At 67.2% G+C, this 54,190-nt stretch carries 61 protein-coding genes, 1 tRNA gene and 1 riboswitch (2 of these 63 running past the window's edge); of the genes, 25 read left to right on the plus strand and 37 right to left on the minus strand.

Annotation, left to right across the window (positions count from 1 at the left end; genetic code table 11):
- Window positions 1–312, plus strand: partial view of a hypothetical protein gene (locus MFF07_RS02825; protein ID WP_238230676.1) — the final stretch only. 1,011 nt of this gene lie to the left of the window's left edge; 312 of the gene's 1,323 nt are visible here — the last part of the coding sequence; its start codon lies off the left edge, out of view; its stop codon occupies window positions 310–312.
- Between the two features lie 7 nt (window positions 313–319).
- On the opposite strand, the gene MFF07_RS02830 is transcribed toward MFF07_RS02825, so the two are convergent.
- Window positions 320–616 carry a hypothetical protein gene (locus tag MFF07_RS02830; protein WP_147814953.1) on the minus strand — a complete coding sequence of 99 codons (297 nt, stop codon included), beginning with the start codon at window positions 614–616 and terminating at the stop codon, window positions 320–322.
- Between the two features lie 429 nt (window positions 617–1,045).
- On the opposite strand from MFF07_RS02830, the gene bioB reads away from it, so the two are divergent.
- Window positions 1,046–2,053, plus strand: a complete 1,008-nt coding sequence (gene bioB, locus MFF07_RS02835; protein ID WP_147814955.1) for a biotin synthase BioB — start codon at window positions 1,046–1,048, stop codon at window positions 2,051–2,053.
- Between the two features lie 100 nt (window positions 2,054–2,153).
- Here the strand turns inward: bioB and MFF07_RS02840 are convergent, their stop codons facing one another.
- From MFF07_RS02840 to mnmA, 4 genes are all read right to left on the minus strand, one after another.
- Window positions 2,154–3,650, minus strand: a complete 1,497-nt coding sequence (locus tag MFF07_RS02840; protein ID WP_373322225.1) for a sensor histidine kinase — start codon at window positions 3,648–3,650, stop codon at window positions 2,154–2,156.
- A gap of 233 nt (window positions 3,651–3,883) precedes the next feature.
- Window positions 3,884–4,684, minus strand: a complete 801-nt coding sequence (locus tag MFF07_RS02845; protein WP_147814959.1) for a TVP38/TMEM64 family protein — start codon at window positions 4,682–4,684, stop codon at window positions 3,884–3,886.
- An 11-nt stretch (window positions 4,685–4,695) separates the two neighbouring features.
- Complete coding sequence (locus MFF07_RS02850; protein WP_147814961.1) at window positions 4,696–5,361, minus strand: class I SAM-dependent methyltransferase; 666 nt, start codon at window positions 5,359–5,361, stop codon at window positions 4,696–4,698.
- Window positions 5,362–5,392: 31 nt separating this feature from the next.
- A complete protein-coding gene (mnmA, locus tag MFF07_RS02855; protein WP_147815116.1) occupies window positions 5,393–6,562 on the minus strand; it encodes a tRNA 2-thiouridine(34) synthase MnmA in 1,170 nt (389 codons plus the stop codon).
- Between the two features lie 308 nt (window positions 6,563–6,870).
- Between mnmA and MFF07_RS02860 the strand changes: the two genes are divergently transcribed.
- Window positions 6,871–6,947, plus strand: a tRNA-Arg gene (locus MFF07_RS02860).
- A 297-nt stretch (window positions 6,948–7,244) separates the two neighbouring features.
- On the opposite strand, the gene MFF07_RS02865 is transcribed toward MFF07_RS02860, so the two are convergent.
- The 8 genes from MFF07_RS02865 to MFF07_RS02900 all read right to left on the minus strand — a co-directional run bounded on the left by MFF07_RS02865 (window position 7,245) and on the right by MFF07_RS02900 (window position 12,165).
- Complete coding sequence (locus tag MFF07_RS02865) at window positions 7,245–7,532, minus strand: antitoxin MazE family protein (RefSeq protein WP_306424620.1); 288 nt, start codon at window positions 7,530–7,532, stop codon at window positions 7,245–7,247.
- A complete protein-coding gene (locus MFF07_RS02870; RefSeq protein ID WP_147814963.1) occupies window positions 7,529–7,909 on the minus strand; it encodes a tautomerase family protein in 381 nt (126 codons plus the stop codon). Before MFF07_RS02870 ends, MFF07_RS02865 begins: the two co-directional genes overlap by 4 nt.
- Before the next feature lie 25 nt (window positions 7,910–7,934).
- Entirely contained in the window at window positions 7,935–8,924 is a 990-nt protein-coding gene (locus MFF07_RS02875; protein WP_238230620.1) for a MaoC family dehydratase, read from the minus strand.
- A gap of 10 nt (window positions 8,925–8,934) precedes the next feature.
- Entirely contained in the window at window positions 8,935–10,032 is a 1,098-nt protein-coding gene (gene ychF, locus MFF07_RS02880; RefSeq protein WP_147814967.1) for a redox-regulated ATPase YchF, read from the minus strand.
- A gap of 4 nt (window positions 10,033–10,036) precedes the next feature.
- The gene (locus MFF07_RS02885) at window positions 10,037–10,486 is read right to left on the minus strand and encodes a PIN domain-containing protein (protein ID WP_187272440.1); all 450 of its coding nucleotides are present in this window, start codon (window positions 10,484–10,486) and stop codon (window positions 10,037–10,039) included.
- Window positions 10,476–10,709: a hypothetical protein gene (locus MFF07_RS02890; RefSeq protein ID WP_147814970.1), complete on the minus strand. Its 234-nt coding sequence runs from the start codon at window positions 10,707–10,709 to the stop codon at window positions 10,476–10,478. The genes MFF07_RS02885 and MFF07_RS02890 overlap by 11 nt, the downstream gene beginning before the upstream one ends.
- Before the next feature lie 43 nt (window positions 10,710–10,752).
- Window positions 10,753–11,373, minus strand: a complete 621-nt coding sequence (gene pth, locus MFF07_RS02895; protein WP_147814972.1) for an aminoacyl-tRNA hydrolase — start codon at window positions 11,371–11,373, stop codon at window positions 10,753–10,755.
- 90 nt (window positions 11,374–11,463) lie between these two features.
- Window positions 11,464–12,165, minus strand: a complete 702-nt coding sequence (locus MFF07_RS02900; RefSeq protein ID WP_147814974.1) for a 50S ribosomal protein L25/general stress protein Ctc — start codon at window positions 12,163–12,165, stop codon at window positions 11,464–11,466.
- A gap of 372 nt (window positions 12,166–12,537) precedes the next feature.
- Here MFF07_RS02900 and MFF07_RS02905 point away from each other — a divergent pair, with 372 nt between their 5' ends.
- The gene (locus MFF07_RS02905) at window positions 12,538–12,786 is read left to right on the plus strand and encodes a hypothetical protein (RefSeq protein WP_147814976.1); all 249 of its coding nucleotides are present in this window, start codon (window positions 12,538–12,540) and stop codon (window positions 12,784–12,786) included.
- Window positions 12,787–12,954: 168 nt separating this feature from the next.
- Window positions 12,955–14,457 carry a phosphomannomutase/phosphoglucomutase gene (locus tag MFF07_RS02910; protein ID WP_147814978.1) on the plus strand — a complete coding sequence of 501 codons (1,503 nt, stop codon included), beginning with the start codon at window positions 12,955–12,957 and terminating at the stop codon, window positions 14,455–14,457.
- Window positions 14,458–14,476: 19 nt separating this feature from the next.
- Here the strand turns inward: MFF07_RS02910 and MFF07_RS02915 are convergent, their stop codons facing one another.
- Window positions 14,477–14,857 carry a pilus assembly protein N-terminal domain-containing protein gene (locus MFF07_RS02915; RefSeq protein ID WP_238230680.1) on the minus strand — a complete coding sequence of 127 codons (381 nt, stop codon included), beginning with the start codon at window positions 14,855–14,857 and terminating at the stop codon, window positions 14,477–14,479.
- 189 nt (window positions 14,858–15,046) lie between these two features.
- Between MFF07_RS02915 and MFF07_RS02920 the strand changes: the two genes are divergently transcribed.
- Both MFF07_RS02920 and MFF07_RS02925 read left to right on the plus strand, forming a co-directional pair.
- Window positions 15,047–16,063 carry an SMP-30/gluconolactonase/LRE family protein gene (locus tag MFF07_RS02920; RefSeq protein WP_238230621.1) on the plus strand — a complete coding sequence of 339 codons (1,017 nt, stop codon included), beginning with the start codon at window positions 15,047–15,049 and terminating at the stop codon, window positions 16,061–16,063.
- Window positions 16,064–16,242: 179 nt separating this feature from the next.
- Window positions 16,243–16,461: a hypothetical protein gene (locus MFF07_RS02925; RefSeq protein WP_147814980.1), complete on the plus strand. Its 219-nt coding sequence runs from the start codon at window positions 16,243–16,245 to the stop codon at window positions 16,459–16,461.
- A gap of 5 nt (window positions 16,462–16,466) precedes the next feature.
- Here MFF07_RS02925 and MFF07_RS02930 read toward each other — a convergent pair whose 3' ends face one another.
- Window positions 16,467–17,270 carry a hypothetical protein gene (locus tag MFF07_RS02930; protein WP_147814982.1) on the minus strand — a complete coding sequence of 268 codons (804 nt, stop codon included), beginning with the start codon at window positions 17,268–17,270 and terminating at the stop codon, window positions 16,467–16,469.
- Window positions 17,271–17,338: 68 nt separating this feature from the next.
- Window positions 17,339–19,441 carry a M3 family metallopeptidase gene (locus tag MFF07_RS02935; protein WP_147814984.1) on the minus strand — a complete coding sequence of 701 codons (2,103 nt, stop codon included), beginning with the start codon at window positions 19,439–19,441 and terminating at the stop codon, window positions 17,339–17,341.
- 524 nt (window positions 19,442–19,965) lie between these two features.
- On the opposite strand from MFF07_RS02935, the gene MFF07_RS02940 reads away from it, so the two are divergent.
- Both MFF07_RS02940 and MFF07_RS02945 read left to right on the plus strand, forming a co-directional pair.
- Window positions 19,966–20,742 carry an extensin-like domain-containing protein gene (locus MFF07_RS02940; protein ID WP_238230623.1) on the plus strand — a complete coding sequence of 259 codons (777 nt, stop codon included), beginning with the start codon at window positions 19,966–19,968 and terminating at the stop codon, window positions 20,740–20,742.
- A 147-nt stretch (window positions 20,743–20,889) separates the two neighbouring features.
- The gene (locus MFF07_RS02945) at window positions 20,890–21,942 is read left to right on the plus strand and encodes a L,D-transpeptidase family protein (RefSeq protein WP_373322232.1); all 1,053 of its coding nucleotides are present in this window, start codon (window positions 20,890–20,892) and stop codon (window positions 21,940–21,942) included.
- A 48-nt stretch (window positions 21,943–21,990) separates the two neighbouring features.
- Here the strand turns inward: MFF07_RS02945 and MFF07_RS02950 are convergent, their stop codons facing one another.
- The 3 genes from MFF07_RS02950 to MFF07_RS02960 are packed head-to-tail and all read right to left on the minus strand — an operon-like array spanning window position 21,991 to window position 24,799.
- A complete protein-coding gene (locus MFF07_RS02950; protein ID WP_147814986.1) occupies window positions 21,991–22,722 on the minus strand; it encodes an ABC transporter permease in 732 nt (243 codons plus the stop codon).
- Window positions 22,719–23,903, minus strand: a complete 1,185-nt coding sequence (locus tag MFF07_RS02955; RefSeq protein ID WP_147814988.1) for an ABC transporter permease — start codon at window positions 23,901–23,903, stop codon at window positions 22,719–22,721. Before MFF07_RS02955 ends, MFF07_RS02950 begins: the two co-directional genes overlap by 4 nt.
- Window positions 23,900–24,799 carry an ABC transporter substrate-binding protein gene (locus MFF07_RS02960; RefSeq protein WP_373322226.1) on the minus strand — a complete coding sequence of 300 codons (900 nt, stop codon included), beginning with the start codon at window positions 24,797–24,799 and terminating at the stop codon, window positions 23,900–23,902. The genes MFF07_RS02955 and MFF07_RS02960 overlap by 4 nt, the downstream gene beginning before the upstream one ends.
- Before the next feature lie 308 nt (window positions 24,800–25,107).
- Between MFF07_RS02960 and MFF07_RS02965 the strand changes: the two genes are divergently transcribed.
- Window positions 25,108–25,500 (plus strand): response regulator, encoded by a 393-nt coding sequence (locus MFF07_RS02965; protein WP_147814992.1) that lies wholly within the window; start codon window positions 25,108–25,110, stop codon window positions 25,498–25,500.
- 116 nt (window positions 25,501–25,616) lie between these two features.
- Here MFF07_RS02965 and MFF07_RS02970 read toward each other — a convergent pair whose 3' ends face one another.
- The gene (locus tag MFF07_RS02970) at window positions 25,617–25,994 is read right to left on the minus strand and encodes a YraN family protein (RefSeq protein WP_238230628.1); all 378 of its coding nucleotides are present in this window, start codon (window positions 25,992–25,994) and stop codon (window positions 25,617–25,619) included.
- Entirely contained in the window at window positions 25,981–26,967 is a 987-nt protein-coding gene (gene rsmI / locus MFF07_RS02975) for a 16S rRNA (cytidine(1402)-2'-O)-methyltransferase (protein ID WP_147814996.1), read from the minus strand. The genes MFF07_RS02970 and rsmI overlap by 14 nt, the downstream gene beginning before the upstream one ends.
- 132 nt (window positions 26,968–27,099) lie before the next feature.
- Between rsmI and MFF07_RS02980 the strand changes: the two genes are divergently transcribed.
- Window positions 27,100–28,320, plus strand: coding sequence for a penicillin-binding protein activator (locus MFF07_RS02980; RefSeq protein WP_147814998.1), 1,221 nt, complete (start codon window positions 27,100–27,102; stop codon window positions 28,318–28,320).
- 6 nt (window positions 28,321–28,326) lie between these two features.
- On the opposite strand, the gene hemW is transcribed toward MFF07_RS02980, so the two are convergent.
- The 4 genes from hemW to ssb all read right to left on the minus strand — a co-directional run bounded on the left by hemW (window position 28,327) and on the right by ssb (window position 31,562).
- Window positions 28,327–29,505, minus strand: coding sequence for a radical SAM family heme chaperone HemW (gene hemW / locus MFF07_RS02985; protein WP_238230631.1), 1,179 nt, complete (start codon window positions 29,503–29,505; stop codon window positions 28,327–28,329).
- A gap of 35 nt (window positions 29,506–29,540) precedes the next feature.
- Window positions 29,541–30,176: an RdgB/HAM1 family non-canonical purine NTP pyrophosphatase gene (gene rdgB / locus MFF07_RS02990; protein WP_147815002.1), complete on the minus strand. Its 636-nt coding sequence runs from the start codon at window positions 30,174–30,176 to the stop codon at window positions 29,541–29,543.
- Window positions 30,173–30,886, minus strand: coding sequence for a ribonuclease PH (gene rph, locus MFF07_RS02995; RefSeq protein WP_147815004.1), 714 nt, complete (start codon window positions 30,884–30,886; stop codon window positions 30,173–30,175). The genes rdgB and rph overlap by 4 nt, the downstream gene beginning before the upstream one ends.
- 91 nt (window positions 30,887–30,977) lie before the next feature.
- Complete coding sequence (gene ssb / locus MFF07_RS03000; RefSeq protein WP_147815006.1) at window positions 30,978–31,562, minus strand: single-stranded DNA-binding protein; 585 nt, start codon at window positions 31,560–31,562, stop codon at window positions 30,978–30,980.
- Between the two features lie 393 nt (window positions 31,563–31,955).
- Here ssb and gyrA point away from each other — a divergent pair, with 393 nt between their 5' ends.
- From gyrA to MFF07_RS03030, 7 genes are all read left to right on the plus strand, one after another.
- Window positions 31,956–34,721, plus strand: a complete 2,766-nt coding sequence (gene gyrA, locus MFF07_RS03005) for a DNA gyrase subunit A (RefSeq protein WP_147815008.1) — start codon at window positions 31,956–31,958, stop codon at window positions 34,719–34,721.
- 105 nt (window positions 34,722–34,826) lie between these two features.
- A complete protein-coding gene (gene coaD, locus MFF07_RS03010) occupies window positions 34,827–35,336 on the plus strand; it encodes a pantetheine-phosphate adenylyltransferase (RefSeq protein ID WP_147815010.1) in 510 nt (169 codons plus the stop codon).
- A 15-nt stretch (window positions 35,337–35,351) separates the two neighbouring features.
- Window positions 35,352–35,894, plus strand: a complete 543-nt coding sequence (locus MFF07_RS03015) for a peptidylprolyl isomerase (protein WP_147815012.1) — start codon at window positions 35,352–35,354, stop codon at window positions 35,892–35,894.
- 7 nt (window positions 35,895–35,901) lie between these two features.
- Window positions 35,902–36,387, plus strand: a complete 486-nt coding sequence (tolA, locus tag MFF07_RS03020; RefSeq protein WP_238230633.1) for a cell envelope integrity protein TolA — start codon at window positions 35,902–35,904, stop codon at window positions 36,385–36,387.
- Window positions 36,388–36,591: 204 nt separating this feature from the next.
- Window positions 36,592–36,738 carry a UCP034077 family protein gene (locus MFF07_RS22795; protein WP_505744261.1) on the plus strand — a complete coding sequence of 49 codons (147 nt, stop codon included), beginning with the start codon at window positions 36,592–36,594 and terminating at the stop codon, window positions 36,736–36,738.
- 12 nt (window positions 36,739–36,750) lie between these two features.
- Window positions 36,751–37,212 (plus strand): peptidylprolyl isomerase, encoded by a 462-nt coding sequence (locus MFF07_RS03025; protein WP_147815014.1) that lies wholly within the window; start codon window positions 36,751–36,753, stop codon window positions 37,210–37,212.
- 132 nt (window positions 37,213–37,344) lie between these two features.
- Window positions 37,345–38,091 carry a spermidine synthase gene (locus tag MFF07_RS03030; protein WP_238230635.1) on the plus strand — a complete coding sequence of 249 codons (747 nt, stop codon included), beginning with the start codon at window positions 37,345–37,347 and terminating at the stop codon, window positions 38,089–38,091.
- 14 nt (window positions 38,092–38,105) lie between these two features.
- Here MFF07_RS03030 and mobA read toward each other — a convergent pair whose 3' ends face one another.
- From mobA to MFF07_RS03045, 3 genes are all read right to left on the minus strand, one after another.
- Complete coding sequence (gene mobA, locus MFF07_RS03035) at window positions 38,106–38,738, minus strand: molybdenum cofactor guanylyltransferase MobA (RefSeq protein ID WP_147815018.1); 633 nt, start codon at window positions 38,736–38,738, stop codon at window positions 38,106–38,108.
- 10 nt (window positions 38,739–38,748) lie between these two features.
- Complete coding sequence (locus MFF07_RS03040; RefSeq protein WP_147815020.1) at window positions 38,749–39,882, minus strand: Mrp/NBP35 family ATP-binding protein; 1,134 nt, start codon at window positions 39,880–39,882, stop codon at window positions 38,749–38,751.
- A 103-nt stretch (window positions 39,883–39,985) separates the two neighbouring features.
- Window positions 39,986–40,264 (minus strand): hypothetical protein, encoded by a 279-nt coding sequence (locus MFF07_RS03045; protein ID WP_147815130.1) that lies wholly within the window; start codon window positions 40,262–40,264, stop codon window positions 39,986–39,988.
- A 120-nt stretch (window positions 40,265–40,384) separates the two neighbouring features.
- Between MFF07_RS03045 and MFF07_RS03050 the strand changes: the two genes are divergently transcribed.
- From MFF07_RS03050 to purQ, 5 genes are all read left to right on the plus strand, one after another.
- Window positions 40,385–40,888, plus strand: coding sequence for a pyridoxamine 5'-phosphate oxidase family protein (locus tag MFF07_RS03050; protein WP_147815022.1), 504 nt, complete (start codon window positions 40,385–40,387; stop codon window positions 40,886–40,888).
- A 145-nt stretch (window positions 40,889–41,033) separates the two neighbouring features.
- Window positions 41,034–42,326: a nicotinate phosphoribosyltransferase gene (gene pncB / locus MFF07_RS03055; RefSeq protein WP_147815024.1), complete on the plus strand. Its 1,293-nt coding sequence runs from the start codon at window positions 41,034–41,036 to the stop codon at window positions 42,324–42,326.
- Window positions 42,327–42,429: 103 nt separating this feature from the next.
- Window positions 42,430–44,001: a glutamine-hydrolyzing GMP synthase gene (gene guaA, locus MFF07_RS03060; RefSeq protein ID WP_147815026.1), complete on the plus strand. Its 1,572-nt coding sequence runs from the start codon at window positions 42,430–42,432 to the stop codon at window positions 43,999–44,001.
- 135 nt (window positions 44,002–44,136) lie between these two features.
- Window positions 44,137–44,379 carry a phosphoribosylformylglycinamidine synthase subunit PurS gene (purS, locus tag MFF07_RS03065; RefSeq protein WP_147815028.1) on the plus strand — a complete coding sequence of 81 codons (243 nt, stop codon included), beginning with the start codon at window positions 44,137–44,139 and terminating at the stop codon, window positions 44,377–44,379.
- On the plus strand, window positions 44,379–45,059 hold the full coding sequence (purQ, locus tag MFF07_RS03070; RefSeq protein WP_147815030.1) for a phosphoribosylformylglycinamidine synthase subunit PurQ: 681 nt from the start codon (window positions 44,379–44,381) through the stop codon (window positions 45,057–45,059). The genes purS and purQ overlap by 1 nt, the downstream gene beginning before the upstream one ends.
- Before the next feature lie 59 nt (window positions 45,060–45,118).
- On the opposite strand, the gene MFF07_RS03075 is transcribed toward purQ, so the two are convergent.
- From MFF07_RS03075 to MFF07_RS03085, 3 genes are all read right to left on the minus strand, one after another.
- Window positions 45,119–45,664 carry an adenine phosphoribosyltransferase gene (locus MFF07_RS03075; RefSeq protein ID WP_147815032.1) on the minus strand — a complete coding sequence of 182 codons (546 nt, stop codon included), beginning with the start codon at window positions 45,662–45,664 and terminating at the stop codon, window positions 45,119–45,121.
- A 71-nt stretch (window positions 45,665–45,735) separates the two neighbouring features.
- Complete coding sequence (locus MFF07_RS03080; protein ID WP_147815132.1) at window positions 45,736–45,972, minus strand: hypothetical protein; 237 nt, start codon at window positions 45,970–45,972, stop codon at window positions 45,736–45,738.
- 59 nt (window positions 45,973–46,031) lie between these two features.
- Window positions 46,032–46,838 (minus strand): inositol monophosphatase family protein, encoded by an 807-nt coding sequence (locus MFF07_RS03085; protein ID WP_147815034.1) that lies wholly within the window; start codon window positions 46,836–46,838, stop codon window positions 46,032–46,034.
- Between the two features lie 180 nt (window positions 46,839–47,018).
- On the opposite strand from MFF07_RS03085, the gene MFF07_RS03090 reads away from it, so the two are divergent.
- On the plus strand, window positions 47,019–47,558 hold the full coding sequence (locus MFF07_RS03090; protein ID WP_187272442.1) for a GlcG/HbpS family heme-binding protein: 540 nt from the start codon (window positions 47,019–47,021) through the stop codon (window positions 47,556–47,558).
- Here the strand turns inward: MFF07_RS03090 and MFF07_RS03095 are convergent.
- From MFF07_RS03095 to MFF07_RS03115, 5 genes are all read right to left on the minus strand, one after another.
- Complete coding sequence (locus MFF07_RS03095; RefSeq protein WP_444543599.1) at window positions 47,534–48,304, minus strand: thiamine phosphate synthase; 771 nt, start codon at window positions 48,302–48,304, stop codon at window positions 47,534–47,536. The genes MFF07_RS03090 and MFF07_RS03095 overlap by 25 nt on opposite strands.
- Window positions 48,301–49,104 carry a thiazole synthase gene (locus tag MFF07_RS03100; RefSeq protein WP_147815038.1) on the minus strand — a complete coding sequence of 268 codons (804 nt, stop codon included), beginning with the start codon at window positions 49,102–49,104 and terminating at the stop codon, window positions 48,301–48,303. The genes MFF07_RS03095 and MFF07_RS03100 overlap by 4 nt, the downstream gene beginning before the upstream one ends.
- A gap of 23 nt (window positions 49,105–49,127) precedes the next feature.
- Entirely contained in the window at window positions 49,128–49,337 is a 210-nt protein-coding gene (gene thiS / locus MFF07_RS03105; RefSeq protein ID WP_147815040.1) for a sulfur carrier protein ThiS, read from the minus strand.
- Window positions 49,334–50,557 carry a glycine oxidase ThiO gene (gene thiO / locus MFF07_RS03110; protein WP_147815042.1) on the minus strand — a complete coding sequence of 408 codons (1,224 nt, stop codon included), beginning with the start codon at window positions 50,555–50,557 and terminating at the stop codon, window positions 49,334–49,336. The genes thiS and thiO overlap by 4 nt, the downstream gene beginning before the upstream one ends.
- A 68-nt stretch (window positions 50,558–50,625) precedes the next feature.
- A riboswitch (TPP riboswitch) is annotated at window positions 50,626–50,747 on the minus strand.
- Window positions 50,748–51,216: 469 nt separating this feature from the next.
- Window positions 51,217–52,563, minus strand: coding sequence for an adenylate/guanylate cyclase domain-containing protein (locus MFF07_RS03115; protein WP_238230637.1), 1,347 nt, complete (start codon window positions 52,561–52,563; stop codon window positions 51,217–51,219).
- A 364-nt stretch (window positions 52,564–52,927) separates the two neighbouring features.
- Here MFF07_RS03115 and MFF07_RS03120 point away from each other — a divergent pair, with 364 nt between their 5' ends.
- A complete protein-coding gene (locus MFF07_RS03120; RefSeq protein WP_147815046.1) occupies window positions 52,928–53,290 on the plus strand; it encodes a hypothetical protein in 363 nt (120 codons plus the stop codon).
- Between the two features lie 155 nt (window positions 53,291–53,445).
- Here MFF07_RS03120 and MFF07_RS03125 read toward each other — a convergent pair whose 3' ends face one another.
- Window positions 53,446–54,190, minus strand: the 3' portion of a protein-coding gene (locus MFF07_RS03125) for a helix-turn-helix domain-containing protein (protein WP_147815048.1). The gene runs 272 nt beyond the window's last position; only the last 745 of its 1,017 coding nucleotides appear in the window; its start codon lies off the right edge, out of view; it ends in the stop codon at window positions 53,446–53,448.

A 54,190-nucleotide genomic window follows, 5' to 3' on the forward strand; every position in this document is an offset into this window, starting at 1 on the left:
CGCCTCGGCCGCGCCGAACGTAGCGCCCTGCGGCGGGCGGCAGCCTCCGGCGATGCGGTGGCGTTCCGCGCGGCGCTGGGCCGGGGGCTGCAGGCCGAGCCGGAACTCGCGGAGGTCTGGCGCACCGACCCCGCCGCCATGGTGGCGATGTCGGCCCTCGACAGCTCCGTCTACGGCGCAGGCGGGGCGACGGCGCCCGATCTCGCTCCGCTGGCGACGCTGTTTTCGAAACGCCGGAAGGTGGCAGCCACCGTGCTGGCGGATGCGCCGAAGCTGGCCCCCCTCGACGGGGGCGGCCTGCCTGCGCGTTGAGCGCGGCTCAGCGCTTCGCCACGACCGATTTCTGGGATTTCTTCTCGGGCGCAGCACCGGAGAACAGCTTCATGAGATGCTGCTGGTCGAAGCCCTGCGTGGCGGGCTGCGCCATCGCCTGCGGCCGCTCGACCTTGCGCGGCGTGATCGAGCCCGTCGACACGGGGTCGGGAATCGCGGCCATGGCGCCGACGGACGCGGGTGCGGCCGGATCGCGCTGGACGCGCATGGCCCAATGGGCCGCGGTGGAGAGTGCGGCGATGGCGAGGATCGCCTTGATACCGCCCGTCAGAAGGCGCCGCATGATCGAATGGCCCGAAGAGACGCTACTGGAGGCAGAGGGTTCCCGGCCTGTCCCCAGAATTGCGCGGAAGCGTGAATGAAGGCTCACACGGCGTCCGGCACGGCGTCTCGTCTCGGCACAAGGCCACTTCTGCACCGATGTGTGGGCCGTGCGCCGAGGTCGCGGTTCCTGTTCCCCGCGCTCCCGACACGCCGACAGCGACCCGGCCCACTGAGCCTCACAGGATCGTCGCAGAGAACTGGTCCGCGGCCGCCCCGTCACTGCAAGCCCCAAAGCCACGCAGGCCCGTTCGAGCTCGCGATACCGTCACAGGCGCATCGGCTCCGGGGACGCCGGATGTAAGCGTGTTATGCCCTGTGGACAACCGAACCTTGGCCGGGTGCGACTCCGCCGTCTTGATTTTCGCGCGCGGATTCGCCTGATGGGCGCATGACGCAGCCGACGACCCTCCCCCGCCTCGCCGACAACCCGATCCGTCACGACTGGAGCCTCGCAGAGGTTCAGGCGATCCACGATCTGCCGTTGCTCGACCTCGTCCATCGCGCCAGCACGGTCCACCGGGCGCATAACGATCCGGCCGACATCCAGCGGGCCGCGCTGCTCTCGATCAAGACCGGCGGCTGTCCCGAGGATTGTGCCTATTGCCCGCAATCGGCCCATCACAAGGGCGCGGCCCTACCCCGCGAGCGCCTGATGCCGGTTGACGCGGTGCTGCGCGAGGCCGCCGCCGCCAAGTCGCAGGGCGCCCACCGCTTCTGCATGGGCGCAGCCTGGCGGCAGCCCAAGGACGGTCCGGAATTCGACTCGGTGCTGGCGATGGTACGCGGCGTGAAGGCCATGGGCATGGAAGCCTGCGTCACCCTCGGCATGCTATCGGCGTCGCAGGCCGGCCGTCTCGCCGAGGCGGGCCTCACGTCCTACAATCACAACCTCGACACCGGCCCGGAATTCTACGGCGACATCATCTCGACGCGGACCTACGAGGATCGCCTCAAGACGCTGGAGAACGTGCGCAAGGCCGGCATCGGCGTCTGCTGCGGCGGCATCGTCGGCATGGGCGAGCGGGTGCGCGACCGGGTCGAGATGCTGCAGCTGCTGGCCAACCACGCGCCGCATCCCGAGAGCGTGCCGATCAACGCGCTGGTCGCCGTCGAGGGCACGCCGCTGGAGGACCGGCCGCCGGTCGATCCCCTCGACCTCGTGCGGATGTGCGCCACCGCCCGCATCGTGATGCCGAAGGCGCGGGTCCGGCTCAGCGCCGGCCGCAAGGGCCTGACCCGCGAGGCGCAGATCCTGTGCTTCCTGGCCGGCGCCAACTCGATCTTCTACGGCGAGCGCCTGCTCACCACGGCCAACAACGAGGCCGACGAGGACGCCGCGCTGTTGCGCGACATCGGCGTCACCGTGCCGGAGATGTCGCTGGCGGCGGCGGAGTAGGTCCGACGGGCCGCAGGCTGTCGGCAAGCGCGACTGGGCGCCGCCGCTCGTGCGGCGGATAGCCCGGTAGGCGTCAGCCGTAAGGACTACGCGAACAAGTTCAGGCGGCTTCGGCGTGGGCCTGCCGATCGGGGATTTCCAGCAGGAACCGCGCGCCGGTGTCGGTCGGGTCGAGACGGAGGGTGCCGCCGTTGAGTTCGGCGAGCTCGGCCGCGATGGCGAGGCCGAGCCCAGTGCCGCCCGCGCGCATCGACCCCTGGAACGGCGAGAACAGGTGCGCTTTGGCCCGGTCCGGCAAGCCGGGGCCGTTGTCTGTCACGGCGATCGTCACCAAGCCCGTGCCCAGGCACCCCTCGCGGCGGGCCTCGACCGTGACCGTCGGGGACATGCCGCCGGCAGCATCGAGCGCCTGGACGGCGTTGCGGACGAGGTTCGTCAGCGCACGCGAGAGCTGTTCGGCATCGGCATCGACGCCGAGCCCGGGCTGAGACCGGATCGAGATCCGGACCCGTGCATCGCGCGAGAGGGCGGCAAGATCCGGCAGTTCGTCGAGGATCCGCGCGAGCGGCACCATCGCGCGCTGCGGATGTCGCTCGGCGGCGCGGCCATAGGCGAGCGTCGCCTCGCAGAAGCGGTTCGCGCGATCGAGGGTGGCGACGAGGCGCGGCGCGACGCGCTGCACCACCGGGTCCGCGACGTTCTCCAGACGATCACCGAGGAGTTGGGCGGTGGTCAGCAGGTTGCGGAGCTCGTGGCTGATCTTGCTGACCGACAGGCCGAGCCCAGCGAGACGGCGCTTGTGGCGCAACTCGCCGGCCAGCACGACCTCCATGCGGGCCAGCGCGGCCTCGGCCTCGCCAATCTCGTCTATCCGGCCGGACGGCGCGATCACGCGTTCGGCCTTCTCGGGGTTGTCGGCGAAATCCGCGATGTTGCGGGCGAGACGCCGCATCGGCCGAACGAACACGCACTGCAGGACGAAGAAAACCAGGGCTGCGGCGGCGGTGGCAATGACGAGGGACGAGATCAGCAGGCGCAGCGAGAAGGCGGCGAGCGCCTGCCGCAGCGGCAACTCGTCGAGGACGACCTCGATCTTGCCCGCACCGTCCCGACCGCTTCCGACCACCCGGATCGCGGCGGGCTCGGGGCTCGTCAGCGTGTTCCACGATCCGACGATGGCCTCGAACCAGCCGCTGCCGCGCAGGTCGACCGATTCGGCAACCGCATCCGGTGAGGGCGTCAGGGCGAGAACACGGCGGCCGCCGCTGCCCTCGACGGCGATCTCGCGCGCTCCGACGCCCGCGAGCAGGCGCTGCACCAGGGCGTCCGAGACGTGGTGGTCGGGCGTCGCATCGAGCACGAGGGCGGCCACGGCGGCCGCCGTCATCCGGTCCGCCAGCCAGCTCTTGCGATAGCTGGCGACCGCCGGCACGTAGATCATGATCTCGGCCAGGGCGACGAAGGCGACCGTCACGAGAAAGAGGCGTGCCGAGAGGCCGAGCCGGGACCTGCGGCGCGGTTGCCGCGCCGCGCGCGACATGGCCGGAGCAGGAATGGCCTGACCCGCACCGAACTGTCGACCGATACTCACTCCCATGACGACCTCTTGCGGGTCTTCAACAAACCGTCGGTTGCGTAGCGCGACCGCCGAGTTCCGGCGGCACGCAAACACATTAACAAATGCTAGCCTATATACATCCCTTAAGTTGCATCAGGCCAACGACGGCCCCTGCATCTCAGCGGTGATCGGCTCGATACGGGCCGGAAAGCGCAAAAGTTTCATGCATATGCACCGAGCGGCGTAAGACGCCGCTCGATTGTGCGCAAGTCTTATGTGCGCAAGCCTCTTCGCTCCAGCCACCGGCGCAGGGTGATGGAGAGCAGCGCGAAGGCCGCGAGGGCGACGAGCCCGGCGATCATGCCGGGCGTGACGAGGCTGCGTAGATCGAGCGCGGCCTCGCAGGTCTGGTCGCCGCGCGCGAGGCAGGCGGCCTTGGCCGCTTCGTGTGCGGCGACGATCTCCTCGAGTCCGGCACCGGTCGCCGCATAGACGAAGGCGCCGGGCGTCAGACCGATCAGGGTGGCGAGCACGAAAGTGCGCGGCCGGACGCCGAAGATGGCGGGCCCGAGATTCGTCATCCAGAACGGAAACAGCGGTAGCAACCGCAGGAAGGCGACGTAGCCGAAGGCATCGCGCCGAAAGCCCTCCGCGAGCCGCCCGAGGCGCGAGCCGGCGCGGCGCAGGAGCAGGTCGCGCGCCGCGTAGCGTCCGATGGTGAAGACGATGGCGGCCCCGGTCGTCGCCGAGCCGATCGCCACGAGGGCCCCGGTGACCGTGCCGAACAGGAAGCCGCAGATCATGCTCATGACGAGGGTCGCCGGGACCGAGACAACCACGCAGCAGACATAGGCCAGCGCCGCCACCAGGATCGCCCTGGGCCGGTCGGCGGCGACAGCCTCGTGCAGCCAGGCGCGCGAGGCCATGAGCCGGTCGATGTCGAGCAGATGCGCCCCGCCCGAGACGAGCACGGCGATCGAGATGCCTACGAGCAGGACGAGCGGAAGCCAGCGCAGCCACGCCCTGCGCCGCGGCGGCCCGGCCTCCGGGGACGTCTCGCCGGCAATGGTCATCGCGCTAGCCGCTAGCCGGCTTTTCGCATCCGCAGGATTTTGAAGAAGCCGCCCGGGAAGGTCGGCGCGACGCCGGAGAACGCGACGCCGTTCTTGCGCGCCCAGGCCTCGATGCGCGTGGACTTGAAGTCCGACGACCAGCCGATCTTGGTGCAGAGCGGCGCGACGATTTCTTCCATGCGGGCGAGCGGCCCGTCGGTCTGGCCGAAATGGTTGGCGAGCACGATACCGCCGCCGGGGCGCACGACGCGCAGGAACTCGGAGAGCGCAGCCTCCGGGTCCGGCACCAGGGTGATCAGGAACTGCGCCACCACCGCATCGAAGGTGTTGTCGGCGTAGCCGAGGCGGCAGACATCCATCACCTGCAGGCCGCGCACATGCGTCAGGCCGCGGCGGCGCACCTTGTTGCGCGCGCGCTTCAGCATGTCCTCGGAGAGGTCGACCCCGCAGACGAAGCTGCCCTTCGGGTAGTAGCCGAGCGACAGGCCGGTGCCGACGCCGGCCTCCAGCACGCGCGGGCCGTGCTCGGCGGCCGCCTCGACGGCGGCGCGGGCCGCCGGCTCGGTGAGCTTGTCGTAGACGACATCGTAGACCGGTGCCCAGCGGGCATAGGCCTTCCGCATCAGGGCCGTACTCGGGCCGGCCGCATTCGCCTCGGGCACTCGCTCGCTCAGCATGTCGACGATCGTCTCCAGGATTTTTTGGTGGTTACGCGGCTTGTGCCGCGGCGTCGGCGCTACCGGCGGGCAACGTCTGCACGCGCCGGATGGTGCCGCCACCGAGCACGCGGGCGCGGTCACCGGAATCGGCATAGATCACGCAGGCCTGACCGGGCGAGACGCCGTCCTCGGGCGTATCCAGCACCACTTCGGCGCAGCCGGCCTCGGCGTTCCAGCTCAGGTGGGCCGGGCGCGGCGCCCGCGTCGAGCGCACCCGCACCGCAACCTCGAGGTCCGAGACGTCCGCCAACGGCCGCTCGCCGAGCCAGTTCACGTCCGTGAGCCGGATACGGCTCGTCGCCAGCGCCGAGCGCGGCCCGACGACGACGCGCGCCGTCTCTGGCTCCAGCCGCACGACGTAGAGCGGCGCGCCGGCCGCGACGCCGAGGCCCCGGCGCTGTCCGATGGTGTAGTGGATGATGCCTTCGTGACGGCCGAGGGCCTGCCCCGCGAGGTCGACGATCTCGCCGGGCCGGGTCGCGTCCGGGCGCAGCTTCGCGATCACGTCGGCGTAGCGGCCCTCCGGCACGAAGCAGATGTCCTGGCTGTCGGCCTTCTCGGACACCGAAAGCCCGAGATCGCGGGCGATGCGGCGGGTCTCGTCCTTGCCCATCTCGCCGAGGGGAAAACGCACGAAGGCGAGCTGCGCGGGCGTGGTCGCGTAGAGGAAATAACTCTGGTCCCGGGCCGGATCGAGCGCCCGGTAGAGCCCGCGCCCGCCCTCGGGCAGCGGCCGGCTCGCCACGTAATGGCCGGTCGCCAGCGCCTCGGCGCCGAGATCGTGGGCCATGCCGAGCAGATCGCGGAACTTCACCGAGCGATTGCACTCGACGCAGGGAATCGGCGTCTCGCCCGCGAGATAGCTCTCGGCGAAACGGTCGATCACCGATTCGCGAAACCGGTCCTCGTAGTCGAGGACGTAATGCGGGATGCCGAGCGCCTCGGCGACGCGGCGGGCATCATTGATGTCCTGGCCGGCGCAGCAGGCGCCCTTGCGGTGGATCGCAGCCCCGTGGTCGTAGAGCTGCAACGTGACTCCGACCACGTCGTAGCCTTCGCGCTTCAGCAGACCGGCCACGACGGAGGAATCGACGCCGCCGGACATGGCGACGACGACGCGCGTCTCGTGCGGGGGCTTTGGAAGATCGAGCGAATTCATCACGACAGCGTTCGGCCGGGAGCGCCGGATGCGGCCGGGTATAGCGACCCGGACGCCGGGTTTCCAGCGATTGTCCCGAGCAGGCATAACCCCGTCGTCGGCAAGAACGCCGCACCGACGGCCGAAAGCCATGCCGCCTCGCTTCGTCGACGGTCGACGCGATGGGGCCTGCACTGCCGGCGCACCCGTCCGGGCACGCCACGTCCGTTTCGATGGGAGACACATCCGATCCGAAGGCAAAGGCCCCTGTCGGCGCAAAAGGTTGACCGGCGGCGGGACCCGTGGCTTTTGGGAGCCGGCACCACCCAGACTCCGTAGCTCAGCTGGATAGAGCAGCCGCCTTCTAAGCGGCAGGTCGTTGGTTCGAGCCCAACCGGGGTCGCCACTCCCGATCCTAACCGGTGCGCTGTGATCGGGTTGTCTTGGGCTTGAAGCCGTCGAAGGCCCCCGATGGCCTGTGCGGTCCTCGGTGTGAAACCTCAAACGGCATCAAGTTGGTTTTCGTCTATCAGTTCGATTGGAAGACAAAATAGTGGTGCGTCGGTGCCGCTGGTCGTGAAGGCGCAAGTGTTAATGGAACTTTTTGCGTCGAATGTATCGTTGTGAACAATGACGACGAGCTTGAGTTTGCCGGCATAGTCTTTTCCGTCGGACGCAATTTAGAGATCGCCGCGCTCCACTCTCATGACCAGTTGGAAACGACGCCGACGAAGGCCTGATCGTCGTTCAGGCCGGAAACCGCCAGCGCCTGACGGTGCGCCTCGGCCTGGAACGCGGGCGAACGCGTGTCCGGCACCCAGAGCTGGATCTGCCTCAGGCCCTGTGCGCGAAGCCGTTCCCGACGATCGCGACTTTGCGTGCTCTCGGCTGTGGACTTGGCTGCGGATGCCATGACGATTCCCGAATACCTAGAAATCTGAATAGCATTCGAGATGTCGGTCGGCGAGCGGGGCGACGTGGGAAACGTCAAGCGTACTGCGCCTCACCATTCCCGAACGACCAGTTCTCCTTCACCACCTCGACGAGGCTGATGAACACGTCCTCGCGGCGGAGGCCCAGGCGCGCGTGGAGGCCGTCGGCGACCTGCTTGTAGAAGGCCTGCTTCTTCTCGGTCGTGCGGCCGGCATTCATCGTGAGCTGGATCACGATGCAGTCGGGCGTACGCTCTATGCCGAGATAGGTCGGGTCGCAGATCAGGTCGGTGGCCGGGTGCTCGGTGATGATCTGAAAACGGTCGTCCTTCGGGGCGCCGAGCGCCGAGACGATGGCCTCGTAGACCACCTCGCCGACCGTGCGGCGGTACTCGGCGGACTTGCCTTCGACCAGATCGATGCGTGCGAGGGGCATGGGATGTCTCCGTGCGGATGAAGGTTCAGGCCGACCATTGCCAGAACACCGAGCCGGTGAACTCGAAGACCGGTTCGCCGCGCTGGTTCACGGCGGTGTTGTGATGGGATGCGATGCCCCAGCCGGGCCGCGAGAACGAGGCGCGCGCGCCGACGAGCTTCGTCGCGTAGCGCAGGGTGTCGCCGGCATAGACCGGGCGCAGCCAGCGCATGTCCTTGAACCCCGGCGAAGGCCCGAGCTGCGGCACCGGCCCGCTCCTCGCCGTCAGCGCGATGTCGCGCGCCCAGGTCGCGTGCAGCCGCTTCATCCAGATCGCGGCGGTGTGCCAGCCCGACGCGCAGAGGCCGCCGAAATGCGTCTTTTCGGCCGCCTCGGGGTCGGTGTGGAAATCCTGCGGGTCGTAGGCCTTGGCGAAGGCCATGATCGCGTCCGGCTCGAATCGATGCCGGCCGAGGTCGCGCACCGCGCCGATCTCGGCCTCCCCGAGAAACGGCAACAGCACCGCATCGTCGCCTTCCGGGAACGGTTCGGATGCCGGGGCCGGCGCAACGCTGCGCGGAGCCGACGGCGCTGTGTCGCGCCTGGCGAACATGACGGTGAAGCCCTGGCGCATGACACGGTGATCGCCGTGATTATTCAGGGCCAACGTGAAACGGACGAGGCCGCGGTCGGGTTTCGAGGCCGAAACGCGGGTGTCCTCGACGACGATCCGCGCCCGCAGCGTGTCGCCCGGCAGGACCGGCCGGAGCCAGCGAAGCTCGTCGATCCCGGGCGAGCCCATCGAGGTGCATCCGCGAAAGGCGTCGCGGTGGAGGAGCCGCATTCCGAAGCAGGCGGTCTGCCAGCCCGAGCCGATCAGCGTTCCGACGAAGGTCTCCTTCGCCGCCTCCTCGTCGAGGTGGAAGGGCTGCGGATCGAATTCGCGAGCGAAGCCAATGAGTTCGTCCCGTGTGACGGTGATCGGGTCGCCCGTGATCACCTGGCCCTTCTCGAAATCCTCGAGCGCGATTCCCATGCCGGACCCGTCAGTTGGCGAACCGGAAATGCAGCACGTCGCCGTCCTGTACGACGTATTCCTTGCCCTCCAGCCGGAGCTTGCCGGCATCGCGGGCGCCGGCCTCGCCGTTGAGGCTGGTGTAGTCCTTGAAGGCGATGGTCTCGGCCCGGATGAAGCCCTTCTCGAAGTCGGTATGGATCACGCCTGCGGCGCCCGGCGCGCGGGTGCCCTTGGTGATCGTCCAGGCCCGCGCCTCCTTCGGCCCGACGGTAAAATACGTAACCAGACCAAGGAGATCGTAACCGGCGCGGATCACCCGGTTGAGGCCCGGCTCCACGAGTCCGACGGCTTCCAGGAAATCCCCCTGGTCGGCCTTGGGCATCACCGCGATTTCGCTCTCGATCTTGGCGGACACCACGACCGCGACCGCGCCTTCCGCCTTCGCACGGGCTAAGACGATCTCGGAGTAGGCGTTACCCTTATCGGCATCGCCCTCATCGACGTTGCAGACGTAGAGCACGGGCTTCGCCGTCATCAAGCCCAACTGGCGAAACAGGAATTCCTCCTCCGCCTTGCGCTCGACGAGACGTGCGGGCTTGCCCTCGCGCAGCAGCGGCAGGGCGCGGTTGACGAGGTCCAGAGACTCCTTGGCTTCCTTGTCGGCCTGCTTGGCGCGCTTCTCCAGGGCGAACATCCGCTTCTCAAGGCTGTCGAGATCGGCCAGCATCAGCTCGGTCTCGATGGTCTCGATGTCGGCGTTCGGATCGACCTTGCCCTCGACATGGGTGACGTCCCCGTCGTCGAAGCAGCGCACCACGTGAGCGATCGCATCACACTCGCGGATGTTGGCCAGGAACTGGTTGCCGAGCCCTTCCCCCTTCGAAGCGCCGCGCACGAGGCCGGCGATGTCGACGAAGGTCAGCCGCGTCGGAATGATCTCTTTCGAAGACGCGATTCGCGCGAGGTCGTCGAGGCGCGGGTCCGGCACCGCGACCTCGCCCACGTTCGGCTCGATGGTGCAGAACGGATAGTTGGCGGCCTGCGCCGCCGCCGTCTGCGTCAGCGCGTTGAAGAGCGTCGATTTTCCGACGTTCGGCAGGCCGACGATGCCGCATTTGAAGCCCATGAGGTCAGTTCCGTAAAAACAGCTCGTCCGGCGAAGTCCGGAACGGATTGATGAGGGTGACGCTCTCGAAGATCGCTTCGTGAGCCATGTCTTCAGTAAGGAGATATCGGCAGCCGTGTACGACGGCGGCGGCCAGCAGCAGGCAGTCGAACCACTGGTACCCCAGCCGCGCTCGTACCGCCCAAGCTATTTCCACCTCGTCCTGTGTCAGAGGTCGGTCGCCCCAGACTGCGAGGCTCGCCATTTCCTCTTGAACTTCCTCGGTGGACCGGCGTGCCTCGTTCTTAAGTATCCAGCGCGTCAGCTCGTTGAGGATCTGAAGGTTGATGCGGGCTGTACTCCGTGCACCAAGGGCGAGGACCCAAGCTTGAGCGCAGCACATCTTGTCGCTGTTGCGAGCATCGCGTGCGTAGATCAGCACATTGGTATCGACGAAAACGAGATCAGTCGTCATCGTAGATCTGATCGCGGGCCGGGGCCTTTCCGTTCTCATCGGTCAGATTCATCAACGGCCCAGCCAAGAAACGCTGGATCGCTTCGAGTTGCGTAAGCGGCCGGCCCACCCGCGATTCCACGGCTTCCGCCACGAACCGCGATAAACTCTTGCCGTCGCGCGCAGCCGCAACGCGCGCACGCTGCAGGAGCGCGGCATCCATCGTCACGGTCACGTTCTTCATCGCCGCCTCCTGACGACCGATATCGTGTTCCCGTGTTTTCGTGTCAATCGCCGGTCTTGGCAGGCCTGCCCGGCGGCTTCACGTCGGCCCAGCCGCGGCCGACCATGGCGAGGTGCACCTTGTTCTGAAAGCTCTCGTTTTCGCCCGCGGCGACGATTGCGGCGTTGTCGGCGACCGCCCGGCAGAGGTCCTCGACCCAGGGTTCTTCCGACTTGGCGAAGTCGTTGAGCACGAAGGCGTGGACCAGTGCCTTGTCGCCGGGATGGCCGATGCCGATGCGCACGCGGCGATACTCGTTTCCGCAGCAGGCCGTGATCGAGCGCAGCCCATTGTGGCCGGCATTGCCGCCGCCCTTCTTCACGCGGAGCTTGGCGGGGGTGAGGTCGAGTTCGTCATGGAGGACGATCACGTCCTCCAGCGCGACCTTGTAGAAGCGCTGCGCCTCGCCGACCGAACGACCGGAGTCGTTCATGAAGGTAAGAGGCTTGAGCAGGATGGCGCGTTCCGTGCCGAGCACGACTTCCGCCGCCTCGCCCTGGAAGCGCCGCCGGAACGGGCTCGCGCGGTGTACGCGGGCGATCTCGTCGACCGCGAGGAAGCCGATGTTGTGCCGGTTCTTCGCGTAGCGGGCGCCCGGATTGCCCAAGCCGACGATGAGCCGCATGGCCTGCCAGTCTCGAAACGAAAAGGCCCCGGCTGATTGAGCCGGGGCTGGTGTCGGAGGTCGTGGAGAAGGGCGCAGAGCGCCCAGCCCTCACTCCTTGTCGTCGGACTTCTTCTCGTCGTCCGCGGCGTCGGCGGCTTCCGCCTCTTCCTCGGCCTTCTCCTCGGCAGCCTCGTTGGACTGAGCCTCGGCAATCGCAGCCTCTTCGGCCTCGACCTCGGCGCCGAGCACCGTCGGCGGGACGATGTTGGCGATCGAATCGGTGGCCTCGCCGGTGTAGGTGCCGGCCGGGATCTTGATGTCCGAGACGTGGATCGCGTCGCCGATCTCGCGGCCGGTCAGGTCGATAACGATGGCATCGGGGATCTGGTCGGGCGCGACTTCGAGCTCGAGGGTGTGCTTCGAGATATTGAGCGTGCCGCCCATCTTCTTGATGCCGGGCGCCGCGTCCTCGTGCTCGAAGTGCACGGGCACTTCCACGGTCACGGTCTGGCCGGCGACGATGCGCAGGAAGTCGACATGCAGGGGCACGCCGCTGACAGGGTCCAACTGGAAGTCGCGCGGGATCGCGCGGGTCTTCTTGCCGCCGGCATTGATCTCGAACACGGTGGTCTTGAAGCCGCCGGCGTAGATCAGCGTGCGGGCGCGGATGAGGTCGATGGCGATGGCTTCCGGGTCCTTGCCGGCACCGTAGATGACGGCGGGAACCTGGCCCTGGCGACGAACGGCCCGGGCGGCCCCCTTGCCGACCCGGTCGCGTGCCACGGCCTCAAGCGGCTTGATTGCGCTCATGGCGTGATCCTTTTCGATTGCGTGATCCGGGAACGACAAAGGCCGCCCACGATGGACGGCCAGGTAGCGAACCCGGTGCGCCCCTGCCTCCAAGGGTGTCGGGGGGCGCGTGGAGGCTCATACAGGCGAGGGCCGGCGATGGCAATCCGCGCGCAGGAGCATGCATAACAGCTGCGATGCAGTTTCGCCGTATCCGCCAGACGGATAGATGCCATTCGCCTTCAAATAATTCGGCGTTACGATGGATTAAAAATGTTTCCAGGCAGTAATAGACAGGCTTTTGAGAAGCCCACGGTGTCGATTTTTCCTGCTCTCACTTGGAACGAGATGTCCTCCACTTGCGTTTTTTGCCCAAACCAGAGGAGGACGCTCATGAATCGCATTTCGCTCGCCCTACTGACATCCCTCGCCCTGACCGGCGCTGCGTTCGCCGAAGACAAGGCCGCGCAGCCGAATGCGTCGGGCAAGATGATGAAGGCCGAGGACGGCAAGATGAAGGGGCCGCCGAACGCCGCCGGCTACGAGAAGCGCGAGGGTGACGCGACCGCCACGACGGCGCCTTCGGGCGGTGCGGCGGCTGCAAAGTCGACCGGTGAGGACAAGAAGGACGGCAAGAAATAAGATCTGCGGATCAGTCTGTTGTTTCATCGAGACCGCCGGGCGATCCCGGCGGTCTTTTCGTGTGCGGAGCCTGGCCGCGTAAAACCGGAGACGACGCGACGTCCCTTGCTGGACCGGCACTCTAAGTGCGATGACGGTCGAAACCGATCCCTTCGATAAAGGCCCGCGATGTTCCCCAAGCCGCATGCCGCGCTCACGCCCAACACCTTCGAGTTCGAGCAGCTGCCGCTGGTCAAGCCCACCGGCTTCCGGGAATACGACGCGCGCTGGCTCTTCCCGAAAGAGATCAACCTGATGGGCGTTCAGGCGCTCGGTCTCGGCATCGGCACGCTGGTGCATGAGATGGGCGTGCGTCCCGATATCGTCACGGGCCATGATTTCCGTTCCTACTCGTCTTCGATCAAGCTCGCGCTGATCGCCGGCATGCAGGCGGCGGGGCTGCGGGTGAAGGATGTCGGGCTGGCGCTCTCGCCGATGGCCTATTTCGGCCAGTTTGCCCTCGATTGTCCCTGCGTCGCGATGGTGACGGCCTCGCACAACGACAACGGCTGGACCGGCGTGAAGATGGGCGCCAACCGGCCGATGACCTTCGGCCCCGACGAGATGGGTCGGCTGAAGGAGATCGTCTGCGGCGGGACCTATCAGTACCGCGACGGCGGCTCCTACGAGTTCGTCGAGGGCTTCCTCGACACCTACCTCAACGACCTGAAGAGCCGGGCCAAGCCGATCTCGCGGAAGCTCAAGGTGGTCGCAGCCTGCGGCAACGGTACGGCCGGCGCCTTCGCGCCGAAGCTGCTCGAAGCGCTCGGCATCGAGGTGGTGCCCCTCGACGTGACGCCGGACTACACCTTCCCGCGCTACAACCCGAACCCCGAGGACATGGAGATGCTCCATGCCATCGCCCACGCGGTGAAGGAGCATGGCGCCGATGTCGGCCTCGGCTTCGACGGTGACGGCGACCGCTGCGGCGTGGTCGACAACGAGGGCGAGGAGATCTTTGCCGACAAGATCGGCGTGATGCTCGCCCGCGACCTCTCCAAGCTGCACCCCGGCGCGACCTTCGTGGTCGATGTGAAGTCGACCGGCCTCTATAATACCGATCCCGAGCTGCAGAAGCAGGCGGTCAAGGCGGATTACTGGAAGACGGGCCACAGCTACATCAAGCGCCGTGTGAACGAACTCGGCGCTCTGGCAGGCTTCGAGAAATCCGGGCACTTCTTCTTCAACGAGCCGATCGGCCGCGGCTACGACGACGGGCTGCTGACCGCCATCGCCGTAATCGAGATGCTCGACCGCAACCCCGACAAGTCGATGGCCGACCTCTACCGGGCTCTGCCGAAGACCTGGGGTTCGCCGACCATGTCGCCGCATTGCGACGACGAGCTCAAATACGGCGTCGTCGAAAAGGTCACCGAGCGGTTCCAGAAGATGAAGGAGGCCGGCGAGACCGTCGGCGGCGCCAGGATCACCGACCTCGTGACCGTCAACGGCGTGCGCGTTTCCACCGAGGACGGCACCTGGGGGCTGGTGCGAGCGTCCTCCAACAAGCCGGAGCTCGTCGTGGTGATCGAGAGCCCGGTTTCCGAGGCCCGGCTGCACGAGATGTTCAAGGCCGTCGACGGCATCCTGCGCGAGAACGAGGGTATCGGCGCCTACAACCAGACGATCTGATCGGGCGACCGGCTCGGCTTCAGCGTCCGGGAGTGCCGCCGCTTCCGCTGATCGCGAGAGCTCGGCGCTGGTCGGCTTGGCCGCTCACCTCGGAGAACCATTTGGTCGAATCCCCGAGTTGCGCCGACGGCTGGCAGTTCGGTGTGCAGGAATACGATTCGCGATCGAGCCCGCGCTGTACCGTGATCGTGGATGCCTGGGGGGCTTCGACGCGGATCAGCGATTCCGCGATCATCGTGCCGCCGGCATCGAGCGCGATGAGGTTCGTCGTGCCGAAGCTCTTGCCGGTGAGGATGAGCACACCGTTCTTCTGTAGCGATACGTCGGCGATCAGCGGATTACCAACCACCACCGTCTGCGTTTTCTCCGGTAGGCGGATCAGCTTCGCATTGTCGACCATCACCGGAACCACGGAGGGCACTGCTGAGACCTCCGTCGCGCCGGCGCACTGGCACCATGCTAAGCCGGCGAGCAGTCCGACAGCGAGAACGCGTCCTGCACGCACAGATCGATCGGATAGGCTCTTGGCGCTACGCATGATGCGGTAATTCTCGCTGGCCTTGGCACGGCCGTACGTCCGCACGACGCAGTGTCGTCCGGCGCGACATCATTTCCCGGTATTGGTGAAGGAAGCACTAAGGGGAACATCGGGCTGGACACCTGGAGCCCCGGCTGCGTTGGCCTACGAATCCAACGGCGCCCGAGGCAATCGATGTCCCCGATCCCCCACCCGCTGACGCCCCGCGTCGCCGTCGCCTGCGGCTGCAGGCTGGCGGAGGAGGTGATCTGGGATGCGCGCGCGAATGCGTTGATCTGGGTCGACATCGAGAACCCGGCGATCTGGCGGCATTGGCCAGCCACCAATGAAACGCGGCGCGTGGCGGTCGACGAAAAGATCGGCTTTGCGCTGCTGACGCCCAATCCCGACGTGGTGGTGGCCGGACTCAAATCCGGTGTCGTGCTGCTCGACCTTGTCGACGGCAGGCGCCGGCCAATCGTGAAGCCCGATCCGCATCCCCAGGGCAACCGCCTCAACAGCGGCAATATCGGCCCCGACGGGGCGCTCTGGTTCGGCAGCATGGACGATGCGGAGCAGGACGACACCGGCAGTTTCCACCGCTGGGACGGAGCGACGCTGACGACCTTCGGCGGCAAGGCCGCCGTCACCAACGGCCCGGTCGTGAGCCCGGATGGCTCGCGCGTCTACAGCATCGACACCGCCCGCGGTTTTGTCCGGGTCCACGATCTCGACGGCGACCGGATCGGTACGCCGCGAACCCTAATTACCTTCGACAAGTCGTGGGGGCATCCGGACGGGCTCACACTCGACGCCGATGCGCATCTTTGGATCTGTCACTACGGCGGCTCGCGCATCACGCGGTTTACGCCGGAGGGCGAGATCGAGCGGATCGTTCCAGTGCCGACCGCACTGGTGACGAAATGTGCTTTTGGAGGTCCAAACCTCTCGACACTCTACATCACGACCGCCCTGAGGGATCGCGACCCGACGATCGATCCGATGGCCGGTCATCTGTTCATGGTCGAGACGGATTTCTCGGGCTTTCCCGGCAATGTGTTCGAGGCGAGCCGGCGGGGCGTGCCTTGAAGTGTTCAGGGTATCGAGGTGCGCATTCGCACCGCCGCATTTGGTCTCGCGATGCAATAATGAAATTACGGTAAACGACGAAGTCTTCGCGGAACTTATCCCCGCAATGCCCGTTGGACCCGTACGGCCGAGCTTTTTGCCCGACGGCCGGACTGGCTCGACCCCTGGGTCGGGAGGCGATGATGCCGCTGTTCGATATCAAGACCCTCGACAACGACTTCGCCGGGTCGGCGCTGCTCGCATCCGTGCTCTTCTCGACTCCGCAGGCGAAAGCCGACGCGAGGGCTCGCGGTCGGGAGCGGTTGGCTGCCGCTGGATCGCTCGCGGAAGCGATGCGGCCGAATACTGCGTCGGGCTGCGGGAGCCGCGCAGACGTGAGAAACGTTCCCGCCGCCTGACCCGATTACCAGGTCTGAGGCGTCACGATGCCCTGCTTGGTCACCACGACCCAGGTTCTTCCCCGACGCTCGATCGAATCCACACGGCCGAGGCCCGGTATCGAATCACCTGGCGCTACCTCAAGCAGTCGGCGCTTGCGGTCTTCCAACATGGCGATGCCATCGTAGACGTCGCGTAAGGCCCACGCATCCGGCTTCGTTTCCGTGATGCTGGCGGTCTGCGTCGGCTCGGCCTTCGTTGCCGAAGCTGCAACGACATTGGTCGTTGCAGGCGGCGCTGCGTTGCGTTTGTCGGCCGCTGACGCGGACGGCGCGAGCGGCGCATCCTGAGCCCGCTCCGAATGCGCGACCTTTTCGGCCAGGGAGTTGAATCTCTTATCGAGGCCCTGTTCCAAACGTTCGATCCGGTCGGTCAGCCCCGGGCCGATCGATCTCATCTCGGTTTGGGCGGCAGCGGTCGATCCGCCCAAGGATGCGAGCGTCTTCGAAAGGCGCTCGATCTCGGAATTCAAGTGGCTGGCCTGTGTCCGGCCGGCGTCCAGCCCTGCTTCGATCCTGGCCAGGGTTTCCCCGGAATGCTCGCGTGGAGCCGCGAGGAGGCCGAAGCCGGTGCCGATGACGAGGGATACCGTCATGGCCGCCACAAGGCGCATATCGGCGCCCGGCCACGACCGACCGGTCGGTGCGGCTGCCGCCGGTGATTGCTCGGCCTTGCCGTCGACGGCCTTTCTCAGCAAATCCGCAGGTGAGGACGTCGTCGCGCCGACGCCCTTTTTTTCGACCTGCGCGCTCTCGACCGATCCCGTCATGGCCCAGCATCCCGATTGTCTCAGGAAGCTTTGATTAAGGACGTTTGTTTACCGAAGGGTTACCGCGTTTATGCCGCGTCCTGCGCCAAGCCGCGCTTCTTGAGCAGCGGTCCGGTACTCGGCAGGCGGCCGCGGAATGCCGTGTACGCCTCCCGCGGGTCGCGGAGATTGCCCGCGCCGTAGACGAAGCGGCGAAGCCTCGCAGCCGTCTCCGGATCGAAGATGTCGCCGGCCTCGCGAAAGGCATCGAAGGCGTCGGCGTCCAGCACCTCCGACCAGATGTAGCTGTAGTAGCCCGCTGCGTAGCCGTCGCCGGAGAAGATGTGCGCGAAGTGCGGCGCGCGATGCCGCATGGAAATCTCGGCAGGCATGGCGATCCGCCTGAGCGCATTCGCTTCGAAGGCGATGACGTCGAGACCGCTCTCGCCGGCTGACGACAGGTGCAACGTCATGTCGATGATGGCAGATGCCGCATACTCTATCGTGGCGAAGCCCTGGTTGAAGGTGCGGGCCGCGAGCAGGCGGTTCAGCAACTCCTCCGGCATCGGCTCACCGGTGCGGTAGTGGCGCGCGTGACGGCGCAGCACCTCGGGCTGCTCGAGCCAGTGTTCGTAAAGCTGAGACGGCAACTCGACGAAATCACCCGAGACGGCGGTGCCGGAGAGCAATGGATAGGTCACATCGGACAGGAGCCCGTGCAGGGCGTGGCCGAACTCGTGAAAGAGCGTGCGGGCATCGTCGAAGGAGAGCAGCGTCGGCTCGCCCCGTGGTGCCTTGGCGAAGTTCATCACGTTGACGATGATCGGCTTGATGTCGCCGACAAGCCGCTCCTGCGAGCGAAAGGCGCTCATCCATGCGCCGCTGCGCTTCGAGCTTCGAGCGAAGTAATCGCCGAGAAACAGCCCGACCGGCGAACCATCCGCATTGGTGACCGCCCAGGCCCGTACATCCGAATGATAGCGCGGCACGTCGCCGACCTCCTCGAACCGGAGGCCGAAAAGCCTGGAAGCCGTGTCGAACGAGGCCTGGATCACGCCTTCGAGCGAGAGGTATGGTTTGATCTCGGACTCGTCGAGATCATGCTCGGCGCGTCTGAGCTTTTCGGCATAATGGCGCCAATCATGCGCCTGGAGAGCGAAGTTGCCGCCCTCGGCCTGGACCAGCGCCTGTAGCTGGTCCCGCTCCTTCCCGGCGCGTTGCCGGGCCGGTGCCCAGACCTCACGCAACAGGTCCATTGCGGCCTCGGGCGAGCCGGCCATCGTGTCATCGAGCTTGAAGTGCGCGAAACTGTCGTATCCGAGGAGCCGCGCCCGTTCCGCCCTCAACGCGACGATCTCGGCGATGATCGTGCGGTTGTCGGTATCTCCGCCGCCCTCGCCCCGTCGAGTCCAGGCTTCGTAGGCCCGCTCGCGCAGATCGCGGCGCGTCGAGAATACCAGGAATGGCTCGATCAACGAGCGAGACAGGGTGATGACATGCCCGTGCTTGCCACCGCGCTCTTCCGCGGCTTCGGCCGCAGCCTCCCGTAGGAACGGCGGCAGGCCGGCGAGGTCGTCCTCACCCTCCAGAGGCATGGTGAAGCTGCTTTCGTCAGCCAGCAGGTTCTGGCTGAATCGGGTGCCGAGTTCCGCCATGCGACTGGCAATCTCCGCGACCCGTTCCTTGGCTTCCTGACCGAGGTCTGCACCGGCGCGACGGAAGCGGGTGCGGTAGCGGTCGAGTACGCGCCGCTCCTCCGTTCCGAGGTTTTCGGCGTCGGCATCGACCTGTGAGATCCGGGCCCAGAGAGCGGAATCGAGGTAGATCGCACTGCCATGACGGGCGAGTTTCGGCCCAATCTCGCGCTCGATCGCCTGGAGATCCGGATTTGTGTTGCTGCCCGTCAAATTGAAAAAGGTCGAAGCGACGCGATCGAGATTCTGACCCGCGCGCTCCATTGCGGCGACTGTGTTCTCGAAGGTCGGCAACCGGCCGTCGCCCGCGATCGCTGCGATCTCGTGCCGATGTTCGGCGAGTGCCTTGGTGAAAGCCGGCCCGAAATGCGTCGGCACGATCCGTTCGAACGGGGGCAGGCCATGGGGCGTCGACCAGACTGCTTCGTCGAACGGATTGGCGCCCGCGGCGCCATGAGCCGCTTTCAGGGCGGGCGCGTGCGGGGTTTCGATAGTCATCGACGTCCTCGTCTTCGGCATTTCGGATGACGTGGACCATAGGCGGCGCATGCAGGCTGCGCAAAGCGCAGGTAGCGGCTGGCGCCGAGGCGAATGCCGGCAGGCGTGATGTTCCTGTCATAGGCGCGCGGAGGAAATGGCCCGATCATCGCGCCCAGCGGTCGCGGAACCCGCGCGGTAGCGATCACCGGACAGTACGGATGCTGCCGCCCTCTCTTCGTTTTCGTGGATCCCTATCGGCCCTGCTGGTGCTCGGTCTCCTGGCCGCTATGCCGGCGCATGCGGACGACGCGCCAACTCTTCCGACATGCCGCCCAACCGTTCCGGTCCCATCACCCGAGCCGCCGGCGCGGCCCGAGGACTTGAAGCCCGAGCTACCACGCAGCGCGCTCGACGCATCTGTTCCGCTTCCGCCGGAGCGTCCGGCGGAATTATCCACGGGAGTACCGGTCGCGCCGTCGCCCGCGGGCGGGTCGGCGGCGAGCCAGCCCGCAACGGCTCCATTGCCTCCGGAGCTGCCGCCGATGCAGCCGACCTCTCCGGAGATGCCCCGTTGCGTTGGAGATTTGGAGGCACCGCTGCCGCCGACTCGTCCGCCCGAGCTGTCGGCGGGTCCGTCGGCGATCCCCGACGCACCGTTGCCGCCGACACGGCCGTCCGAGTTCTCTGCCCATCCCGAGATACTGGAAGAGACGCCGCTTCCGCCTGCGCGCCCGACCGAACTTTCCGGTGACGCAGCGCTAAAACTCACGATCGCGCCCAGCGACGATAGCGAGTGTCTGCGTAGCCTCGACGCCCTCGGTGTCAAATACGCAAAGATGACGTCGATCATGAACGGGCAGTGCAGCGTCGCGAACCCGTTGAACGTGACGGCGCTCGGTAACGGTATCACCATCGGTCCCCCCGAAACCATGGTGTGCCGGCTGGCCGAAGGGCTGATGCGCTGGACGGCAGAGGTGCAGCAAGCCGCCGAGAAAGAACTCGGCGACACCTTCAAGGGCTTCAGTCTTGGAGGGATCTATGTCTGCCGCGGCCAAAATCACGGCGCAGAAGCCCAGCTCAGCGAGCACGCCTTCGCCAACGCCGTCGACGTGATGGGCTTCAGCTTCGCCAAGCGCGCTCCGATCGCTGTCGGCAAGCTGCCCGAGGGCTCGAAGGAGGCGGCGTTTCTCGCGGCAGTGCGCGCCAAAGCCTGCGATGTCTTCACGACGGTGCTTGGACCCGGCACCGACGACGCACACGGCAACCACCTGCATCTCGACGAGCGCGAGCGGAAGGTCGGCTTTCGTATCTGCCAGTAGGCAATGGGTGCGGCGCACCTGCGGTCGTCAACGCGATGTCCCTGGCGGAACGGCAAGGCTTGCCAGCGTTTTATAGCGTGGCAGGGACCGGTTACGACCCGCAAGGTATTGACGACGATGCACGAAAATCGAACGCGATGCGGCCTCATGTTGCTGGCACTGGGCTGGGCTTCAGGGCCGGCCTTCGCAACAGATGCGAAAACAACTCCGCCGTCGCCGGTACCGATCACCCTCGATGCGATCAATGCGGTAGCGTTCGTCGAACCGCAGGCAGAGGCCGAGACCCCGCGGAAGCCTGCCAAGGCTTCGACCTCCAAGGATCTCCGGCCCGATCCACTCCTGATCAAGGTCCAGATACTGCTCGATCGTGCGCGCTTCTCGCCGGGTGCGATCGATGGGCGAAATGGCGACAACCTCAGCGGCGCGCTTTCGGCCTATGCCGCGGCTCAAGGGCTTCCCGCGACCGGTAAGCTCGACCGCTCGTTGTTCGAGAAGCTGCAATCGACCGGAGGTGATCCGGTCGCAGTGAATTACACGATCACCGATGAGGACGTGAAAGGTCCGTTCGCGAAAATCCCGGCAAAATTTGAAGAGCAGGGTCGATTGAAGGCGATGGACTACACCAACACGCGCGAGATGCTGGCCGAGCGCTTTCATATGCAGCGCGACCTGCTTTCGGCGCTCAATCCCGGCAAACCGCTCGATACGGCTGGAACGGTGATCACCGTCGCGGGAGTTGTCCCGCTGGAGCGGGGCAAGCCGAAGGATCTGCCGCGAGTCCCGAAGGTCGTACGGATCGAGGTCGACAAGGAGGCGCACCGCGTCCAGGCGTTCGGTGAGGACGGCACGCTCCTGCGCAGCTATCCCGCTTCGATCGGCAGCGAGGAGAAGCCGGCGCCGACCGGAAGTTTCAAGGTGACCCGCGCCGCCTTCGATCCCTGGTACACCTACAATCCGAAATACGCCTTCAAAGGCGTGAAGACGCGCCGGAGTTTCAAGATCGCGCCAGGGCCGAACAACCCCGTCGGCGCCGTCTGGATCGATCTGTCGATCCCGTCTTACGGAATCCACGGCACACCGGAGCCGGAAAAGGTCGGGAAGACGGAATCGCACGGCTGCATCCGCCTCACGAACTGGGATGCGCGCGATCTGGCGAGCCATGTCGAGAAGAACGCGAAAGTGGATTTTCTCGACAAATAACACCAGCAGCCTTCGACCCGTCACCATCGAAGGCTGCTGGTAAAACGGCTATCGCCTCAGCAGCCCCGCGATCGCGAGCATCAGCGCGTCGCCGACGAAAGCGAGCGCTGCGGTCGCGCCTGCACCCTGAAGCATCGGCACGAGGTTCTGGTTCTGGAGACCTGCGACGATCGGTGTGCCGAGCGTCGAGGCTCCGGCCAGTGCGCCGACGGCGGCGGTGGCGATCGACAGCACCAAAGCGACACGCAGTGCATCGAGTATGCCGGCCCCGGCGAGCGGAAGCTCGATTTTGGTGAGTATCTGCCGCGGTGTCAGGCCAATGGCTATGCCGGCCTCCTGCGCCTCGGACGAGACCGCCTCGATCGCCCCGACCGTGCCGCGCAGGGTCGGCATGATGCCGTAGGCAACGAGGGCGAGCAGTGTCGGCGGGGCGCCGAAGCCCAGAACCGGCAGCGCCAGCGCGACGACGACGACAGGCGGCACCGCCTGCATGATTGCAGCGGTCGTATCGATGCCGCTCCGCAGGCCACTAGCACTCCGGCGCGTCGCAAGGATGCCGAGCCCGACGCCGAGGCTGCCGACCAGAGCGAGGCCGGTTCCGGCCAAAGCGAGATGGTGGCTGCCGAGTTCGATCAGGCGCGCGGAACTCAAGGGCCGCCGCGCTGACCCGCCAAGGAGACCGGCAATCGTCTCCGCAGAAACGGGATGGCTGAGGACGACGAGCGCCAGGCCGACGACGAGGGGCCACACGGCGGGACGTAGGCGATGGAGCAGGTTCATCCGTGCCACCGCTGCCGTGCGCGGCCTTCCAGAAGGCTCAGGCCTCGCTCGACCAGCAGCGACAGCCCAATCACGGGGACTGCGCCGAGCAGGATCAAGTCCGGGGCGAACTGCGCCATCCCCTCGAAGACGATCCCACCGAGCCCGCCCGCGCCGACGAGGGCGCCGAGCGTCGCCAGCCCGATACTCTGCACACTCGCCACCCGCAGCGCGCCAATGAGAATCGGGGTGCCGAGAGGCAGGCGTATGCGGAGCAGACTCTGGCGGCGCGTCAGGCCCATCGCTCTCGCGGCCGCAAGGATCGAAGGGTCGGATGCACGCAAGGCTCCCTGTAGCCCGCGCCAAAACGGCAACAGCAGATAAACCGCGACGGCCAAGATCGCCGGTCCCGGTCCGAGCGCCGAAAGACCGGCCGCGCGCAATGACGGAATCACCGAGAGCAGGCCGGACGTGAGCGATACGAGCCCCCCGAGCAAAGCCACCGCCGGCACGACCTGCAGGCCGTTAATGACGATCTCGATCGCGCCGCGTCCGGGTCGCCATGCGTAGAGTGACACGCAACTCACCGTCGCCAGGGCGACCGCCGCGAAGGACAGCACGACGTGCTGCCACAGAGCCGCGTGAACGCTCTCAGCCCGCGCCCGATACTCCACCGCGAGCGAAAGCCCGTCGAAGCCTCCCGAGCGATAGAGCACGGAAAAGACCGCCAGCAAGCTTATGAGCGTCAGCCATCCGACGCCACGAATGTGTGTCCTGCCAATCGACACGGCGACGCTTCCGCAGAGCACCATCAGGCCGAGCCAGGCGCCCGTGGCGAGCCGCGCGCGGGCGGCGGGCGGCTGACCGGCAACGAGGTCGGACGCAGCGGTGCCGAGTCCCGCGGCAAACAGCACCAGAGCGGTAGAGAATGCCGCAAGCGCAGCCAGAGCGGAAGGACGTGATCGGCCGAATCCGAGGAAGGCACTACCGAGCAGGCAGCTTCCGCATACCGATAGGCCGGGCACACCGAACGCCGCCGCAGCCGAGACCGGCGTACCGACCACCAGTCGGTTCGCGGCGATGTGGAACAGAGGAAGCGCGCTCGCAATGCCGACAACGGCGCAGCCGATGGCAGCCACAGGCCAGACATGCCGCAGAATGCGTCTGCCCGGCCCATTCATCCTGCCCGCCGAAACGCTCATCGCGGAGCGCCGATCTCGGCAAGGTACCCTCGCGCCACGACCTCGGCAGTCTCGCCCTCTACGGTGATCCGCGCATTGAGGCGGCGTAAGGTGCCGGCGTCGAGGCGCATGAAGACGCGTTCCAACACGTCGCGAATCTCAGGATGCCGCGCCAACGTGTCGGCCCGGATCACCGGCGCGACTTCGTAGACGATCTGTGCAGCCTTCGGATCGCTCATCACGGTCAGGTCGAGGGCAGCGAGTGCGCCATCGGTACCGTAGACCATGCCGGCATTGACCCCGCTGATGCCCTCTGCTGCCGCCCGCGCCGTCACCGCCGTATCGCCGCCGGGTAGGCTGATGATCCGGCTCGTCGGCATGGTGAATCCATAGGCTGCTTCGAAAGAGGGCAAGGCGGCTGGACTCTCGACGAATTCCGTCGAGGCCGCGAGGGTGATCAGGCCGTTGCGCACCGCGCCGGCGAAATCCGCCATGGAGACGAGGCCGTTGGCGCGGGCGACGCTGCCGCGCACGGCGATGAGCCAGGTGTTGTTGGCCGGCGCGGGCTTCAGCCAGACGAGGCCACGTTCCGCATCGAGCTGCTGAATCCGCGCGTAGCCGCCTTGCCCCGTCTTCCAAACCGGATCGGTCTCGGTGCCTGAGAAGAAGGCGCCGTTGCCGGTGTATTCGGGATAGAGGTCGATCTCGCCGGAGAGCAGCGCCGAACGCACGATCAGCGTCGGCCCCAGTCCAAGCTTGCGTTCGACGGTGAGCCCTAGTCCTTCGAGAACGAGAGCGATCAGGCTACCGGTCAACGCGCCTTCGGTGTCGCTCTTCGATGCCACGACGATGGGACGCGGCGCACCGGCCTCCAACGGCCTTGTGCCAGCAGCCGCGAACACGACGAGTGCTGCCAACAGGCGACGGCGTGTGGGGCTTGCACGGGGATCGGGCAGCCTGAGCCATTCCGATGGTGACTGGTTCGCTACGAATGTATCGCCTCGTAACATCAGGTGCCGAACGTTCTCATTCCTGGGCCATCCCGAGCTTGACACGCCCGGCAGAACAGGCGACGGCTCCGATCGCTCTTGCACGATATTCGTCGTCGCGAGCATCCTTAAGTGCCTCGTTCCCGGCACATCTCGCACCAAAATCCGATTCAAGACCGCGTCAGGCGCGGCACCGTTCCGAACTTCGGGACGAATCGAAGGGAAGACCATTCGGCGTGAGCGCGGAACCCAACGAGGACGTCCTCAAAGGCGCACGGGTGTTGGTCGTCGAGGACGAGGCCGCCATCTCGATGCTGCTCGAGGACATGCTGTTCGATTTCGGCTGTGAGATCGTCGGCCCCGCCGCGCGTCTCGCGACCGCTCTCGAAATGGCGCAGAAAGAGACCTTCGTCGTCGCGATCCTCGACGTGAATGTCGCCGGCGAGCCGATCTATCCGGTGGCCGAGGCGATCGTTCAGCGTGGTCTGCCGCTGGTGTTCTCGACAGGCTATGGCGGCGCCGGCATCCGTGAGCCGTTCCGGGATCGCCCCGTGGTGCAGAAGCCCTTCAGCCAAGCCGATCTCAAGCGCACACTGATCTCTGCGATCAGCGCCGCGAAGGCGTCGTAGAGTTCGCGCTTCGTCGTTCCGGAATCGCCCAGCGGAACCCACTCGATACGCGGCGTTCGTTCGTGGATTTCGGAGGCCCGCCTACGGCTAAACCCCGAATGACCGTGCGGGGACTCTCACCCACCCTCGATCGCGAAAGCGTCGATCAGGTGCACCGGCCAGGCCCGGCGCGCGACGAACACCGCGTCCGCCCGCAGCGTTGCATCAGGCGGCAGTGGATTGCGCGACAGCCAGACCCTGACCGCTCGGGAGAACCGGGCGCGCTTCCGGGCATCGATCGCCCCCTGCGCATCGGCGAGCGTCGCCCGCGACTTGACCTCGACGAACACGATGGTCCGCCCGCGCCTGACGATCAGGTCGATCTCACCGCCGGCCGCGCTGTAGCGTCGTGCGAGCGGACGGTAGCCTTTCAGCAGCAACGCGACGAGCGCCAGGGTCTCGCCGTCGAGACCGCGAATGTAGGTAGCGCGGCGGCGGGTCTCAGGCGCCGTCATCGCTGCGGCGGGCGAGGGCCAGGGCGCGGGCATAGACGACGCGCTTCTGCTGGCCGGTCTCGTCTGCGACAAGGGCCGCCGCATCCTTGATCGAGTGGCGTGTCAGCGCCACCACGATCCGCGCGTCGAGATCTTCATCGGCGCCTTCCGCGACCTCCTCGACCGCCGTGCCGATCACCACTACGACCTCGCCCTTCGGCGCGCCCTCCTCCGCAAAGGTCTCTGCGAGCGAGCCGAGGCTTCCGCGCCGGATCGTCTCGTAGAACTTGGTGAGTTCGCGTGCGACCGCGGCCGGCCGGCTGCCGCCGAGGATCGCGGCGGCATCCGCCAGCATCTCCGGCAGGCGGTGGGGCGACTCGAACAGCACGAGGGTGCCCGGGATCGCGCCGAGCGCTTCGAGCCGATTGCGCCGTGCGCCCGACTTCTGCGGCAAAAAACCCTCGAAGAAGAAGCGGTCGGTGGGCAGGCCAGCCGCCACGATCGCCGTCATGACCGCCGAAGGTCCGGGGATCGGGGTGACGGCGATCCCGGCGGCGATCGCCGCGCCGACGAGCTTGTAGCCCGGGTCGGAGACGAGCGGCGTGCCTGCATCGGAGACCAGCGCCAGGGTCTCGCCGCCTTGCATCCGCAGGATCATCCGCTCCCGTACGGCCTCGTTCGAATGCTCGTGGTAGGCCACGAGCGGCGTCGTGATCCCGTAATGCATCATCAGCGTGCGGGTGACGCGGGTATCCTCGGCCAGTACCGCATCCGCCGCGGCCAGCGTCGCCAGCGCGCGGAAGGTGACGTCGCGAAGATTCCCGATCGGCGTCGCGACGATGTAGAGGCCGGCCGGCAGCGGCTCCGCCTCGGCGGCGAGGCCGAAGGCCGTAAAGGTCCCCGGCGTCTTTATGTGAGAGGCCTCGGGGCTTCCGTCCGGCGGAGGCGTGCGCGTGCCGGGCTTCTGCCCACGCTTGTCGATTCGCTGTGTCATGGGAACGACAATGCCACGGTCGCGCAGCCTTGCAGACCGCTGCGAACGCCCGCCTCGCATTTACTTTTCGCAGGCGCACCGACATCGTGCCGCGATCCAAACCGCGCGGGAGGGAATTCTGGAGGCTGTTCGATGAGCTGTGACCGCCCAAGGTTTTTCGGAAACGCCTATGGTGCCGCTGTTGGGCTGCTGGCCTTGGCGCTGAGCGCCTGTGTCGGCGGGACGGACGCGCCGCGCTCGCGCCCCGAGGCCATCGCTCCGCAAGCCGAAGCGCCTCCAGCCGATCCGGCGACGCCGCGTGCGAACCAAATCGGCTCGGGCAGCGTGAAGGTCGCGCTGATCGTGCCGCTGACGGGCCAGGGCGCGACCGTCGGCGCGGCTTTGCGCAACGCAGCCGAACTCGCCTTCGAGGACTTTCAAAAACCCGATCTCAGCATCGTCGTGAAGGACGATCGCGGCACGCCCGAGGGCGCGCGCGAGGCGGCCCAGGCGGCCTTGGCCGAGGGCGCGGAACTCGTGCTCGGCCCGCTCTTCGCGGCGAACGTCGCCGCCGTCGGCGCGCCGGTGCGCAATGCCGGCAAACCCGTCATCGCCTTCTCGACGGATGCGGCGGTGGCGGCGCGCGGCGTCTACCTCATCAGCTTCCTGCCGCAATCCGAAGTCGACCGCGTCGTTGACGAGGCCACTGCCGGCGGCCGCCGCTCCTTCGCCGCGCTGATTCCCGAGACGACCTACGGCAACGCGGTGGAGGCGCAGTTCCGTGAAGCCGTTGCGCGCAAGGGCGCCCGCCTCGTCGGCGTGGAGCGCTACGCCCCCGCCGATCCCGGCGCCGCCGTCGAACGGCTGAAAGGCGTTATCGCCGGACCGGGCGCGCAGGCCGACGCGCTATTCCTGCCGGGCGCGGTCGACGGGCTCGTCACCATGGGCGCCGCCCTGACCAAAACCGGCTTCTCGCCCGCACGCGTTCGGCCGGTCGGCACGGCGCTCTGGAACGACCCGCGCGTGCTGGCGCTGCCGGCCTTCCAGGGCGGTATGTTCGCCGCCCCCGACACTGCCGGCTTCGCCTCTTTCGCGCAGCGCTATCAGGCCCGCTTCGGCGCGACCCCTCCACGGGTGGCGTCGCTCGGCTACGACGCAGTCTCGCTGACCGCAGCGCTCACCAAGCAATACGGTACGCAACGCTTCACCGACACGACGCTGACGGTGCCCTCGGGCTTTGCGGGAATCGACGGGACGTTCCGGTTCAAGCCGGAGGGGACGAGCGAGCGGGCACTGGCGGTCTATGAGATCCGCGGTAATGCTGCGGCAGTCGTGAGCCCGGCGCCGAAATCGCTAGGTCCGTCGGGGATCTGAAGACGATCAACCGGCCAATTCGGCCACCAACGCGTTGAGCACAGGCGCCCCCCGCGCCGTCGCGGCAATGCGACCCGTCCCGGTCCGCGTAATCAACCCGTCGCCAAGCAGCATCTCGATGCGGCCGGGATGGAGCGCCCTCCCCTTGAGTATCGCGTAGCGGTCCGGGTCTATACCCTCGGCTAGCCGCAGGCCCATCATCAGATACTCGTCACCCTGCGCGTCGGGCGTGAGCGCCTCGGTCTCGACGATGCCGTGGCCGTCACGCTCAACGCGGGCTAGCCAAGCTTCGGGCACCTTCTCCGTCACCGTGCCGGTGCGGCCCTTGGGCAGGACGAGGCGTCCATGGGCGCCGGGGCCGATGCCGGCATACTCGCCGTAGCGCCAGTAGAGCAGGTTGTGGCGCGACTGCGCACCGGGGCGCGCATGGTTCGAGATCTCGTAGGCCGAGAGGCCGGCCCGGTCGCAGACCTCCTGCGTTACGTCGTAGAGGGCGCGCGATGCGTCGTCGTCCGGCGGCACCAGCCTCCCGGCCTTAGCGAGGCCGAAGAACGGCGTGCCGGGCTCGATGGTGAGCTGATAGAGCGAGAGGTGCTCAGCCGCATGGGCGATCGCCTCGGTCAGCTCGGCACGCCAGGCCCCCGGCGTCTGGCGCGGGCGGGCGTAGATCAGGTCGAAGGAGTACCGCTCGAAATGGGCGGCGGCCGTTTCGACTGCGGCGAGCGCCTCGGCGACGCTGTGCAGGCGGCCCAGCGCCTTCAGGTCCGGATCGTTCAGCGCCTGCACCCCGAGCGAGACGCGGTTGACGCCCGCTGCGCGATAACCCCGGAAGCGGCCCGCCTCGACACTGGTGGGATTGGCCTCCAGCGTGATCTCGACATCGGGCGTCGTGCCCCACGCGGCGGCGACAGCATCGAGCAGGCCGGCCACGGTCTCCGGTTTCATCAGCGACGGCGTGCCCCCACCCAGAAAAATGCTGGAGACCGTGCGGCCGGGCGTCCGGGCCGCGGTATGGGCGATCTCGGCCTTGAAGGCAGCGAGGAAGCGCACCTCGTCCACGGGCGCGTAGCGGACATGGCTGTTGAAATCGCAATACGGGCACTTCGAGGCGCAGAACGGCCAGTGCAGGTAGATGCCGAAGCCCGCGTCGCGGGTCGGGTGGTCCGGCACTTCGGAATGGGACATGGGTCTCAGATGCGCGCGCAGCCGACCGGACGCAATCAGGCCGGACGGCGCAGGCAGGCGGCGGCGAGCAGCACGAAGGCGCGGGCGCGGTGCGAGAGCGCGGCCCCACTCTGCCAATCCACCCCGTGCTTCTCCTGCGAGGACATCTCGCCGAAGGTGCGATCGAACCCGTCGGGCAGGAACAGCGGATCGTAGCCGAAGCCGAGGGTTCCGCGCGGCGGGACGAGGTTGCCGTGGACGCGACCCTCGAACAGTTCGGTGTGGCCGTCGGGCCAGGCCAGCACGAGCGCCGAGACGAAATGCGCGCGGGTCGAGGGCGTGCCGCGCCGGGCGACTTCCTCTGCGATCCGGGCCATGGCGCCCGAAAAATTCTTGTCCGGGCCGGCCCAGCGGGCCGAAAAGATCCCCGGAGCGCCGTCGAGCGCTTCGACGCAGAGGCCGGAATCGTCGGCGAAGGCCGGCAGGCCCGAGGCTTGAGCCGCCGCATGCGCCTTGATGGCCGCGTTCTCCGCGAACATCGTGCCGGGCTCGTCGGGCTCGGGCAGGTTCAGCTCGCCGGCCGAGACCGCCGCAATACCGAAGGGCGCGAGCAGCTCGCGCATCTCCACGAGCTTGCCGGCATTGTGGGTCGCGATGACGACGCGGCCCGCTAGGAGGCGCGGCGTGCTCACGCGATGGTCTGCTTCTGTAGGGCGACGAGCTCCGAGATGCCGCCGCGGGCGAGACGGAGCAGTTCCAGGAACTGCTCTTCGGAAAACGGCTCCTGCTCCGCGGTGCCCTGCACCTCGACGATGCCGCCCTTGCCGGTCATCACGAAGTTCGCATCGGTGTCGGCGGCCGAGTCCTCCACGTATTCGAGGTCGAGCACCGGGGTGCCCTTGTAGATGCCGCAGGAGACGGCGGCGACGTGATCGCGCAGGGGGTCTACCGAGATGATCGAACGGGCGCGCATCCACGAAAAGCACTCGTGCAGGGCGACCCAGGCGCCGGTGATGGCGGCTGTGCGGGTGCCGCCATCGGCCTGCAGCACGTCGCAATCGATCGAAATCTGCTTCTCGCCGATCGCGGGGAGGTTCGTCACGGCGCGCAAGCTACGGCCGATCAGGCGCTGGATTTCCTGCGTACGGCCGGAAGGCTTGCCGGAATTCACCTCGCGGCGGGTGCGCTCGTGCGTGGCGCGCGGCAGCATGGAATATTCGGCCGTGATCCAGCCTTTGCCGGAGCCGCGCAGCCAGGGCGGACCGCGCTCTTCGAGGGAGGCCGTGCAGAGCACCTTGGTCTCGCCGAAGGTGACGAGACAGGAGCCTTCCGCATAGCGGGCGACGGCCCGCTCGAGCGTGACCTTGCGCATCGCGTCCGGAGCGCGCTTCGAAGGCCGCATCCTCGTCTCCCGTGCCGTGTGATGAGGCCGGGCTCTTAGGCTCCCCCGCCGCGGGCGGCAACCCGCGACGGAGGATGGCTACCAGACCGGCCTAGAACGGGATGTCGTCGTCGAGATCGTAGCTCGGGCGGCCGCCGCCCGAGCTGCTGCCGCTGCCACCACCGCCGGCCGGCTTGCGGTCGCCGCCGCCACCGGAAGAACGGCCTCCGCCGTAATCGCCGCCCCCGCCGGAACGGCCACCACCGCCGCCGCCGTAATCGCCGCCGCGGCTGATCTGGCCGCCGCCATCGTCATCGCTGCCGGCGAAGTCGCCGCCGCCGCCGGCACGGCCGTCGAGCAGGGTTATCTCACCGCGGAAACGCTGCAGCACCACCTCGGTGGTGTACTTCTCGACGCCTGACTGGTCGGTCCATTTGCGGGTCTGGAGCTGACCCTCGATGTACACCTTCGAGCCCTTGCGCAGGTACTGCTCGGCGACGCGGGCGAGGTTCTCGTTGTAGATCACGACCGAGTGCCACTCGGTCTTCTCCTTGCGCTCGCCGCTCGCCTTGTCCTTCCAGGATTCCGAGGTCGCGAGCCGGAGGTTCACCACCGGATCGCCCGAGGCCAGCCGGCGCGTTTCGGGATCGCGCCCGAGATTGCCCACCAGGATCACCTTGTTGACGCTGCCCGCCATGCCTCTCTCCTACCGTCCGATCTCACGAGGGCCGTTCGCCCGGCCGAACTCATGGCGGGCGAAGCGAGCCGCGGCAACCCGGTCGCGGCGTTTGTACCCGTCAACCACAGCCGATGTTTGTTCTATATTTGTTCGATATCCGTCGCAAGCGAACCGCCTGATCTATCCACCGGCGACAATGGTCTTCGCGGGGCGATCCTGTTAGCTGTCGATCCCTGTCGGATCGGGGGGCGAGCGGGTTGCGCCGGTCCTGCGAAATGACTAATTAACCACTTGAAATCACACGGTCTTCTCTAAACGCCGCGAGCACCTTCCGAAGGTGCAGGATCGAATGGCCGGGCCCCCTGCCCCGCCGCTTCGGAAGCCGACACCTCGATAGACGGACACAAGAGCTTGGCAGACAACGACAAGTCCGGCGCGGGCGATCCTCCGACGCCGCCGGCCAACGACATCAAGCCGGTCTCGATCACCGACGAGATGCGCCGCTCCTACCTGGATTACGCGATGAGCGTGATCGTGAGCCGGGCGCTGCCGGATGCGCGCGACGGGCTCAAGCCGGTGCATCGGCGCATCCTCTACTCGGCCTACGAGAGCGGCTTCCTGCCCGAGCGGCGCTACGTGAAATCGGCCCGCATCGTCGGCGACGTGATCGGTCAGTACCATCCGCACGGCGACCAATCGATCTACGACGCCTTGGTCCGCATGGCCCAAGAGTTCTCGATGCGCCTGATGCTCATCGACGGGCAGGGCAATTTCGGCTCGGTCGACGGCGATCCGCCGGCGGCGATGCGCTACACCGAATCGCGGCTGGCCAAGCCTGCGATGTCGCTGCTCGCCGACATCGACAAGAACACCGTCAACTTCCAGTCGAACTACGACGACACCCGCGAAGAGCCGACGGTCCTTCCGGCGCGCTTCCCGAACCTGCTCGTCAACGGCGCCGGCGGCATCGCCGTCGGCATGGCGACCAACATTCCGCCGCACAATCTCGGCGAACTGATCGACGCCTGCTTCGCCCTGATGGACGATCCGGGCATGACGATCGAGGCGTTGACCGAGATCGTGCCCGGACCCGATTTCCCCACCGGCGGCTCGATCCTCGGCCGGGCCGGCACGCGGCAGGCCTACGCCACCGGTCGCGGCTCAATCATCATGCGGGCGAAGTCGCAGGTCGAGGAGCTGCGCAAGGAGCGCGAGGCTCTGATCTTCACCGAGATCCCGTATCAGGTGAACAAGGCGACGCTGATCGAGAAGATCGCGGAGCTGGTGAAGGAGAAGCGGATCGAGGGCATCTCCGATCTGCGCGACGAATCCGACCGCGACGGCATGCGCATCGTGGTCGAGATCAAGCGCGACGCGATGGCCGAGGTGGTGCTGAACCAGCTCTATCGGTTCACGCCGCTGCAGAGCTCCTTCGGCGCCAACATGGTCGCGCTGAACGGCGGCCGCCCCGAGCTGATGAACCTGAAGGACCTCCTCACCGCCTTCATCGATTTTCGCGAAGAGGTCGTCTCCAGGCGGACGAAGTTCCTTCTCAACAAGGCCCGCGAGCGCGCCCACGTCCTGTGCGGCCTCGCCATCGCCGTCGCCAACATCGACGAGGTTATCCGCCTGATCCGGACCTCGCCGGATCCGAACACGGCGCGCGAAGCCCTGATGGGCCGCGACTGGCCGGCCTTCGACATCGCCCCGCTGATCGCGCTGGTCGACGACCCGCGCCATCGCGTGAAGGAAGACGGCAGCTACCGGCTCTCCGAGGTCCAGGCCCGCGCCATCCTCGATCTGCGCCTGCAGCGCCTCACGGCTCTCGGCCGCGACGAGATCGGCGACGAGTTGAAGAAGCTGGCCGAAGAGATCGCCGACTACCTCGACATCCTGCGCTCGCGCGCCCGGATTCAGGCCATCGTCAAGACCGAGCTTGCGGAGGTCAAAGAGGCCTTCGCCACGCCGCGCAAGACCGTCATCCTCGACTACGATTCGAACGTCGACGACGAGGACCTGATCCAGCGCGAGGACATGGTCGTCACCGTGTCCCATGCCGGCTACGTCAAGCGCGTGCCGCTCTCGACCTATCGGGCTCAGCGCCGCGGCGGCAAAGGCCGCACCGGTATGTCGACCCGCGACGAGGATTTCGTCACCCGGCTGTTCGTGGCCAACACCCACACGCCGGTGCTGTTCTTCTCCGACCAGGGGCAGGCCTACAAGGAGAAGGTCTGGCGCCTGCCGGTGGCCGCGCCGAACGCCAAGGGCAAGGCCCTCGTCAACATCCTGCAGCTGCAGAACGAGGGTGAGCGCATCACCACGATCATGCCGCTACCGGAGGACGAGGCCTCCTGGGAGACGCTCGACGTGATGTTCGCGACCGCCAGCGGCAACGTCCGGCGCAACAAGCTGTCCGACTTCGTGGTGGTGAACCGCAACGGCAAGATCGCCATGAAGCTCGATGAGGGCGACCACATCGTCCATGTCGAGATCTGCCGCGCCGACCAGAACGTGCTGCTGACGACTGCCAACGGCCAGTGCATCCGCTTCCCCGTCGAGGACGTGCGCGTCTTCAAGGGACGCGACTCCACCGGCGTGCGCGGCGTCAATCTGGCCAAGGACGACAAGGTCATTTCGATGGCGATCCTCAACGCCTTCGATGCCTCGCCGGAGGAGCGCTCGGGCTATCTCAAGATGCGCCGCGCCGTGATCGGCGAGCCGGGCGAAGAGGCCGGCGAGACGGGCGCCGAAGCAGAGGCCGACGAGGGCGTGGCGGAAGCCGCGATCTCCCTAGAGCGCTACGAGGAAATGGGAGCTCGCGAGCAGTTCGTCCTCACCCTGTCGGAGCGCGGCTACGGCAAGCGCACCTCGTCCTTCGAGTACCGGACCTCGGGCCGTGGCGGTAAGGGCATCACCGCGATGCGGGTCAACGCCCGCAACGGCAGCCTGATCGCCTCGTTCCCGGTGGAGCCGAGCGACCAGATCATGCTCGTCACCAATGCCGGCCAGCTCATCCGCGTGCCGGTGGACGACATCCGCATCGTCGGCCGCGCCTCGCAGGGCGTGACGGTCTTCAACACCGACAAGGCCGAACGGGTCGTCTCCGTCGAGCACATCGAGGGTGAGGACGGCATGGAGGTCGAGATCGAGGATGAGGGCGGCGGCGAGCAGGCCTGAGCTCCGTCATTCCAGGTTCGCGCCTTCGGCGCGCCCCGGAATGACGCCAGCGCAAGGTCGACACCCGGTTTCGTTCCCCCCCAAAATGCTCTACCTCCCAGCGCGATGACCCGCACAGCGCTTTATGCCGGCTCGTTCGATCCGGTGACGAATGGCCATCTCGACGTGGTGCGTCAGGCGAGCCGTCTGGCCCAGCGTCTCGTGCTGGCGATCGGCGTGCATCCGGGCAAAGCTCCGATGTTTTCGGCCGAAGAGCGGGCCGAACTTCTCAAACAGACCTGTGCGCCGCTGGCCGAGGCGGAGGGCTGCGGGGTCGAGATCGTCACCTTCGACGATCTGGCGGTCTCGGTGGCTCGGCGGCATGGGGCCAGCGTGTTCATCCGCGGCCTGCGCGACGGCACCGACCTCGACTACGAGATGCAGCTCGCCGGCATGAACGCCACCATGGCGCCGGAGGTGCAGACCGTGTTCCTTCCGGCCTCGACCGGCGTCCGGCCGATCACGGCGACCCTGGTGCGCCAGATCGCGGCCATGGGCGGGGACGTGTCGCCCTTCGTGCCGCGGCTCGTCGCCGAGCGCCTCGCCGCACGCTTCGCAGAATCCAAGACGACCTGAGGAGATCACACCATTATGAACCGCCGGCTTGCCGTCCTCACGCTCGCGCTGACCGCCGCGCTCGGGCTGTCCGCGCCCGCGCGGGCAGCGGATTCCAACACCGTCTACCTCGAGACCAAGGATGGTCGCGTCACGATCGAGCTACGTCCCGAGATTGCACCGAAGCACGTCAAGCAAATGAAGACTTTGATCGGCAAGGGCTTTTACGACGGCCTGAAGTTCCATCGCGTCATGGACGGCTTCATGGCGCAGACCGGTGACCCCAAAGGCAACGGCACCGGCGGATCGAGCTTGCCGAACATCCCGGCCGAGTTCTCTTCCGCGCCGTTCAAGCGCGGCACCCTCGGCATGGCCCGCTCGGGCGATCCGAATTCCGCGAACTCGCAGTTCTTCATCTGCCTCGGTGATTCGCCGTTCCTCAACGGCCAGTACACCGTCGTCGGCGTCGTCACGAGCGGCATGGATGTCGTCGACAAGATCAAGAAGGCGGATCCCGGTGCACAGGGCGGCGCCGTGACGAACCCCGACAAGATCGTCTCGCTGAAGCTCGCGAACTGAGCGGGCGATGCGCCGGCTCGCTGCCATCTCGGTGATGGTCGCGGCGCTGCCGGCGTCGGCACTTGGCTACGGCCCGCTCCAGCCGCCCCTCAGCCTGCCCGATACCCTGCGCGGTACCGTCCAGGTTCCGCTGCAGGGCATGGCCGGGGGCGAAAAGCCTGTCGGCGGCAAACCGATCGATACCCTGCGCGACCTGTTTCCGGCGCTTGCCGCCTGCTGGCAGGCGCCGGAGGGGCTGGCCAAATTCGAACGCACGGAGATCACCGTGCGCTTCAGCCTGCGCCGGGACGGCTCGGTGATCGGAAGCCCGCGGATCACCTTCTCGCAGACGCCCGCCGACGCGCGCGGCAAGGCGCTTCTGATCGAAGCGAGCCTCTCTGCTGTCCGCCGCTGCACGCCGGCCCGGATCACGCCGGCTCTTGGCGGCGCCATTGCCGGGCGGCCGCTGGCGCTGCGCTTCGTCTACGAAGGCCCCAAGGGCCGGGGTGTCTGAGCGGTGCGACGGGCGCGATCCCTATGGTGCAGCAACGTCATGGGTAGAGTCCTGGCGAGCTTTGCAGCGCCACGAGTGCCTGCCGTCATGCGCCATACGATGGCGAAAGACGTGATGGGGTTGAGATCATCGTCCAGCTCATCCTAAACGACGCTGGCATGATCGGCGGCATTCTTCGACACCCCCTTCGTTGCCAGCGTTCCGATACCGACTGCGCGAGCGAACCTCGTCGCGGCAACCATGGCGTCCCTTCGAACCTGCACGCCCGTGCGAATCTCCCATGCTATGGCGGGCCGACTCGCCGGGCATATGATCGTCCTGCATCTCATCGACCGAAGACCGAAACCGTAAGGATCCGAAAGCATGGCTGAAACCAACGAGACCATCGTCCTGGAGACGACGAAGGGCCGCGTCGTGATCGCACTGCGCGCCGACCTCGCGCCGAACCATGTCGAGCGCATCAAGACGCTGGTCGGCCAGGGCTTCTATGACGGCGTGCCGTTCCACCGGGTCATCGACGGCTTCATGGCCCAGACCGGCGACCCGACCGGCACCGGCTCGGGCGGCTCCGAGCTTCCCGACCTGAACGCCGAGTTCAACGCCGAGCCGCACGTGCGCGGCACCTGCTCGATGGCGCGGACCAACTTCCCGCACTCGGCGAATTCTCAGTTCTTCATCTGCTTCGACAACGCCCGCTTCCTCGACAAGCAATACACCGTCTGGGGCAAGGTCGTCGAAGGGATGGACGTGGTCGACAGCCTGAACAAGGGCGAGCCGCCGCGCTCGCCGGACAAGATGGTCAAGGTGACCGTAGCAACCGCTTGAGCTATCTGAGTTTTCGCGGCGGCGAGGTCTCTCGCCGCCGCCGGCACGGTTGAACGCAGCGTTCTCGATCATGCGCCATCGGCTCGGTGATCCGCCTTCCTATGGTTTCACGCGCCGCAGCGAGTTTTTTCCATGATCCCCTGGGTTCATCTCGATACCGGCACCGTGCCCGGTGAGGACAGCACGCTGCGTCTGATGCGGCGCGGCGACGAGTTTTCCATCGTCGTCGGCACCATCGAACTCATGAACAACCGCCTCAGCGCCTCGGAGAAGGCGCTGGCGAACCTCGTCTGCGAACGCCTGCGCGGCCGGCCTCGCGTCCGCATGCTGATCGGCGGCCTGGGCATGGGCTTCACGTTGCGTGCCGCCCTCGACGACCTCGGCCCGGATGCCGCGATCGTCGTCGCCGAACTGGTGCCCGCCGTCGCCGCCTGGGCGCGCGGTCCCCTCTCCCATATCTTCGCCGGCATCCTCGACGATCCTCGAGTCGACCTGCGCGTGGACGATGTCGGCCGCCAGATTCGGCTGAAACCGGCGCAGTACGACGCGATCCTCCTTGATGTCGATAACGGCCCCGAGGGCCTGATGCGCCGCGAGAACGATCGTCTCTACGGCGTCGACGGGATCGGCCAGGCCCGCGCCGCGCTCCGCCCCGGCGGCATCCTCGGCGTCTGGTCGCAAGGGCCGGACCGGATGTTCAAGTCCCGCCTCGAGCGCTCGGGCTTCGCGGTCGAGGAGGTACGCGTGCGCGCCAACGGAGGCAGCGGCCGCCGTCACGTCCTCTGGATCGCCGCCCGGACGGGAGGGGTGCAGCCCGATGCCCGGCGCGGCGCCTCACGGAGTTCGCGGCCCCGCCTCGGCCGCGCAGCCGCCGGCTGAGCGGGATCGCAGCGTCAGAGCCGCGATGCCGCAGCTGTATCCTTTAGAATCGCCTCGGCGGCCGCAAGGTCGGCGGGCGCGTTGACGTTGAGGAACGGATCGACCGGCTCGACGGGCCATTCGGAGATCGCGCTGCCGTGGCGCGCAATGAAGGCACCGAGGCGGCGCTCATCCCGTTCGCCAAGCGCAGCGCATAGGTCGCCGCGCAACGAGACGGGCCAGAGCGCGACGGCATAGTGATCGCGCCCGCCCGAAGCGGCGACGGCGATCGGGCAGCTGTCGTTCAACGCTCGATGCAGCCGCGCGACGAGATCCGGCGGCAGGAACGGCGTGTCGCTCGCCACGCTGACGACGTGGCTCACTCCCGGACGATGCCCGGCGGCGAAGTCGAGCCCCGCCAAAATGCCCGCAAGCGGTCCGGGATGGCCGCCGACGCTGTCGGGCAGGACCGGGCCTGCGAATTCGCGAAAGCGAGCCGGATCGCCGTTGGCGCTCAGCACCAGCCCGGCGGCGCATTGCGGCCCCAGCCGCTCCACCACGCGGTCGAGTAGGGTGCGGCCGCCGAGCCGAAGGAGCGGCTTGTCTCCTCCCCCCATCCGACGGGCGAGGCCGCCGGCCAGGATCACGCCGAGGGTCGGCGGCGTCATGGCGGGCGCGCTACTCGATGACGATGCGCGGCGCCGTACGGCCGGCCGGCGCTCCACTCAGGTTCGCCCAGAGCGTTTGAGCGATGTCGCGATAGATCTTGGCCTGCGGACCGTCCGGGTCCGTGGCGACGACCGGCCGGCCGGCGTCCGAGGTTTCGCGGATCGCCATGGTCAGCGGCACTTCGCCGAGGAACGGCACATCAAGCCGCGCCGCCTCCGCCCGCGCCCCGCCATGCCCGAAGATGTCGGAGGCGTGGCCGCAATTCGGGCAGATGAAAGTCGCCATATTCTCGACGATGCCGAGAATCGGCACCGAGACCTTCTTGAACATGGTCACGCCGCGCCGCGCATCGATCAGCGCCAGATCCTGCGGCGTCGAGACGATGACGGCGCCGGCCAGCGGCGTCGCCTGGGCCATGGTGAGTTGGGCGTCGCCGGTGCCGGGCGGCATATCGACGATGAGGATGTCGAGCTCGCCCCAGGCTACGTCGCGCAGCATCTGCGTGATGGCCGACTGCACCATCGGCCCGCGCCAGATCATCGCGGATTCCGCCTCGATCAGGAAACCGATCGACATGACCTTGAGGCCGTAGCCCTGCATGGGCTCCAGGGTCTTGCCCTCGATCACCCGGGGCTTGCCGGAGATGCCCAGCAGTTTCGGCATCGACGGGCCGTAGATGTCGGCATCGAGCATACCGACCCGCAGGCCCTGGGCGTGGAGCGCCAGAGCGAGGTTGCAGGCCGTCGTGGACTTGCCGACGCCGCCCTTGCCGGAGGCGACGGCGACGATGTGCTTGACGCCCGGCAACGCCGCGCCTGTGCGCGGCGGAGGCAGAGGCGTGCCCGGGCCGGGGCCGGATTGCTGCGGAGCCTGGGGCGGCGGCGCGTTCGGGCCACGCTCCGAGGTGAGGCTGGCGAAGACGCCGGAGACGCCGGGCATAGCAAGCACGCATCCCTCGGCCTCGCGACGCACGGTCTCGAAGCGCTCGGCCTCGCTCGGATCGATCAGGATCGAGAACATCACGCGGTTCGTCGCATCGACGACGACCTGCGAGAGCCGGCCGGAACCGGGCAGCGTCGTGCCGCCGCGATCGATCTTCACGGTCGACAGCGCATTGATCACGTCGTCACGGGTGATCGCCAAGGCATACTCCTCGCAGGCGACTGGCCCGCTCTCATCGGTCTTCTGGATGTACCGCCCATGTAACCCCGTGCGCCCGAAACGCCAGCCCGAACCGGAGCTTGCGTCACCGACGCTGTGACGGCGGAATCGCGATGAGATTGCACTGCTCCATCGGCCCACGCACTATCGAGCCGTCGCCGCGGCGATAGACTCCGTTCCGGACATGGCGGCAGCCCGACGGACCCGGAAGGCGCCTCACGCGCTCGATGTGCACGCTACGATAGCGACGGTTCGAAAAATCATGGCCGCCGATCTGCACACCAGGGCCAAACCGGACTTCGGCTGAAGCCGGCAAGGCCAGCAGCGCTCCGACCAAAACCGCGGCGACATGCGCTGGCTGCAGCGCCAACCACGCGCGTTTGCACCTGAACCAACCCGCCGCACGCCCGTTGTCGAGGCGCATTCCGGATGGCCGTCGCCGATGGCGGTCACGTCCGGGCACGGAGTTGGAGAGTTCAGACCCATGCATCAGGGCAATCACCGCGACCACGAAGGCGCGAAAAAGCTCTTCGAACTGATCAAGGACGTTAAGATCGCGATGATGACGACCGCCGATCCCGACGGCACGCTCAACAGCCGGCCGATGTGGAACAACGATGCCGACGAGAACGGCGACTTGTGGTTCTTCACCAAGCTGCACTCGCCGAAGACCGCCGAGATCAGCCGCGACAACCAGATCAACCTCAGCTTCTCCGATCCCTCGAAGCAGCATTACGTCTCGGTCGCCGGCAAGGCCGAGATCGTCACCGACCAATCGGTGATCGACTCGAAGTGGAATGCCAGCCTGAAGACTTGGTTCCCGAACGGCAAGGACGACCCGGAAGTGGCGCTGATCCGCGTCCATCCCGAGCAGGGCGAGTACTGGGACAGCCCCAACAGCACGATGGTCCACCTCTACGGCTTCGTGAAGGCCACGCTGACCGGCGAGAGCCCGAAGACGGAGACGAAGAAGGTCGATCTGGCCTGAGCGTGGCATAGACGGCGGCAATACGATGGGGCGGCGCTTCGAGGGGAGTGCCGCCCCATCGCGTTGACTTCGGCCTTGATCGACGGAAAGCCTCTCGTGGTGGCTGCCGGGTTTCGGCGCCGGACAGGGGTGCCGACCAAACGCGATGCTCGACCTCGCCACCCGCGCCCACGATCACAACTTCCGCATCGATCCGATCGTCCGGTCGCTGCTCGACACCGATTTCTACAAACTGTTGATGGCGCAGACGATCTTTCGCCGCCATCGCGACGTCGCCGTCACCTTCGGCATCCACAACCGAACGACCCGAATCCGCATCGCCGACGAGATCGACGCGGGCGAGTTGCGCGAGCAGCTTGACCATGCGCGCACGCTCCGGCTGTCGCGGGGCGAATCGACGTGGCTTCGCGGCAACGCCTTCTACGGGAAGCGCCGGATGTTCTCGGCCGAGTTCCTGGACTGGCTCGAGGGCTTCCAGCTGCCCGACTACGAACTCGCGGCGCGCGACGGCCAGTACGAGCTGACCTTCCACGGCCCCTGGATCGAGACCACTATGTGGGAGGTGCCGGCGCTGGCAATCCTCAACGAGCTGCGCTCGCGGGCAGTGCTGCGCGATCTCGGCAAGCTCGACCTGCAGGTGGTGTATGCCCGCGCGATGACGCGGGTCTGGGAGAAGATCGAGCGCCTGCACCGGTTGGCCGATCTCTCGATCGCCGATTTCGGCACCCGCCGCCGCCACGGCTTCCTCTGGCAGGACTGGTGCGTGCAGGCGATGGCGGAGGGCTTGGGCTCCCGCTTCCTCGGCACCTCCAACTGCCTGATCGCATTGCGCCGCGAGGTCGAGGCCGTTGGCACGAACGCGCACGAATTGCCGATGGTCTATGCCGCATTGGCGGATGACGACGCGGCCCTGGCGCAGGCCCCCTACGACGTCCTCGCCGACTGGCAGCAGGACTATGAGAGCAACCTGCTCGTCGCCCTGCCGGACACCTACGGCACCACCGGCTTTCTCGCAGGCGCGCCGGACTGGCTGACGGACTGGACCGGCATCCGCATCGACTCGAAGGATCCGATCGAAGGCGGCGAGGAAGCGATCCGCTTCTGGCGCTCCCGCGGCGCCGACCCGCGCGAAAAACTCGCGATCTTTTCGGACGGGCTCGATGTCGACGCGATCGAGACGATCCACGCGCATTTCCACGGGCGCGTGCGGATCGGCTACGGCTGGGGCACCCTGCTCACCAACGATTTTCGCGGCTTCGTGCCGGACGGACGGCTCGATCCGGTTTCGATCGTCTGCAAGGTGATCGAGACGGATGGCCGCCCGACCGTGAAGATCTCGGACAACCCATCGAAGGCCCAGGGGCCGGCGGCGGAGGTTGAACGCTACAAGCGGGTGTTTGGGGTCGGCGAGCAGATGGTGCAGCCGGTCGTGGTCTGACGCTATCCCCGGCCCATCGACCCTGCATGGAGCCCGTGCGGCCCCTCGCGTTGCACCGCCCGGAGCGCTCGTCTAACCCGGTCGGCGACACGCCCGAGGCCCCATGACGTCCCTGCTCGACACCTCCCATCACGACAAGATCCTGATCGTCGATTTCGGCTCGCAGGTGACGCAGCTCATCGCGCGCCGCGTGCGCGAGGAGGGCGTCTATTGCGAGATCGTGCCGTTCACGAAGGCCGACGCGGCCTTCGACGAGCACCGGCCGAAGGGCGTGATCCTCTCCGGCGGTCCGGAATCGGTCACCAGTGAGTTGTCGCCGCGCGCCCCGCAAAAGATCTTCGAGGCCGGCATCCCGGTGCTCGGCATCTGCTACGGCCAGCAGACCATGGCAGCCCAGCTCGGCGGCGAGGTCGAGGCCGGACACCATGCCGAGTTCGGCCGAGCCGAAGTCGAGATTCTGTCCGACTCGCCCCTATTCGAGGGCGTCTGGCATGTCGGCGAAAAGTACCCGGTCTGGATGAGCCACGGTGACCGCGTCACCAAGCTGCCCGAGGGTTTTGCCACCATCGCGATGTCGCGCAACGCGCCCTTCGCCGCCGTGGCGGACGAGTCGCGAAAGTACTACGCTGTACAGTTCCACCCCGAGGTGCACCACACCCCGCACGGCGCCCTGCTGATCCGCAACTTCGTGCGCGACATCGCGGGCTGCTCGGGCGACTGGACCATGGGTGCCTACCGCGAGGAGGCGATCCAGAAAATCCGCGAGCAGGTCGGCTCCGAGAAAGTGATTTGCGGGCTCTCCGGCGGCGTCGATTCCTCCGTGGCGGCAGTGCTGATCCACGAGGCGATCGGCGAGCAGCTGACCTGCGTCTTCGTCGACCACGGCCTGCTGCGGCAGGGCGAGGGCGAGGAGGTCGTCCGACTGTTTCGCGACCACTACAACATCCCGCTCGTGCACGTGCAGGCGCAGGACATGTTCATCGACGCGCTCGAAGGCGTCGACGACCCGGAGGTCAAGCGCAAGACGATCGGCCGTCTGTTCATCGACGTATTCGACGCGGAGGCGAAGAAGCTCGGTGGCGCCGGCTTTCTCGCCCAGGGCACGCTCTACCCAGACGTGATCGAAAGCGTGTCGTTCTCCGGTGGCCCCTCGGTGACGATCAAGAGCCACCACAATGTCGGCGGCCTGCCCGAGCGCATGAACATGAAGCTCGTCGAGCCCCTGCGCGAGCTGTTCAAGGACGAGGTTCGGCTCCTCGGCAAGGAGCTCGGCCTGCCCGAGAGCTTCGTCGGCCGCCACCCTTTCCCCGGCCCCGGCCTCGCGATCCGCTGCCCCGGCATGATCACCCGCGAGAAACTCGAGGCGCTGCGCAAGGCCGACGCGATCTATCTCGACGAGATCCGTCAAGCCGGCCTCTACGACACGATCTGGCAGGCGTTTGCCGTGATCCTGCCGGTGAAGACGGTGGGCGTGATGGGCGACGGCCGCACCTACGACCACGTCTGCGCGCTCCGCGCCGTCACCTCGATCGACGGCATGACCGCCGACTTCCACCCCTTCGAGATGGCCTTCCTCGGCCGCGTCGCGACACGGATCATCAACGAGGTGAAGGGCATCAACCGGGTGACCTACGATATCACCTCGAAGCCGCCTGGGACGATCGAGTGGGAGTAGGCCGTCACCGGCGGGGCTGAAACGAGGCAGCCCACAAACCGATCACCCTGTGGCGCCCTTCGTCTCCGCCCTATCCGGCACGCAGCCGAACCGGTATGGAGAAGGCAACGTCGTCCTCGAAGTTCAAGAGCTCACATGACCAAGGCTCGTATCGTCGTCACCCTGAAGACCGGAGTTTTGGACCCTCAGGGTAAGGCCATCGAGGCCGCCCTGAAGTCCCTCGGTATTCAGGACGTCGGAAGTGTCCGCCAGGGCAAGGTGTTCGACGTCGAGATCAAGGGCGACGACCCGGTCCAGGCCGAAAACACGCTCAAGACTGCTTGCGAGAAGCTTCTGGCGAACACGGTGGTCGAGAACTACTCGATCGAGATCGCCTGATGCGTGCGGCCGTCATCGTCTTCCCCGGCTCCAATCGCGATGCCGACGTCACCCGCGCGCTCACCCTAGCCGGCGCCGAAGTGACGAAGGTCTGGCACGCGGACACCGAGCTGCCGGCCGGAACGGACCTCGCTGTGCTGCCGGGCGGCTTCTCCTACGGCGATTACCTGCGCTGCGGCGCCATCGCCGGGCGTGCGGCCGCGATGGATGCGGTTCGAGCGCATGCGGCCCGCGGCGGCCTCGTGCTCGGCATCTGCAACGGCTTCCAGATCCTGTGCGAATCGGGCCTGCTGCCGGGCGTGCTGATGCGCAACGTCGACCGCCGCTTCATCTGCCACCGGCAGATGCTGCGGGTGGAGCGGGCCGACACGCGCTTCACGGGGGCCTACACCAAGGGTCAGGTCATCGACGTCTGCGTCGCCCATGGCGAGGGCAACTACTTCGCCGATCCCGAGACGGTCGCCCGGCTCGAGGGCGAGGGCCGCATCGCTTTCCGCTACAGCGATGCCGCCGGCGAACTGACGGTGGACGCGAACCGCAACGGCTCGCTGAACGCCATCGCCGGCATCTACTCGGAAAAACTCAACGTGCTCGGGATGATGCCCCACCCCGAAAACTTCGTCGAAGACCTGATCGGCGGAACGGACGGACGCGGCCTGTTCGAGAGTCTCGCCGCCTAACCAGGGTGTCCAGAGGGCTCAGCCCTCCGGCAGGAGCGCGAGGGCAGAGCCCTCGCCGCTCAGTGCCCTTCGAACTCCATGAGGGTCCGCACCGGGACGCCGAGGTCGCGCAGCTTCTGCGCCCCGCCGATTTCCGGCAGGTCGATCACGAAGCAGGCTGCGACGACCTCCGCCCCGAGCTGGCGCAGCAGGTTCACCGCCGCCGTGGCGGTGCCGCCGGTGGCGATGAGGTCGTCGACCAGCAGCACCTTGTCGCCCGGCTTGATCGCGTCGACGTGGATCTCGATCTCGTCGGTGCCGTATTCCAGCGCGTAGGCGAGCGAGACCTTGGTGTGGGGCAGCTTGCCCTTCTTGCGGATCGGCACGAAGCCCGACGAGAGCTGGTGCGCCACCGCGCCGCCGAGGATGAAGCCGCGCGCCTCGATCCCCGCGACCTGATCGATCCGCCCGCCGGCATAGGGATGGACGAGGGAATCGACCGCCCGCCGGAACGAGCGCGGGTCGCTGAGCAGGGTGGTGATATCGCGAAAGACGATGCCCGGCTTCGGGTAATCCGGAATCGAACGGATCGAGTCCTTGAGTGCGCTGTGCTTGCGGGCGTCCATGCGGATCGGCTCTTCGTCTGGAATGTTCAGTGCCGTTTAAGGCAAACGGGATGACCGGCGCCAGACCGGCGTTAACGTCTCATCGATCGGAAGCGACAGTAACCGCCCATGCTCTCGTAGCCGGCAGGGCAGCGGCGAACGCAAGCGCCGGCCGCGTATTTCAGGGGTGGCCTGCAGGCGTTCCGAAAGCGCTTCTCGCCGAAGAGATAGGATTGCGCCGGACTTTGTGCGGATGCCGGGCCAGCCGCGCCGAACGGCAACGCGACGAGGAGGACGAGGACAGCGCTTCGAGTGACGCGGCTGGACATGATGGCTCCGGTGATCACTGATCCGTCGACACGATCCGCGCCGCTCAATTCGGTCGAGGCTACGCGTTCGCCTTGCGCAGGATCGCGATCAGCTCGCGATGCAGTACCTCGTTGCCGGCTGCGACCGACTTCGCCGCCGTCTTGGCGGCCAGGGGCTCGGCGCCGCCGTCGGCGTTGGTGGCGAAGCCGCCGGCCTCGCGCACCAGGATGATGCCGGCCGCGATGTCCCAGGAGTTGATGTCGCGCTCCCAGTAGAAGTCGCTGCGTCCGCAGGCGACGTAGGCGAGATCGAGCGCCGCCGAGCCGAACCGGCGCGCGCCGCCGGTGATCGCCATCACGGCGGCGACCTCCTTCAGCAGGCGGTGCGGGTCGCCGCGGCCGAGATAGGGCGAGCCGTAGGCGACGAGGGCGTCGGCCAGCTCGGAGCGGCCCGAGACGCGCAGGCGGCGGTTGTTCAGGTAAGCGCCCTTGCCGCGCTCGGCCATGAACAGCTCGTCCTTGATCGGATCGTAGATCACGCCCGCGACGACCATTCCGTCGCGCTCGAGCCCGACCGAGATCGCGAAATGCGGGATGCCGTGCAGGAAGTTGGTGGTGCCGTCGAGCGGGTCGACATGCCAGGTGTGACTCTTGTCGGAGCCCTCGATCACGCCGTCCTCTTCGAGCACCAGGCCATAGCCGGGCCGCGCCTTCATCAACGCGTCGCGCAGAATTTCCTCGGCCTTGCGGTCAGCGGCCGAGACGAAGTTGCCGGGGCCCTTGCGCGAGACCTGCAGGTTCTCGACCTCGCCGAAATCGCGCTTGAGGCCGCGGGCGGCCTTGCGCACGGCGTCGACCATGACGGTCATCAGGGGTGAGTTGATCATGCGGCGTCCGTGTCCGGCCCGATGCCGGCGCGCTGGAAAGGATCTGGATTTGAAGGGGTTCTATACGCGTCGCGCCGCAGCGCCATAGGGCCGGGCGATTTTCTGCGCTCGCCGCGCATTGCCCGCGTCATACATGCATCCCGTGCAAGAGACCGGAAGGTCTTGGCCCGAGGAAACACCATGCGTCCGATCGACTTCGCCGTGGCGACACTCGTCCTCGCGATCGGCACGGGGTCCGTCTGCGCCCACCAGCCGGCGCCCGCCGCACCCAATCTTCCCGAAAAGATCCCGTTCGGCGTCCCCTACGGCGCGCCGGTCGGCCTTGAACAGGCCCGTGCGATCGTGTCGGCCACGCAGGCCGAGGCGGAGAAGCGCGGCTGGCCGATGAGCATCGCCGTCGTTTACACGCATGGCGACCTCGTCCATTTCGCCCGGATGGATGGCGCGCAACTCGCCTCGGTCGGCGTCTCCCAGCGCAAGGCCCGGACGGCGGCGCGCTGGCGGCGCGAGACGCGGGTGTTCTTCGAGGCCTACGCCAAGGGGCCGCCGATCTACGGCACGCTCGATCCCGAGCTTGCCGCCTCGCCCGGCGGCATTCCGCTAATCGTCGACGGCAAGCTGATCGGCGCGGTCGGCTGCTCCGGCGGGACGAGCGACCAGGACGTCGGTCGTGTGTCAGGCGGGGATCGACGCCCTCAAGTGAGCGGGTGCAGGGCCTGAAGGTAGCGCCGCGTTGCGGCAGCCGGATCGGCCGCGCGCATGATCCCACCCATCACCGCAATACCGGCGGCGCCCGCTTCGCGGCAGGCCACCGCATGCTCGGGTGCGATGCCGCCGAGCGCGACCACGGGCAGGCCGATGGCGGCGGCTTCGTGCAACCCGTCGAGCCCGAGTGCCGGGCCGTAGCCCGGCTTGCTCGCGGTCGTGAAGATCGGGCTCAGCGTGGCGTAGTCGGCGCCGGCCTCTCTAGCGCGGCGAACGTCGCCGAGGCTGTGAGCGGAAACGCCGACGACGAACGCTTCTCGCCCCCTGCCTTTCCGCCGAGGAGCCTCATCCGTCATTGCGAGCGTAGCGAAGCAATCCAGGGCCGACACGCCGACGCCAGTGCGTTGGCCCTGGATTGCTTCGACTTCGCCTCGCAATGACGGCTCGAGGTCTACTGCTCGATCGCCGAACGCGTCGGCGGATTTCGGTACGAGCTCCAAGTACGCAGCGCCGAGTTGAACCCCATCCGCATCGATCTCGGCAGCCAAAACCGCGTCGCCGCCGATCGTCAGCCGGCCGCCGGCGGTGCGCACGAGGGCGAGCAGTTCTAACGCCAGATCACGCCGTGTCGCCGGCTCCAGGTCCTTGTCGCGAAACCAGATCCAGCGCGCGCCCCCGTCGAGCACCGCCCGGACCGTCTCGACGAGCGGCCGCGCCGACCCGTGGCGGTCGGTGACGACAAGCAGCGGCGATGGGATCAAGATCCGACGAGGCCGAGCTGCGGGCTCGAAGGCTCGGCGCGGCCCCGGCGCGGGATGCGTCCGGCGAGATGGGCCAGCCGTCCTGCCTCGACGGCGTGACGCATGGCGGCTGCCATCCGCACCGGATCGTCCGCCTTGGCGACCGCCGTGTTGATCAGGCAGGCCGCCGCACCGAGCTCCATGGCAATCACCGCGTCGGACGCCGTGCCGATGCCGGCATCGACGATGACCGGCACCGGGGAGCGGCGGCAGATCAGTTCGAGATTGGCCGGGTTCGCCACGCCCATGCCGGAGCCGATCAGCGAGCCCATCGGCATCACGGCGGCGCAGCCCATGTCGGCAAGCCGCTCGCAGATCACCGGATCGTCGTTGCAATAGGGCAGCACCGTGAAGCCGTCGTCCACGAGGTGGCGGCAGGCCTCCATCAGCTCGACGACGTCGGGATAGAGCGTCTCGCGGTTGCCGATGACCTCGACCTTGATCCAGGTCGTGTCGAGGGCTTCGCGGGCGAGCTCAGCGGTCATGATCGCGTCGCGGGCGGTCTCGCAACCCGCCGTGTTGGGCAGGAAGCGCTTGCCCTTGAGCTTCTGGAAGGTGTCCGAGCCGTGGCCCTGCAGCGAGACGCGGCGGATCGAGGCGGTGACGACCTCGGCGCCGGAAGCGCGCACGGAATCCGCCATGATGCCTTGGCTCGGGTAGCCGGCCGTGCCGATGAACAGCCGCGAGGCGAGTTTCTGGCCCGCGATCTCGAGGAGATCGTCGCCGGCTTGCGCTGCGAGATTCGTATCGTGATGGGCCATGGAAGAACCCTTCTTTCCTGCGTTCAGCCACCCTGCATGGCGCGGACGATCTCGATGCGGTCGCCCTCGCTCAGCGGGGTTTCGGCCCAATCCGTCCTGCGCACGACCCGGCCGTTGAGGGCGATGGCGATGCCTTCCGCCGGCAGAGCCCGTTCCTCGGCCTCGATCGCGAACAAGGCCGCGACGTTCCCGGCCTCGTGCTCGCGCGGCTCGCCGTTGACGATCAACTTCATGCGCCGGCCCTCTGGCGGCGCTCGTCTTCCGCCTGCACGAACCGCGCGAGGCCGAAGCCGCGGCAGACATCCGGCAGCGTCCCTGTCTCCACCAAATCGACCACTGCGTCGGCGGTCGCCGGGGCCAGGAGATAGCCGTTGCGGTGGTGGCCGGTGGCGATGACGAGGCCGTTCGGCAGGGCATCGACGATGGGGGCGTCGTCGTCGGAGGTTGGGCGGAATCCGCTCCAGACAGCCTCGACCTCCATCTCCTCGACACCCGGCAGAACCTGGCGCGCACCCTCCAACAGGGCGAAGAGTCCGCCCGCGGTGACGCCGTCGCGAAAGCCGCAATCCTCCACCGTGGCGCCGACGATGAGGGAGCCATCTCCTTTCGGGGCCATGTGAATCTGCTCTGTCCAGACCATGTGCGCCAGGGTGCCGGTGCGCTTCGTCGTCTTCAGCGCGAGGGACTGTCCCTTGATCGGCCGCACCGGCAGAATGAGCCCATTCGGCAGCAGACCGCCCTGCCCGCTCCAGGCACCGGTAGCGAGGATCACGGTGTCGGCTGCGATGCTGCCTTGGCTCGTCACGATGCCTGACGTGCGTTCGCCGCGATAGGCGACGTGATCGACGGCGAGACCCTCGACGATGCCGACCCCGGCCGCGTCGCAGGCCCGCACCAGCGCCTGCATGACGAGCCGCGGATCGACCTGGGCATCGCGCGGGCAGAAGATCCCAGCGGTCACGTTCGGCCGCAGCAGCGGTTCGCGGGTGCGGACCTGCGGGCCGGAGAGCCATTCGGCGGCGACGCCCGAGCGGCGCTGGAGATCGTGGCGGAAGCGGAGCCGTTCGACCTCGTCGCGGCCGATGGCGAGCACCAGGGTGCCCTCCTCCCGGTAATCGATGCCGACGCCCGACGCCTGCTGCAACGCATCGCGAAACGCGGGCCAGCGGCGGAGGCTGTCGAGCGCCAGCGGCAGGAGCAGGTCGGAGCCGGGCTCGTGCTCGGCGGCCGGCGCCAGCATGCCGGTGGCGGCGAGGCTCGCCCCGGCGCCGACGGTGTCGCGCTCGATCACCGTGACGGAGCGGCCGGTGCCCGCGAGCCGCCAGGCGATCGACAGGCCGATCAACCCGCCGCCGACCACGACGACATCGGCGTGCTCCGGCAGCGCGGCCGGGCGCGGACGCAGGCCGGAATCGCGTCGAAGACCGATCGGGGATGTCAGGACAGCCGACACGAGGCCTCCACGGTTGCCCGCAAGGAATGGTGCCGCGCGCTTCGGTGAAGCTGGGGCATCTGTCGAAAAAGACACCCGCGGTCCAATCCCTACGCCGGTATGAGCCGGATCAGGTTCGAAGGATTTCCGCGCTGCCGTGAGGCGACTAGCGGTGTCTCAGCCCCTTGTCGGGGATCTCCCTGGAATGCTGCTGATGTGGGCCGGGATGCAGGAGAGGTCAATCCCCGCGCCGATCGTCGCGATTCTTAAAATCCGTGCGGTTCCGGCGAGATCTACGTGGAGGCCGTGGCGATCCCGGGCGGCCGTCTCGGCACGGGCCTGCTCGGGATGTCGTTCCTGTCGCGGTTGCGGAATTTCAGCGTGGCCGGCGCGCGGATCACGCTACGGGGGTAGCGAGCCGACAGCGCGGATCAGACCAGGGTGGGCAGCAGACTGACCCACGACGTAGCATTCAATGTCGAAGAGGTCAGAACAAGCAGCCTTTATAGGCGTGTTCGCTCTCACCGAATGTAGCGCCTCCCAATACAGCTTTTGGCTGACGGGCGCGGTTACGCTTTAATCCACACTGCGGACCCCTCGTTCGGGTAGCCGAACCACATCATCATCCGCACCAGATGCGACCCTGTCGTACTGTGTGCAGACTGACGCTCCGAAGAGAATCAATCCGCGTCCTGCGCCAGCGCCGCCGCGATCACCATGCCCGGCGGTGAGCCGCGATCGGCGCCCTGGCCGAGCGAGGCCTTGGCCGCCCTCTTCCGGCCCGGCCGGTAGACCTCCATCGGCTCCGAAAATCCGTCGAGGCCGTGCTCGCCAAGGGATTCCGGGTCGCCCCAGAGGAAATCGACGAACGGCTTCGACATCAGAAGTGGCTCGCCCAGCGTCCGGTTCAACCGCGAGAGGCGGCTGGCGAGGTTCACGTCGCGGCCGATCACGGTGAAGTCGAGCCGGGTGCCCGACCCGACATTGCCGTAAGCGGCCTCGCCGTGGTGGAGCGCGATGCCCGCCGCCACCGGCTTGCCGCCGAAGCGGTCGAGGGCGTTGGCCTCGGCCAGCGCCTCGAGCGCACCCTGCGCCGCCGTCAGCGCGCCCTTGGCCGCGCCGCCGAGGTCGTCGCCGGGTTCGCGGAAGATCGCGAGCAGGCCGTCGCCGAGATATTTCAGGACCTCGCCGCCCTCGCGCTCGATCGCCGGCACGAGGCAATCGAAGAAATGGTTGAGGAGCTCGACCGCTTCCTCGGGTGTCAGGTCGGCCGAGAGGCGGGTGTAGTCGCGCATGTCGGCGAACAGGATCGCCGAGCGGATGCGCTTCACCTGTCCGCGCCGAATGTCGCCCGAGAGAATCGCCCGGTGTGGCTCGTCGCCGACATAGATCCGAAGCACCTGGTCGAGTTGCTTGTTGACGATCCGCATCTCCATCACCGCGGCCAGCGCCGGCATGATGAAGCGCAGGATCGCGATGTCCTCGTCGGCGAATCCGTCCTTCGCCCGGGTTGCGAGGGTGAGGCCGTTATGGGTGCCGTTGGTAAAGAACACCGGCACGACGACGTAGGCCGTGTAGCCCTCGGCCTTCAGCTCCGGGATGATCGAGAACAATCCGTCATCGGTCTCGGCCAGATCGAGGATCAGCCACTCGCCGCTCTGGTGGACGGCGTGGAACGGGCTCTCGCGATAGGCCGCGTCCGAAGCCTCGCCGTGCGGAAACAGCCGCACCGTGGTGCCCGCCTCGCGGGACCAGACCCGGCCGACGCCCGAATATTCCGAATGCAGGGTGTCGATCGCGGTGGAGGCACGGTCGACGGGCACGCCGACATCGATCAGGCGTTGCGCCAATCCCGACAGCAGGTCGCTGGCATTTTGCAGCCGCGCGCCCTCGCCCAGCAGCCAGTCGCGGATGCCCACGCTCTGCTGGATCGCGCCGAACGGAACGTCCTGCGCCTCGGAGCCGTCGGCGAAGGCGGTGGGAGCGAGCGCTTTCGGTGGCTGCTGCGTGGCGTCCTCGTCGAGCATATGGCCAAGGTGGGTGCGGCGCAGGGCAAAGCAAGGTTTGCAGGATGGATCGTGTCGCGATGCGAACGCAAGCGGGTGACAACCTCGGGTAGACCTGCCGGCTGCCTGATCGCGTGCCTCGACATAGCCCGAAATCGTCCGGCCGCCGACAGCCAATTTTCATGGACGCGTCGTGCCGGACTCCCAAGGTGCCGCCAGGGCTCTACCGCGGCCTTCAAGCCTGTGGACTGAGATGCCGGATCAAGACTTTGGGACGCTGGGACAATGCAACCCCGGGGCCGCCGCCCTAACGAGCTTTTGCGAGGTTCAACAGATCGGGTTTGCCCGAGGGTCCTTCGCCTTCGAACTCCCGGGACTATTCCTAATGCCGAATTCCGTACTTCGTCTCACCGCTCTAGCCGTGATTTTCGCTCCGAGCCTCGCCATGGCCCAGGCCCAGCAGGACTTCACGCTCGTCAACCGCACCGGCTACCAGATCGACGAAGTCTATGTCGGGCCGGTCAGCAGCTCCGAGTGGGGCAAGGACGTGATGGGCAAGGAAGCGATCGACGACGGCGAGAGCGCCGACATCAGCTTCCAGGGCGGCGGCGGCTGCAAGTGGGACATCCGGGTCGTCTACAACGATGGCGACGCCGCGGAATTCCACAACGTGAACCTCTGCAACATCAGCAAGGTCAGCCTATTCTGGAACCGCAAGGCCGGCACCACGCGCGCGGTCGCCGAGTAATACCGAAAGGCGATGAGCCCGGCTCATCGCCTTTCGGCCGCGCGACGGCGGCCGTCCGCCGGACGCGCCGATCGGCCGGTCTCGACGCACAGCGCTAGGGTTGCCTGCCCCTGAGGGTCCGATGCCGTGGGGGCGGCATCGGACCCTCAGGGGCTTCAAAGCTCCTTGAACCAGTCCTCGATGACGGCCCCGGATGCGGGGAGCACGACGCGGACGCCAGCGCGCGCCTTGTCGCGCAGGGCGGCAGGCGAATAGCCGAACGCGTCCTGGAAGGCCCGCCGAAAACTGCGCTCCTGCCGGAAGCCGAAGCGCGCCGCGATCTGCACGACCGGCACGTCGACCATGCGCCGCGAGGCGATCTCGCGGTGCGCCCGCGCGAGACGCAGCCGGCGGATGGTGGCGGCGACGTCGCCCGTCGCGCTCATGAGGCGATACAGCCGGGAGCGCGACAGGGCGAAGGCCCGACAGATCATGTCGGGTCCGAGATCCGGATCGGAGAGATGTTCTTCGACATAGCGCCGGATGTCCTTCGCTGTCTCGACGTTCTCGTCGGCGCCGGCCGGCTGCAGGGGCGGCGCTCGGTTGAGACAGGTCGCGAGGAGTTGCAGGCAACTGCGGCCGGCCATCGCCGCCTTGGCCGGCGCCAGCGATTCGGGCAGGTCGATCAGCGCACGCGTATGCGCGCCAACGATCAGAGCCTCGGGCGAGTCCGGCTTGAACACCCGCCCGTCGAAAGGATCGACCGGCCCCAGCGCCGTTTCGAGCAGCGTGCGGGGAAGCACGATCGCGTTGAAGGTGACGCCCTCCAGTGTGTAGTCGGCCGGGCTCGACAGCTTCGTGATCATGAGCGACCCGATCCCGAAATCCATCCTTCGCCGTCCGCAGGTGCCGTAGCCACGG

Origin of the sequence: Methylobacterium thuringiense, from assembly GCF_022179645.1 — a bacterium.
GTDB classification, from domain to species: Bacteria; Pseudomonadota; Alphaproteobacteria; order Rhizobiales; family Beijerinckiaceae; genus Methylobacterium; species Methylobacterium thuringiense.

Coding starts and splice junctions, on each gene's coding strand:
- MFF07_RS02830 (WP_147814953.1), bottom strand. CDS start 616: ATGCGGCGCCTTCTGACGGGCGGTATCAAGGCGATCCTCGCCATCGCC.
- bioB (WP_147814955.1), top strand. CDS start 1,046: ATGACGCAGCCGACGACCCTCCCCCGCCTCGCCGACAACCCGATCCGT.
- MFF07_RS02840 (WP_373322225.1), bottom strand. CDS start 3,650: ATGGGAGTGAGTATCGGTCGACAGTTCGGTGCGGGTCAGGCCATTCCT.
- MFF07_RS02845 (WP_147814959.1), bottom strand. CDS start 4,684: ATGACCATTGCCGGCGAGACGTCCCCGGAGGCCGGGCCGCCGCGGCGC.
- MFF07_RS02850 (WP_147814961.1), bottom strand. CDS start 5,361: ATGCTGAGCGAGCGAGTGCCCGAGGCGAATGCGGCCGGCCCGAGTACG.
- mnmA (WP_147815116.1), bottom strand. CDS start 6,562: ATGAATTCGCTCGATCTTCCAAAGCCCCCGCACGAGACGCGCGTCGTC.
- MFF07_RS02870 (WP_147814963.1), bottom strand. CDS start 7,909: ATGCCCCTCGCACGCATCGATCTGGTCGAAGGCAAGTCCGCCGAGTAC.
- MFF07_RS02875 (WP_238230620.1), bottom strand. CDS start 8,924: ATGGGAATCGCGCTCGAGGATTTCGAGAAGGGCCAGGTGATCACGGGC.
- ychF (WP_147814967.1), bottom strand. CDS start 10,032: ATGGGCTTCAAATGCGGCATCGTCGGCCTGCCGAACGTCGGAAAATCG.
- MFF07_RS02885 (WP_187272440.1), bottom strand. CDS start 10,486: ATGACGACTGATCTCGTTTTCGTCGATACCAATGTGCTGATCTACGCA.
- MFF07_RS02890 (WP_147814970.1), bottom strand. CDS start 10,709: ATGAAGAACGTGACCGTGACGATGGATGCCGCGCTCCTGCAGCGTGCG.
- pth (WP_147814972.1), bottom strand. CDS start 11,373: ATGCGGCTCATCGTCGGCTTGGGCAATCCGGGCGCCCGCTACGCGAAG.
- MFF07_RS02900 (WP_147814974.1), bottom strand. CDS start 12,165: ATGAGCGCAATCAAGCCGCTTGAGGCCGTGGCACGCGACCGGGTCGGC.
- MFF07_RS02905 (WP_147814976.1), top strand. CDS start 12,538: ATGAATCGCATTTCGCTCGCCCTACTGACATCCCTCGCCCTGACCGGC.
- MFF07_RS02910 (WP_147814978.1), top strand. CDS start 12,955: ATGTTCCCCAAGCCGCATGCCGCGCTCACGCCCAACACCTTCGAGTTC.
- MFF07_RS02915 (WP_238230680.1), bottom strand. CDS start 14,857: ATGGTCGACAATGCGAAGCTGATCCGCCTACCGGAGAAAACGCAGACG.
- MFF07_RS02925 (WP_147814980.1), top strand. CDS start 16,243: ATGATGCCGCTGTTCGATATCAAGACCCTCGACAACGACTTCGCCGGG.
- MFF07_RS02930 (WP_147814982.1), bottom strand. CDS start 17,270: ATGACGGGATCGGTCGAGAGCGCGCAGGTCGAAAAAAAGGGCGTCGGC.
- MFF07_RS02935 (WP_147814984.1), bottom strand. CDS start 19,441: ATGACTATCGAAACCCCGCACGCGCCCGCCCTGAAAGCGGCTCATGGC.
- MFF07_RS02940 (WP_238230623.1), top strand. CDS start 19,966: ATGCAGCCGACCTCTCCGGAGATGCCCCGTTGCGTTGGAGATTTGGAG.
- MFF07_RS02945 (WP_373322232.1), top strand. CDS start 20,890: ATGTTGCTGGCACTGGGCTGGGCTTCAGGGCCGGCCTTCGCAACAGAT.
- MFF07_RS02950 (WP_147814986.1), bottom strand. CDS start 22,722: ATGAACCTGCTCCATCGCCTACGTCCCGCCGTGTGGCCCCTCGTCGTC.
- MFF07_RS02955 (WP_147814988.1), bottom strand. CDS start 23,903: ATGAGCGTTTCGGCGGGCAGGATGAATGGGCCGGGCAGACGCATTCTG.
- MFF07_RS02970 (WP_238230628.1), bottom strand. CDS start 25,994: ATGACGGCGCCTGAGACCCGCCGCCGCGCTACCTACATTCGCGGTCTC.
- rsmI (WP_147814996.1), bottom strand. CDS start 26,967: ATGACACAGCGAATCGACAAGCGTGGGCAGAAGCCCGGCACGCGCACG.
- MFF07_RS02980 (WP_147814998.1), top strand. CDS start 27,100: ATGAGCTGTGACCGCCCAAGGTTTTTCGGAAACGCCTATGGTGCCGCT.
- hemW (WP_238230631.1), bottom strand. CDS start 29,505: ATGTCCCATTCCGAAGTGCCGGACCACCCGACCCGCGACGCGGGCTTC.
- rph (WP_147815004.1), bottom strand. CDS start 30,886: ATGCGGCCTTCGAAGCGCGCTCCGGACGCGATGCGCAAGGTCACGCTC.
- ssb (WP_147815006.1), bottom strand. CDS start 31,562: ATGGCGGGCAGCGTCAACAAGGTGATCCTGGTGGGCAATCTCGGGCGC.
- coaD (WP_147815010.1), top strand. CDS start 34,827: ATGACCCGCACAGCGCTTTATGCCGGCTCGTTCGATCCGGTGACGAAT.
- MFF07_RS03015 (WP_147815012.1), top strand. CDS start 35,352: ATGAACCGCCGGCTTGCCGTCCTCACGCTCGCGCTGACCGCCGCGCTC.
- tolA (WP_238230633.1), top strand. CDS start 35,902: ATGCGCCGGCTCGCTGCCATCTCGGTGATGGTCGCGGCGCTGCCGGCG.
- MFF07_RS03025 (WP_147815014.1), top strand. CDS start 36,751: ATGGCTGAAACCAACGAGACCATCGTCCTGGAGACGACGAAGGGCCGC.
- MFF07_RS03030 (WP_238230635.1), top strand. CDS start 37,345: ATGATCCCCTGGGTTCATCTCGATACCGGCACCGTGCCCGGTGAGGAC.
- mobA (WP_147815018.1), bottom strand. CDS start 38,738: ATGACGCCGCCGACCCTCGGCGTGATCCTGGCCGGCGGCCTCGCCCGT.
- MFF07_RS03050 (WP_147815022.1), top strand. CDS start 40,385: ATGCATCAGGGCAATCACCGCGACCACGAAGGCGCGAAAAAGCTCTTC.
- pncB (WP_147815024.1), top strand. CDS start 41,034: ATGCTCGACCTCGCCACCCGCGCCCACGATCACAACTTCCGCATCGAT.
- guaA (WP_147815026.1), top strand. CDS start 42,430: ATGACGTCCCTGCTCGACACCTCCCATCACGACAAGATCCTGATCGTC.
- purS (WP_147815028.1), top strand. CDS start 44,137: ATGACCAAGGCTCGTATCGTCGTCACCCTGAAGACCGGAGTTTTGGAC.
- purQ (WP_147815030.1), top strand. CDS start 44,379: ATGCGTGCGGCCGTCATCGTCTTCCCCGGCTCCAATCGCGATGCCGAC.
- MFF07_RS03075 (WP_147815032.1), bottom strand. CDS start 45,664: ATGGACGCCCGCAAGCACAGCGCACTCAAGGACTCGATCCGTTCGATT.
- MFF07_RS03080 (WP_147815132.1), bottom strand. CDS start 45,972: ATGTCCAGCCGCGTCACTCGAAGCGCTGTCCTCGTCCTCCTCGTCGCG.
- MFF07_RS03085 (WP_147815034.1), bottom strand. CDS start 46,838: ATGATCAACTCACCCCTGATGACCGTCATGGTCGACGCCGTGCGCAAG.
- MFF07_RS03090 (WP_187272442.1), top strand. CDS start 47,019: ATGCGTCCGATCGACTTCGCCGTGGCGACACTCGTCCTCGCGATCGGC.
- MFF07_RS03100 (WP_147815038.1), bottom strand. CDS start 49,104: ATGGCCCATCACGATACGAATCTCGCAGCGCAAGCCGGCGACGATCTC.
- thiS (WP_147815040.1), bottom strand. CDS start 49,337: ATGAAGTTGATCGTCAACGGCGAGCCGCGCGAGCACGAGGCCGGGAAC.
- MFF07_RS03115 (WP_238230637.1), bottom strand. CDS start 52,563: ATGCTCGACGAGGACGCCACGCAGCAGCCACCGAAAGCGCTCGCTCCC.
- MFF07_RS03120 (WP_147815046.1), top strand. CDS start 52,928: ATGCCGAATTCCGTACTTCGTCTCACCGCTCTAGCCGTGATTTTCGCT.